This window comes from Maribacter sp. UH1, assembly GCF_056839145.1.
Genome location: NZ_CM166387.1, coordinates 1,072,843 through 1,117,500, shown reverse-complemented (window position 1 = coordinate 1,117,500; position 44,658 = coordinate 1,072,843). Strand labels below are relative to the sequence as shown.

Genomic DNA, 44,658 nt, shown 5'->3' with positions numbered 1-44,658 from the left:
ACCGGCAGAACCTGTGAAATTCAATCTTAACGTGTTGATTGGTAATCCTTCTGCACCGTAGGTTTTAGAAATTTCATTACTGATAATTGCACCAACTGCACGATCAGTATTACAAATTGGGTAATCTAAAGTTAATTTCTCTTTTCTAAATAAAGATGGATTAGCTTTTGCTATAATATCAAATTCTATTGATTTGTCTATATCGTGTTTTTGTTTTTCCGTATTGTAAAATTTAGTTCCTTTAGGTACATCTACTTGATGTAAAATAGGCGTTAAATCTATACCAGCAGCTTTATAATGATCAATAGCTTTCTTACGATCTAATTTTTGAACCTGACCAACCATTTCATTAATGGTCTTAAAGCCAAGTTGCGCCATAATTTCACGTAATTCTTGTGCTACAAAATACATGTAGTTAACAACATGTTCAGGTTTACCCTTAAATTTCTTTCTCAATTCAGGATTTTGAGTTGCAATACCAACAGGGCAAGTATTTAAGTGGCATACACGCATCATTATGCAACCAGAAGCTACTAGAGGAGCAGTTGCGAAACCAAATTCTTCTGCACCTAATAGACAGGCAACGGCAACATCTCTACCGGTTTTCAATTGTCCATCACATTCAAGAACTATACGGTTTCTCAAATCATTTAAAACAAGTGTTTGTTGTGCCTCTGCAATACCAAGTTCCCAAGGTAAACCACAATGTTTTAGAGATGTCAGAGGAGAAGCACCAGTACCACCATCAAAACCAGAAACTAGAACAACATCAGCCTTTGCTTTTGCGACACCTGCTGCAACGGTACCTACACCTACTTCAGAAACTAATTTTACATTAACTCTTGCCTTTCTGTTAGCGGATTTTAAATCATAAATAAGCTGAGATAAATCTTCAATAGAATAGATATCGTGATGCGGCGGTGGAGAAATTAAACCTACATAGGGAGTAGAATTTCTTGTTTTGGCAATTTCAGGATTTACTTTAGGACCTGGTAATTGACCGCCTTCACCTGGTTTGGCACCCTGTGCCATTTTAATCTGAATTTCTTTTGCGTTGGTTAGGTAATTAGAGGTTACTCCAAATCTACCAGAAGCAACTTGTTTTATTGCACTGTTTCTCCAGTCACCGGTAGAATTTTTGTAAAATCTATTTTGATCTTCTCCACCTTCACCAGAATTGCTCTTTCCGCCAATACGGTTCATGGCAATCGCTAAATTCTCGTGAGCTTCTTTACTAATAGATCCGTAAGACATTGCACCGGTTTTAAACCTTTTTACAATTTCAGTCCATGGTTCCACATCTTTTAGAGGAATAGGATCATAGTTAGAGAATTCAAAGAGACCTCTTATAGTCATAAGGTTTTTTGATTGCTCATTAACCATACTAGAATACTCTTTGTAGGTATCTGGCTCGTTATTTCGAACTGATTTTTGAAGTTTTGCAATAGATAGTGGGTTAAACATATGTTTTTCACCATCTCTTCTCCATCTATATTCACCGCCAATTTCTAAATCTAAACTAGCATCAATATGTTGTTTGCTAAAAGTCTTATGGTGACGTAAGGCAATTTCTTTTTCAATTTGATAAAGACCAATACCCTGAATACGAGTAGGGGTGTTAGGAAAGTATTTTTCAACTACTTTGGTGTTGATTCCTATACATTCAAAAAGCTGGGAACCACGATATGAATTAAGTGTTGAAATACCAATTTTGTTCATCACTTTTAAGATTCCTTTTCCAACAGCTTTATTGTAATTTTTAATAGCGTCGTCAAAAGATATTTCAGTAATATCATGCTCTTCTATTTGCTCTGCAATAATTTCATTAACCAAATATGGGTTAATAGCACTAGCGCCAAAACCAAATAATAAAGCAAAATGATGTACTTCACGTGGCTCTGCAGATTCTATAATAACACTTAATTTTGAACGTTTGCCAAGTTTCTGTAATCCACTATTTACAAAAGAACAAGCTAGTAATGCAGGTATAGGAGCCATATCTTTCGTAACATTTCTATCTGAAAGAATAATAATGTTTGCTCCATCATCAACTGCTTTGGAAGCTTGATTTAATACAGATTGTAAAGCGTCTTCAAGACCATTGTGTCCTTGTTTAATGGAATACAACATTGATATTGAAACTACCTTATAGTCAGGGCTTACATCGTAATTTTTAATTTTATCTAAATCCTCTTTAGAAATTACAGGATTTTGAATTTTAAGTTTTCTACAATGTAATTCTGAAAACTCAAATATATTATGATCGCTACCTAAAGTTAAGCTGATATCTGTAATCAGTTCTTCACGTATACCATCTAAAGGAGGATTGGTTACCTGAGCGAATAATTGCTTGAAATAATTGTAAATTAACTGAGGTCGTTGAGATAAAACAGCAATAGGTGTATCAGATCCCATTGAACCAATAGGTTCTTTTCCGGCTTTTGCCATTGGGAGTACAATGGTATTTATGTCTTCTAATGTATACCCAAAAACAGATTTTCTATTCTCTAAAGTTTCCTCGCCTAAAAATAAAGGACAATCGTTATACGGAATGTCTTTTAAGTGAACAAGGTTGTCATTTAACCACTTCTTATAAGGAAATTTTTGCGCGATGTTCTCTTTAATTTCTTCATCGTTAACAATTCTACCTTCTTCCATGTTTACCAAGAACATTTTTCCTGGCTGTAACCTTCCGTGGAATTCTACATTATCTGGAGCAATATCTACAACACCTGTTTCAGAGGACATTACTACGTAGTCATCTTTGGTAACTGTGTACCTAGATGGTCTTAGTCCGTTTCTATCTAATACGGCACCAATAAAGTTTCCGTCAGTAAAAGGAATAGAAGCTGGTCCATCCCATGGTTCCATCATACATGAGTGATACTCATAAAATGATCTTTTAGCTTCAGACATTTCGGTATTTTTCTCCCATGCTTCAGGAACTAATATCATCATTACTTCTGGTAATGATCTGCCTGTCATCAATAGAAGTTCAACAACCATATCCATGGTAGCGGAATCAGACTTTCCTGGTAGTATTATAGGAAGAACATTCTTTATTTCATCTCCAAACATCTCGCTCTTCAGCAATTCTTCTCTAGAGAACATGCGGGTAACGTTACCTCTTAGGGTGTTTATTTCACCATTATGACACATATATCTAAATGGTTGTGCCAAATCCCAAGTAGGGAAAGTATTTGTAGAGAAACGTTGGTGTACCAATGCCAATCTAGTAACTACTCTAGAATCCATAAGGTCAGAATAGTATAGGCTAATGTCTAAAGGCATTAGTAGCCCTTTAAATATAATTATCTTGGTAGATAAGCTAGGTACATAAAAGAACTTGCTTTCAGATAATTTAGATTTTATGATAGTATGCTCAGTTACTTTTCTTGCAATGAAAAGTTTTAAGTTAAAATCAAAATAGTCTTGATCGTCACTTTCTTTTGCTACAAATATTTGTTTGACAAAAGGTTCGGTTTCAGCAGCAATTCTACCAGGTATGGATCTGTTTACCGGTACATCTCTCCATCCTAATAATTTTAAACCTTGCTTTTTAATATTTTCTTCAAAAACCGAAATACAAAAATCTCTTTGGTTTTCTTTTCTAGGGAAGAAAATATTACCAACTGCATAATCACCAGCCTTAGGCAGGTCGAAATTACAAACAGCCTGAAAAAAATCATGTGGTATATCTATTAATATACCTGCCCCATCTCCTGTTTTACCATCGGCACTTACTGCCCCTCTATGTTCTAAACGTTCAAGTATTTCTAACGCTTTATGAATAATGTCGTTAGATTTTTTTCCTTTAAGACTGCATATAAAACCAGCCCCACAGTTATCATGTTCAAATTCCGGTAGATATAATCCTTGCTTCTTCAGTGTCATCCTTTGTGGTATTTCTTCAAAAATATCAATTTAATTGAATTATATTCAATGATTGGAACAAATTCAAGTAAAAAATTCAACGAAATAAATAAAAGCTTAAAAAATCTACAATTATGGATTTTTAAAACCTTCAATTTATCAGATTGATAAATTTAAGTTAATATTATTGAAAAGTATGGATGAAGTAGGGGGTGAATTGTAGTTTTTGCAACTTTCTAACAATAAAGTCTAACTTTATTGAGAGGTTAACAAATTAAGATTGTGCTATAATTAAATTCACCCCTGTAAAAAATAGGGGTGAATTGAAGACCATCTAATTTTTACTTTAAAATACTTCTTGAAATTACGATTTTTTGTATTTCAGAAGTACCTTCATATATCTGAGTAATTTTTGCATCTCTCATTAATCGTTCTACATGGTAATCTTTTACAAATCCGTTTCCACCATGTATTTGAACGGCTTCAACTGTGGTTTCCATAGCGACTTTTGATGCGTATAGTTTTGCCATTGCACCAGAAAGGTCATAATCATTACCATTGTCCTTATCAATTGCAGATTGGTATACGAGTAATCTAGCAGCTTGAATTTCGGTGTGCATATCTGCAAGTTTAAATGCGATAGCTTGGTGGTTGCTAATTTCAGTACCGAAAGCTTTACGTTCTTTTGAGTATTTTAAAGCTAGTTCATATGCACCTGCAGCAATACCTAATGCTTGAGCGGCAATACCAATACGACCACCTGCTAAAGTTTTCATAGCGAATTTAAAACCAAAACCATCTTCGCCAATTCTATTTTCTTTAGGGACCTTTACATCATTAAATATTAATGAATGTGTATCGCTGCCTCTAATACCTAATTTGTTTTCTTTAGGTCCTATTTCAAATCCCGGAGTACCTTTTTCAATAATTAAAGCATTTATGCCTCTGTGCTTTTTATCCTTGTCAGTTTGGGCAATAACAATATATGTACTTGCGGTACCACCATTGGTAATCCAATTTTTGGTTCCATTAACAATATAATGGTCGCCCATATCTATGGCGGTTGTTTTTTGAGAAGTGGCATCACTTCCAGCTTCTGGTTCAGAAAGGCAGAACGCTCCTATTTGTTCTCCTGTAGAAAGCTTTGTAAGATATTTTTCTTTTTGAGCTTCAGTACCGAATTTTTCTAATCCCCAGCATACCAAAGAATTATTTACGGACATTACTACTGAAGTTGATGCGTCAATTTTAGAAATTTCTTCCATAGCTATAACATATGAAAGGGTATCAAGTCCGCTACCGCCGTACTTGGGGTCTACCATCATGCCCAAAAAACCCAGTTCTCCTAGTTTTTTAATTTCTTCTTTTGGGAATCTTTGTTCGTCATCACGTTCAATTACTTCTGCTAATAGCTCGGTTTGAGCAAAATCACGAGCAGCTTCTTGTATAAGTTTTTGTTCTTCATTTAATGAAAAATCCATCTAAATATATATAAAGGTTAACTTCTCAAAGATAGAGATATACTAGTTAAATATGATACTTAAACCACTCCTTTTGAAGCAATTTGTAACAATTGTTGTCTCGTATTAAGACGAGGGTTGATATTTAACATTTTCTTATGCGTTAAAATGTGGTCACTAAAAACTTGTTAAATTTATATTAGGGTCGATTTAAGTATTTGGAAGTCAAATATCTTCGGTATTATTGTCAATTCATTAGGAATTCACAGACAATTTTAAATATATTTGGCACATCTATTTATTATAATTAGAACCTATATTTACAACTGCTAACTAGTTACTCAAAAAACCAACGAATATGGAAACCATCATTGTTATTGTTTTTTTGGCAGGATACCTTGCCATTACCTTAGAACACAATCTTAAAATAGATAAATTAATCCCGGCACTAGCTATGATGGCTATACTTTGGGCACTTATTGCTCTTGGAATAGATGGCTATGAAAACTGGTTTGATTCTGCTCAGCAAAGTCTTGTAGAAGGGTTTAGTAATTTTGAGCATTTAGATAGGATGCATATGATGGAGGAGTCTCTATTGCATCATTTAGGTAAAACAGCAGAGATTCTTTTCTTTCTTTTAGGAGCGATGACCATTGTGGAAATTATTGATTATTTTGATGGTTTTGCAACTATAAAGGGTTTTATTAAGACAAAGCAAAAAGGAAAATTACTTTGGTTATTTTCAATATTGGCATTCGTATTGTCTGCTATCATAGATAACTTAACGGCGACAATTGTTTTAATTACCATACTTCAAAAAGTAATTAAGGATAGGGAAACAAAATTATGGTTTGCAGGTATGATAGTAATTACGGCAAACGCAGGTGGGGCTTGGTCTCCTATAGGTGACGTTACTACAACAATGTTATGGATTGCAAACAGGGTAAGTGCTGGTCAGTTAGTGCTCCACGTACTTTTGCCTTCTTTGGTTTGTATGATCGTACCTGTTGTAATAGCAAGTAGATTTAAGGTTTTTAAAGGTTTAATTGATGGTGAATTAGATGGTGAAAATTCTAAGTCTAAGTATAGTGGAGTAATGTTGTATTTAGGTCTAGGCGCTATTTTATTTGTTCCTATTTTTAAAACAGTAACTCATTTGCCTCCATATGTAGGTATGATGTTATCGTTAGCTGTAGTAGCAACTTTTGCTGAAATATATAGTAATAAGAAGTTTAGTATTTCCTCTGTAGATCAAGAGGGTCAAGATAGTGAAGGTCATCATAGTCCTGTGCATCATTCATTGTCTAAAATTGAATTGCCAAGTATTCTGTTCTTCTTGGGTATTTTATTGGCGGTAGCGGCAATGGAATCTTTAGGAATACTTTTTAATGCTGCGGGTGCTCTTAACGAGGCAATACCTAACACGGATATTGTTGTAATGTTATTTGGTCTAGGGTCAGCGGTAATTGATAATGTACCATTAGTTGCTGCAAGTATGGGTATGTTCAGTGAACCTTTAGATAATCCCTTATGGCACTTTATAGCTTACTCTGCCGGTACAGGTGGTAGTATGTTGATAATTGGGTCTGCTGCAGGTGTTGTTGCAATGGGTATGGAGAAAATTGATTTTTTCTGGTATCTTAAAAAAATAGCATGGTTGGCATTCGTAGGTTTTGTTAGTGGTGCAATCGTATTTATATTATTAAGAGATTTTGTTCTTCACGGATAATTTAATTCGCAAATCATCGTTATAAAGGCAAATTCAATACTTAAAGAATATTATGTTATTATTCCAGGATTTGGCTCAAGATGCGAGCGACGAATTATTGTCTGAGGAGAAAACTCTTTCCGTAATAGATTTAATATTTAATGGCGGCACGGGTAGTGTTATCATTATCTCTGTTTTGTTTATAATGTTGGGCGTGGCTCTATATATCTATTTTGAACGTTTGTTGGCTGTAAATGCCGCTTCTAAAATAGATAAGAATTTCATGAATCAGATTCGTGATTATGTGACCACGGGTAAATTAGATGCGGCAAAAATACTTTGTGCGCAAACAGATTCACCTGTAGCAAGATTGACAGAGAAAGGTGTTTCTCGTATTGGCAAGCCTTTAGATGATATAAATACAGCAATTGAAAATGCTGGTACGCTTGAAGTATATAAGCTAGAAAAGAATGTAAGTATTTTGGCTACTGTAGCTGGTGCGGCTCCAATGATCGGTTTTTTAGGAACTGTTATTGGTATGATTCTTGCTTTTCATGAGATGGCCAGTAGTGGTGGTCAGGCAGAAATGGGTTCATTGGCATCTGGTATTTATACGGCGATGACAACAACGGTTGCGGGTCTTATAGTTGGTATTATAGCTTATGTAGGCTATAATCATTTAGTGAACAGAACTGATAAGGTGGTTCATAAAATGGAGGCTAACGCTGTAGAATTCTTAGATCTATTAAACGAACCTCTTTAATTTTATACTATGAAATTAAAAGGAAGAAATAAAGTCAGTCCAGACTTTAGCATGTCTTCAATGACTGATATTGTATTCTTGTTATTGGTCTTTTTCATGCTAACCGCAAATTCACCGAACGCTTTAGATTTATTGCTGCCTAAAGCGAAAGGGAAATCCACAAATACTCAGAATGTATCTGTAAGTATAGATAAGAACCTTCAATACTTTGTTAATGATGAACGAATTAATGGCGAGTACATTGAGATAGAGTTAAAAAAGGCTTTAGCTGGTCAAGATAGTCCTACTATCATACTTAGAGCAGAAGAAAGTGTTGCGATTAAAGAAGCTGTAAATGTTATGGACATCGCAAATAGAAATAATTATAAGGTTATTTTGGCAGTACGCCCAAACTAAATGGCATTTTTAGATACGAAACATAAAAAGAAATCATTGACACTTACCACATTGTTGTTAAGTGCTTTGCTTTTGGTTTTATTTTATATCGGTCTAAATTATATGGATCCGCCAGAGGAGAACGGAATCTCCGTTAATTTTGGTACGATGGATTTTGGTAGTGGAAAAGTACAGCCCAAAGAGAAGATACAATCAGAGCCCTTAGATACTCCCCCTGTTGAGCCTACTATACAAGAAGTTGCTGAAACTGTTGAGGAACCTGTAGAAGAAGTGGAGGAAGCTGTAGCCGAGAAAGAGGCGCCTGCAGAAAAGTTATTGACTCAAGATAATGAAGAGTCTATAAAAATAAATCAGGCAAAAGAAGCTAAAAGAAAGGCTGATGAAGCTGCTGCAGCTGCAAAAAGAAAAGCAGAAGCTGCAGAGAATAAGAAAAGGGCTGAAGCAGCAAAAATTGCTAAGCAAAAGAAAGATGCCGAAGATAAGGCTCGCCAAGAGCAAGAAGCTAAAAAGAAAGCTTTAGATGCGATGATGGGAGGACTAAATAAGTCTGACGGTACAGTATCTGGTAGTGAGGGCGATGATAATAGGGCAGGGGATAAAGGTCAGCCAGATGGTGATCCATATGCAACTAGTTATTACGGTAGTCCTGGTAGTGGCAGTGGAACGGGTGGCTATGGCTTAAATGGTCGGTCATTAGTTAATAAAGGACAAGTGCAACAAGAGTGTAATGAGTCTGGTAGAGTAGTGGTAAAGATTATTGTAGACCGCAATGGTAAAGTAATCAGTGCCGAGCCAGGTGTAAGAGGTACAACTAATAATAATCCATGTTTGTTAGAGCCTGCAAAGAAAACTGCATTCATGCACAAATGGAATTTAGATGGTAACGCACCAAGTAAACAAGTTGGTTTCGTAGTCGTAAACTTCAAATTAGGAGAGTGACCTATAAAGAGACATTAGATTGGATGTTTGCACAACTTCCAATGTATCAGAATAAGGGTAAAAGTGCCTTCAATTCAAAACTAGATGGCATTACTTCATTTGCCAAGCATTTAAACAATCCTCACACGCAATTTAAGAGTATACATGTAGCCGGTACCAATGGAAAAGGTTCTAGTAGTCATCTATTGGCTTCGGTTCTTCAAGAGGCTGGTTATAAAGTCGGCTTATATACATCACCACATTTAAAAGACTTTAGGGAGCGTATACGTATTAATGGAGAAAAGATTGGCAAGAGCTGGGTAGTTGACTTTATAGCTGAAAATAACCTATTTTTTACTAATAACAAGCTTTCTTTTTTTGAGATGACCGTAGGTATGGCATTCTCCTATTTTGCAGATCAAGAGGTTGATATAGCTATTATTGAAGTGGGTCTAGGCGGGCGTTTAGATTCTACCAATATAATTACTCCAGAGATTAGTTTGATAACCAATATAGGTATGGACCATACAGATATGCTGGGTGACACTCTTGCTAAGATTGCAGGAGAAAAAGCTGGTATAATCAAAAAAGATGTACCTGTAGTTATAAGTGAGTATAATGAAGAAACAGCTCCTGTTTTTGTGTCTGTAGCAAAAGAGAACAACTCTAGAATAATATTTGCTGAAGAATCTGAATATGCGGATTATAAAATTGGATTGTTAGGGGCTTATCAAAAGAAGAATATTAAAGGTGTGCTTGCCACTTTAAATACATTAACTGGTTTTAAAGTAACAGAAAATAATATAATAAACGGTCTAGGCCATGTAGTTGAAAATACACAATTAATGGGGCGCTGGCAGCAAATTGGCTCAAATCCGGTCATTATTTGTGATACCGCACATAATAAAGAAGGTATTTCGCTTGTCATGGAACAAGTAAAAAAACAGACATATGAAGAATTACATATTGTAATTGGCTTTGTAAAGGACAAGGATATGAATAGAATATCTCCCCTTTTTCCTAAAGCGGCAACATATTATTATTGTAGGCCAAAAAATTTTAGAGGACTTGATGAAAAAAAATTAGCACGTGTATTTTCTGATTCAGGTTTTAAGGGTGAAGCTTATGAGTCTGTAAATAAGGCTTTTAAAGCAGCAAAAAAACGAGCAAAAAAAAATGATTTCATTTATGTTGGTGGCAGTAATTTTGTGGTAGCAGAAGTTCTTTAAATTTTTAATGATTTTTCTTTTGTGAAATGTAAAAGTATTATATATTTGCACCCCCATTGGGGCTCTTAGCTCAGTTGGTTCAGAGCACCTGCCTTACAAGCAGGGGGTCACTGGTTCGAATCCAGTAGGGCCCACAGGTAGAAAAGCTTTCATGAAAATGAAAGCTTTTTTTTATTTTATCTATTTTGTATTGTTATTTTTCTTCCTTTTCCTAAGCAATTACACCATTAGTATTAATTAGAAATTCAAACACTGATTTCAATCTATTTTTAAGTTAAATAGAATTTTATGAACTCTAATACTGGTTGTTTTTATTTTAGGTGAAAATTTGTTATTCTTTCCGCTGTAGTTAATGCATTACTTACCCTTGTTTTCATTAAAGCTTTTTAAGTTTTCAATTCATTTCATATAGTAAGTCTTTTGAAATTTTCGTTGAAAGGCTAATAAATATGTTAAATTTTTAAGAGACTTGAATTTATATTGTTTTTATCAAATTTTAAAGAAAGATTAAAAAAATGATAACGGAAAACCTTTCCGATCGTCCTGTATAGCGGAGTTTCTGTTAAATTATGCATTTCTGAAAATGAGCTTAATATTTTGTCAATTTTATAATTTTAGATTCTATAATCCTGTTTAATCTCAAAAAACAGCCCTTTAAATCAATAATGTAATTTTTTTTAACAATATAATAACATATATTTGGTAAACCAGTTTGACGAACCAATTTGGTAAACCAGTTAAAATATTGAAATTAAAGAACCTTTATAAACTAAAAAAAATGACGTGAAACTTTAGAATAAAATTGCATAAAAAAAGGACGGGTGCTCGCCCATCCTTTTAATAAAAAATTACTTCATTTCGAAGGGAAGTAATACACAAACATGTAAATATTGCTATAAACACATTTCCTTGTAAAAATAGGAATTTTCATTGATTTAAGATGAAAGTGTGTGTATAGGAATATTGGAGATTATGATGCGAGGTATGTAATCGCATTTTAAGTAGATCAAAAAGATGGCAGAAGCCAATTCAATAGAACTAACTTAATATAACACAGATGAATTTTAAATTAAAAATTTTTATGGTTGTAATGTTGCTTGTCAACATACAATTATTTGCACAAGACACCTATGATTTATCAGGTACGGTAGTAGATGCAAACAATGTACCAATTCCTGGTGCAAATATCGTTGTAGCAAATACAACAAGAGGAACTCAAAGTGATTTTGATGGAAATTTTAGCATTCAAGTAACTAGCGGGGATATTCTACGTTTTTCTTATATAGGGTATACTACTGAAACTGTAGCCATTGTTTCGCAGAAAACAGTTAGTGTAACTTTAAATGAAGATGCTAGTCAATTAGACGAAGTTGTAGTTGTTGGTTATGGTACGCAGAAAAAATCTACCGTTACCGGTTCAATTTCTAAAGTAACTAACGAAACACTAGACCAAATAGCGGTGTCAAGGGTTGATGATGCATTAATAGGTCAAGTTTCAGGTGTTAATATTCAAGCTACTAATGCTGAAGCAGGTGGAGCTCCTACTATTACTATTAGAGGTATTGGTTCGGTAACTGCTGATTCTGGTCCTGCATTGGTAATTGATGGGGTTGTAGTAAGTTCAGAGTTTCTTGGTAACCTTGATATGAATGATGTAGAATCTTTTGAAGTATTAAAAGATGCTGCCTCTGCTGCAATTTATGGTAGTGAAGGTTCTAACGGTGTAATTTTAATTACTACCAAAAGCGGTAAGGCCGGTAAAACTAAATTCAGCTATCAGACTTACACAGGTATTAAAAGTGCCCATGGTAGTGATGATTACAGAAAAAGTGTATCTGAATGGGCTAAAATAGAACAAGCTGCAACAGGTACTCTTTCAAATGAAACTCAGTATGCGCAATTGTTAGTGCAGGCTACAGGTGTTGATAGAGATTGGCAAGATGTTTTCTTTGACGGAGGTGCTATAACTAGTCATTCTTTATCTGCTAGAGGTGGTTCAGAAGATACTAAGTTTAGTACATCTTTAAGGTATCTTCATGATGAAGGTGTTGTTATTACAGATGACTATAAATTGTTCTCTGCTAATATGAAAGTGGATTCAAAAATTGGTGAAAGAGCAAGATTTGGTATTAGAGCTACTCCTTCTTATACAAAACAAAGAAGATTGCCAACTTCTATTCATAATCCTACACGTCAATCTCCATGGTTACCTATTTATCATACAGAAGAATCACTTCAGTTTATAAATAGAGATGTTTATCCAGATGTTGGAGTTGGTGATTACTTTTACGAAAACCATTTAGTAGAATTAGATATTAATGGTGATGGTAGTGATAGTAGACCTCGTACTTCTGGGGATTCTAACCCATATGCTCAATATGTGGAAAGAGAGCATTTTGAATATAATACTAAATTATTTGGATCTACATACTTAAGTTATGAGCTATTAGATGGTCTTACGGCTAAAACGCAATTAGGTGTTACTCTTGAGCAAAGAAAGAGAACTAGATATGATGGTACAAAACATCACGCAAGTGGTAATTCAAGAGCTTCATATTATTTAGCTAATAGATTTAGAACAAGGGTTATTTCTGATAATACTTTGAACTATACAAAGACATTTGGTGATGATCACGATTTAAACTTGTTATTAGGAGCTACTATACAGAAAAGAAAATCTGAAGAGAGTATTACTACTGGTAGTGGTTTTTCTAATGATTTACTTAAAAACTTTCAAGGAGCTACTTTAGTTGATCTTCCTACAGAAACGAATACAGAGCTTAAAAAGTTAGGATACTTTGCAAGAGTTAACTACGCATATAAAGGAAAGTATTTAGTGAATGCTTCTTTTAGACGAGATGGTAGTTCTGTATTTGGTATAGATTCTAAATGGGGTAACTTCCCTGCGGTATCTTTAGGTTGGAACGTTGCTAAAGAAAATTTCTTATTGAATAGCGATGTTGTAAATACCATGAAGTTTAGAGCTAGTTATGGTCTTACAGGGGCTGAAAACTTTAATGTAGGTGATGCTATTGTAAATGCTTGGCCTTACTTAGCGTTATTGCAGAATTCAAATTCTATAGATGATGGCAGTATTGCAGCCGGTGTATCTCCACTAAATATTGCTAACACATTATTACAATGGGAAGCTTCAAAGGAATTGACTGTTGGTTTGGATTATGGCTTCTTTAATAATAGAATCTCTGGTTCTATTGATTACTACGAAAGAACAAGTGATGAGTTGTTATTGAACAACCCGGTTTCTTATATATCAGGGTTTAATAGTGGTATTGTTAATTTAGGTGAAGTTCAAAACAAAGGTGTTGAACTTGAGTTAAGAACTAGAAATGTTTCTAACGAAAATTTCTCTTGGAATTCAACTTTAATAGCATCTACAAATAAAAATGAATTATTAAGCTTTGGAGATTCTAACAACGCCTTAATAGAAGATTCTTACGGTAGAAACTCTCAATGGATCAACAGAATTGGAGAGCCTATTTCATCTTTCTGGGGTTACGTAGTTGATGAAGAGGCTTTTGATGAGACTTCTTTTAGAACAACATATGTTGACAGTCCTTGGAATAGAATTAATGGTCAGTCTGATGATACGATTGTTAAGGATTTAAATGGAGATGGATTAATTACAGAGGAAGATAAAACTATTTTGGGTAGTCCTTATCCAGATTTGGTTTACAGTTTCACTAACGAATTTAAATTCGGAAATGTTGATTTTTCTTTTATGGTTCAAGGTAGCTTAGGAGCTCAGGTTAATAATATTGGAGATCAATATTTCTACAACTGGTTTGGTAATAGAACAAGAAGTGGTGGTGAGTTAGAAGCGGTAGCTAATGGTCTAGTATCTGATGTTTCGTTCATTCAAGAAAAAGTATTAACAAGTGATGTTATTGCAAGCGCGGATTATTTCTCTTTACGTAACGTTAATCTTGGTTATAATTTTTCAAAAGATGTAGCAGAACGTATAGGAGTAAGTGGCTTAAGAGTTTATGCAACTGCACAGAATTTACTATATATCACGGCAGATGATTATCATGGTTTCAATCCAGAGCACATAGATGGTAGTGATCCAAGAGCTTATGGTTCTCAAAGAGCAGGTACACCAATATTTAGAACGGTTACAGTTGGTCTTAACGTTGATTTTTAATCTAAAAACAAACAAACGATGAAACATATAAAATATTTAATAGTTGCAGTAACGGTATCCGTATTTGTTTCCTGTGATACTGAAGAGTTTTTAAACCCATTGCCAGATACGGCAGTTGCTGTAGACGGATTTTTTCAATCTGATGCAGATGTACTGTCTGGGGTTTATGGTATATACGATGCCTTGCAAGGGGTAAATAGTAATACACAATCAAATATTGGTGATTATAATAGAGGTGTACAATTTGAGCATCTTTTAACAGAGCATAGAACGGATAATACAAGAAATGCAACACTTGAAGGTTCTAAAGCTGATTTTCACAGATACGTTGTAAATGCTAATAATGTAGAATCTGAGGATTATTATGCTTCTATGTATGAAGTAATTTTTAGAGCCAACAATATCTTGGATTTTATTGATGTAGCAGATGAAAGCAATCAGGCTAAATATGCTGCAGAGGCAAAATTTTTGAGAGCGTATGCTTACTTTAAGTTAGTAAGGATGTTTGGTGATGTGCCATTGGTTACAAATGTAGTAGGTCCTACGGATAATGAAGCGTTGTTTACTAGAATTCCAGAAGCTCAAGTTTATGAGCAGATCATAGCAGACTTACAAGAAGCTGCGAGTGTTTTAGATAATTCGTCTAAATCAAGAGCATCTAAAGCTGCGGCACAAGGTATTTTGGCTAAAGTATATTTATCATTGGCATCTCCTAATTATGCGGCTGCACAGCAATTATGTGAGTCAATAGTTAATAGTGGTGCATTTAGTTTAGAGAGTGATTTTCACGATGTTTTTTATAGTGAATTGAATAATGAAATCATTTTTGCTATTCAATATGAAACTGGTAACAGTGCAGAAAGTCAGAGTTTTTCATCTGAATTTACTTCTTCAACTCGTGCAGGATCAGAGGATGGTCAAAATATTGTGAATGAAAATTTAGTATTGGATTTTGCTGCATATGGTGGTGATAGAACAGCTGAATCATACATTACATTTGGTACATCAAATGAAGTAATTAAATTTCTACCGGAAGGTTCTGATATTACGACTACACCACCTTCTTATGGTCCTAGTGCCCGTGATGCAGGTAATGATTATATCGCTTTACGTTATGCTGATGTTCTTTTAATGCATGTAGAGGCTATAATGGCAGGTTCTGAATCAACGACAAATGCCGCAGCATTAGCTTCTTTTCAAGCGGTTAGAGATAGAGCTGGTCTACCGGCAACTGTTTCAACTATTACTAAAGAAGATCTTTTAGTGGAAAGAAGAGTGGAATTAGCATTTGAGAATCAACGTTGGTTCGATTTACTAAGGTTTGGCGTTGCTGAAGCTGTACTAAGTGCTCATTCTGCTGAAATGGGATATGTATTTGATGCTAGAAAATTATTATTGCCAATTCCGGCAAGAGAAATAAATATAAGCGGCGGACTTTTGACACAAAACCCGGGATATTAAATTTTAAAACTTTTAAACTATGAAAATTAAACAAAATATTTTCCGAAAAACAACTCTGTTACTCTTTAGTATAGTAATTACAAGTTCTTTTGTTGGTTGTGTTGGTTCAGATACTTTTAGAGATGATTTGCCAGATTCTAATTCAAAGGCAGATACGATATTTCCAGAAGCTAATTTTGATTATACGGCGGATCAAACAGATTTTACTATAATAAATTTTACTGATCTTTCAACTGAAGCATCTTCCTATTTATGGGATTTTGGTGGCGGTGAAACTTCTACAGATCGTGATCCTACATTTCAGTTTTCTGGTGAAGGTACATTTCCTGTTACTTTAGTTTCAAGTGATGGTAATGGTGTTACATCAACTGTTACATTAGATGTTGTGGTTGTAGATGAGTTGGTAGCGGCTTTTCAGTGTCCAGATTTCTTGTGTGATCCAAGAACACCTTGGGCCGGTGTAGATAGGGGAACTACTAGTTCTTACTCTGCAAGTTCTTCGCCAACACCACCAGAAGATAATGGTGCGGCTAAACTAAGTAGCAGTTCTAACTTTCTTGATCAAAGCATCCGTGTGGTTTCTGGTGCAACTTATGAGATAACGTTCTGGTATGTAAGTAAAACTACCGGTACTTCTGCAGGTACATTATTAATAGAAGATGCAGATACAGGAGATGATTTTCTTTTACAAGAAATTCCGTTAACTGATCAAGCTTCATCATACGTTCAAACATCATTCTCTTTTACAACAGGTGATGATACAGAGAACATGAGATTTAATATTGAATATGCAGGAACAGAATGTAGATTCTCTAAAATTAGTATTGATAGACTGAATTAGTGAAAATTCTTGAAAATGTAATTTAAAAATGCCACTGCAGTTAACAGTAGTTTCATTTTTAGATTACTCTTCAAGACATCATGTATATTCTTGAACAGAAATTTAAATTGTTTAAGAAGCATCTAACAAAAAATAAAAAAATATAATATTATGAGTTTAATTAAAAAAGGAATAAGTGCCCTTTTGATAACTGGTCTTATCATGTCATGTGATGAAGATGGTTATGAGCCAATTGAGCCAGTTGATTCTTCTGGTGGTTCTATTGGAAGCGTATTTTCAAGTTTTGATGTATCAGCTAGTGGAGATGGTACCATTGTTACAGTAACACCGTTAACTGTTGGTGTAGATTCGTACGTAATTGATTTTGGTGATGGTAGTACACCGTTAACAGCATTGCAAGGAGAATCTGCTACATATGATTATTCTAATGTTGAAGCATCTGCAGACTATACCATAACCGTTACCACTAAAGCTTCAGGGCAAACCGATCTGGTTAAAAATGAAGATATTACGGTAGAGCATACTGTGCAATCTATTGACAGTGCTCCTGCGTCACCAGAAGTTAAAAGATATAATCTTTTAAACATTTTTACAGACGCTAGTTCTGTTGGTACAGCGGGTACAGGTGGTAAGGCTGTAATTTTGGATTCAGGAAACAATCTATTGGAATTTTCTAGACTACATAGTGATGTAGGTGAATTTGCTTTAAGTGATGAGGTGGTTGCAGCAGACGCATTCTATAGCGGTGTTGGATCAAATGATATTCATTTTGATGTATACTCTGAGTTTGCTACAGGTATAGATAAGTTAAAAATAACTTTGGTAGATAGTACAAATGGTACTAGTCATGTAATTGATGATTTAGATTTAACAGATGGTGAGTGGACAGGTTTTGATTTAGACTTGGCTACAGATTTTTCATCTCCTGTATCGCAATTTGAAACAATCCTTTTTGAATTAGGAAGTACGGGTACTGCAAATGATCATGCAACAATTACGGTAGACAATATTTATATGTCAAGAATGACAGGTTCTTCTATTTTGAACGGTGATTTTGAAGATGGTCAAGATTTTTGGAAATGGACAACATTTACGGATGGGGAAACTAATCCTTTTGGTTCTAGTTCAGATGGCTCTAACCAAGATTATGATGGAGTTGATACGGGTAGTAAAACAAGAGGGGCAAAATGGTCATCAAGTCAATCTGGTGGTGATTTAAGAACTTCTAGTTCTAGATATGCATATCAAGAGCTTAATTTGGTTCCTGGTGCAGATTATATTTTAGAATATCAATATGCAATAAAGGACGATAGTGGTACCGATCCAATTGGTGGTAGAAAAATAGTAGGACTAATTCTAGATGGTCAGTATGATGATGGTGCAGATGCTGTTGACAACATAGGGGATAATTTAGGATTTAACGAAGGCTATGTAGCAGAAGGTAAGTTCTCAGATACCACAGATGGTGCAGGTACCTTAGTGCAGATTCCTTTTACTGCAAATGACAGTGGAGAAGTTGCTATAATGTTCTATGCGGTAACACCAAAAGATGCATACATAGATAATGTGAAGGTTCGTTCAGTGAACCCATAATTTATTATTCATGCAAAACACCCGAAAAGGAATATTGGTATTTTTAGTATTACTATTTCTATCTGTAAACGCTACTTCTCAAAATCAGAAAAGTAGCGTTTCAGAATCGGATGTAAAACTTAAAAAATCCAAGAAAAGAAAGAAGAAAGTTAAGCTACCGGAAATTGATTTAAGTAACTGGAAGGTTACAATACCAGAAGGTAGTGGTAAAGGAGGGGCAATAAGTGTAGCACCGCCAGAGATTTTGAATTATGCTACAAATGAGGTGCTGAAACCTTACATGTACAATGATTCTACAAAAGGAGCTCTCACTTTTTATGCGTATCCAACAACTGCAACAACTGCCAACACTAAATATTCTAGGTCAGAATTAAGAGAACAAATGGCTCCAGGAAATGACAATGTAAATTGGACATTTAAGCAAGGGGGCACTTTAAAGGCAAAACTATCAGTTGATGAGGTTTCAAGAGATAAGAATGGTAAATATCATAAAGTAATCATTCTACAAATTCATGGTAGGTTGACCAATGATCAAAAAGATTTAATCAAGCAAAAAGACAATAATGCGCCGCCGGTATTAAAGGTATATTGGCAGAATGGTAAAATTAGAGTCAAAACAAAAAAATTAAAATATGCAGATGTAAATGCTCTTGGCATATTGCATGAAGAAGCTTGGACAGATGATGAAGGATTCAATTTTGAAGAAGAAGTAGGTTTCGGTAAGTTTCAAATTGAAGTGAAAGTTACAGATGGTAAAATGGTGGTTTCGTTGAATAAAACAGAATACGCCGTTTATGACGATTATAACATGAAAAGATGGGGTGTTTTTGAAAATTACTTTAAAGCAGGTAATTATTTTCAAAGCAGAGATGAAGGTTCATTTGCCAAGGTCAGTTTTTACGAACTTGAAGTAAAGCATTAATAAGAAGTATATGATTACAAATAATATTTTACGTTTCTGTAAACCAACTTTAGCAAATTATTTTTTTGCTTTTGCAATGGCATTTGCCATTGTAGGTTGTAGTAACGATGCAGAAATGGATGCAGAGGAAATTGTTCAGGAAGAAGAAGTGGTCGAAGAAGAGGAAGAGGTAACTCCAGAACCAGAAGAGGAAGTGGTTGTTGAAGAAGAACAAGTAGAAGGGGTAGACTTTTTTTTACCGAATATTGATTTAAGTAATTGGAAAGTTACATTGCCAATTGGTAGTCCAGATGAGGTAGAGCCACCAGAGATTATAGAGTATGCTACTGATGAAAGATTAATACCTTATATGTATAATGATTCTACGGATGGTTCCTTGGTGTTTTACACAACGCCTGGTTCGTCTACAACTAATTCTTCCTATTCACGAACGGAATTAAGAGAACAAATGGTACCTGGTAGTAATAGTACAAATTGGACTTTTACGGAAGGTGGTCGTATGAAGGGTACATTGTCAGTGCCTGAAATCACTACAGATGTAGGTGGTGATTTTCATAGAACCTTGGTAATGCAAATTCATGGTAGGCTAACCAATGAGCAAAGAGATTTAATTGGAGAGGATGATAACAATGCTCCCCCAATGTTAAAAATATATTGGCAGAAAGGTAAGGTAAGGGTACTTACTAAAAAGCTAAAAGATCTTAATGCTACAGATGAAGAAATTTTGCATACTGATGCTTGGGAGGATAATGAAGGACATACATTTTCAGAGGAAATCGGTACAGATACATTTAGTCTAGAGATTATAGCTTCAGAAGGTAGGTTGGAAGTTATTTTAAATGAAACTGATTCTGTGGTTTATGAAGATATTCATATGCAAAAGTGGAGTGTGTTTGAAAACTATTTTAAGGCGGGGAACTATTTGCAAACCCTAGATGCGGGTGCGTTCGCTAGAGTTAAGTATTATGAATTAGAAGTCACGCATTAGTGATATGCGATAAATATACCTAGTATAAATAAGAAAGTTGTTTGAGTTAGATTTGTTGAAATGAGTTTACCGGCTTTTTTTAAAGCTGGTAAATCTCATATTAATTTTCTGATGTATAGAATTTAGATGTTATTAAGATTATAATTTTTTATGTTAGGTCATTAAGAATTTTAATTTCTAATAGATAATTTTTTAGACGATTTTCCTTAAAACAAGATATATATGAAATTAGAAATCCTCACAAGGACTGAAAATCAAGAAATACACAATGAAATTATAGTACAGCTTAGAGATTTAATGAATAATAAAAATCTTGAGCCTGGTGATAAACTACCGTCAGAAAGAATGCTCTCAGATAAATTTGGCGTTAGTAGAAGTAGTGTAAGAGAGGCTATTCAAAAATTAGAATTTTATGGTATTTTAATATCCAAGCCACAAAGTGGAACTTTTGTGGCAGATATTGGTCAGGTAGCCATGAACGGTATGGTAAATGACATTTTAAGGCTTGATGAACCAGATTTCAAATCTTTGGTAGAAACTAGGATTTTATTAGAACTTAAAACTGTAAGGTTAGCTGCGAGAAGAAGAACTGATGACGATTTGCAATTGATGAAAAGTGCTTTAGATGCCTATCGTGAAAAGGTAGAAAATGGTGAAGATGCTGTTCAAGAAGATTTGTTGTTTCATTTGGCAATAGCCAGAGCTAGCGGTAATAGTACAATGAATACCTTTATGCTAATTATTACACCAGAAATATTGACCAATTTTGAAAAATATCACGTTTGTGATAAGAATATGGCATTGAGAGGAATTCAAGAACATCAGGATGTTTTTGATGCAATTAAAAAGCAGGATCCTCAATTGGCAAAGGCAAAAATGAAAGTACACTTTAAGAACTTATACCAGTTTTGTTACAATATTTAGTAGTTTAAAATAAATAATAACAATCATATTTATTTTATTCCTAATTTAAGTAACTATCAATTCAATTTTTTTTTCATTATTAATCCACCTAAAGAATGAATAAAATAAATAACACGGCCAAAAAATCAATTTGGAAAAAAATATTGGCTTTAGTATTGGCATTTGGCCCTGGTATCTTTGCTATTGGTTATACTATTGGTACGGGGAGTGTTACCTCAATGATTGTGGCAGGTAGTACTTATGGTATGCAACTTTTATGGGTGCTACTATTAAGTTGTATTTTTTCTGGTTTATTAATGTATGCTTACGGAAACTTTGCTTTGGTTACGGGTGAAACTGCCTTGTATGCTTTTAAGAAGCATTTGAAATGGGGTAAGTTGATTGCTGTTCTAATAATTTTAGGTATTTCTTTTGGTCAATGGAATTCATTAATGGGGATTCTAGGTATTTCCGCAAATATCATTTATGAGATATTCCTTATATATTTTCCCAGTCTGGTAGACGCTAAATATGAATCTGTTTTAATTATAGCAATATCTGTTATAATTATATTTTATGGATTGTTGTTAGTTGGTAAATACACTTTTTTTGAAAAGATTTTGGTCATTTTCGTAACCATAATGGGGCTTTCGTTTATCATTTCTCTCTTTATGGTATATCCTCTGCCAATTGAAGTAGTAAAAGGGTTAGTACCAACAATACCAAAGGTAGAAGGCGGACAAATGATGGTTGCGGCCTTTGTAGGTACCACTATGGCAGCAGCTACATTTCTTTCCAGGCCACTTTTTGTAAAAGGAAAAGGATGGACAATTAAAAATCGTGGACAACAGAAAAAAGATGCTATAATAGCAGCAACACTTGTATTTTTCATAAGCGCTTCTGTAATGGCTGTAGCCTGCGGCGCCTTATTTCATCAAGGACAACCAGTGACCAAGGTGTTGGATATGGTGAATACTTTAGAACCTGTAGCAGGAAAATTTGCCCTTACACTCTTCTTTTTCGGTACGTTAAGTGCAGGCTTGTCATCTATATTTCCGTGTTTATTGATCGCACCTATATTATTGGCAGATTATCAATCTGGTGAATTGGATACCAATTCAAAACAGTTTAGAATAATAACGGCAATAGCTTCATTGTTTGCATTGATTGTTCCAATATATGGAGCTAATCCTATTCAAATGCAAATACTGTCACAAGTTTTTAATGTGTTTGTTTTACCATTGGTGATTTTAGGGATCATCCTTCTCATTAACAACAAAAAATTAATGAACGAGTATAAGGCGGGTATATGGCTTAATTTAGGTCTGTTTGCAGCTCTTTTCTTTTCCTGTGTAATTTCTTATAATGGAATAGTAGCATTATTGGATTATTTTTAAACTTCAGTTAATCTAGGTTTCACTTTTCAATTTATCGATTCATTTTAAAATAAGATTAATAGTATCTTTGTCCCCTTATAAAGAATTATAAAGGGGATATTAGCTCAGTTGGTTTAGAGCGCTGCCTTGACAGGGCAGAGGTCACCGGTTCGAATCCAGTATATCCCACAGTTTTTATCAAAATATGATTAAATAATATCTAGAACACGCTCTAATGCCATACCTCTAGAGCCTTTAATTAGAATACTTGATTTTGGTTTTAATTTGCTCTCTTTTAGGTAAATTTTCAAATCATCAAAGTTTTTTAACTTTATAGATTTAGTACTAGTTCTATTAAAATTTTCACCTACTAATATTACTTTTTCAAAACTTAGGTCTAAAGCTAAATCGGCAATATGTTGATGTTCTTCCATAGCAGAACCTCCCAATTCGAACATGTCTCCTAGAATCAAAACTTTTTTATCTTTTTTTAAGGTGTCAAAGTTCTCTAATGCCACCTTCATACTTGAAGGGTTTGCATTATAAGCATCAAGAATTATGTAATGTCCGTTTTTATCTATTATCTGAGATCTGTTATTGTCTGGCGTGTAGCATTCAATTGCTTTTTTAATTTTGCTCAACTCTACATTAAAATATTTTCCAATGATGATTGCAGCACAACAGTTTGGGAAATTATAGGTGCCAATTAGGTTAGATTTCATAATTGTCCCTTCAACCTCTATAGTAACGAACGGTTGGGCCTCTACTAACGCAATATTATAATATTTGGAATTTTTAGTACTAAAACCATATTTTTTGATGTAGGTATCGAGTTTTTCTAATTGTATGGAATCATCTGCATTTAAAAATATCGACTTTTTATTTGCAATTAAATAATCATATAATTCGCTCTTACCTTTTATAACACCTTCAACTCCTCCAAAACCTTCCAAATGCGCTTTGCCAAAATTTGTGATGTATCCATAATCTGGTTCCGCAATTGTACACAAAAATTCTATTTCCTTTAAATGATTAGCACCCATTTCTACAATGGCAATCTCAGTGTCTTGCTGTATTCTTAGTAAAGTTAGCGGTACACCTATATGATTGTTTAAATTTCCTATAGTGGCAATGGTTTTATGGGTTGTACTTAGTACGGCATTAATCAATTCTTTGGTAGTTGTTTTTCCATTACTACCAGTAAGACTAATGATTTTTGCTTTAGATTTCTTTCTATGGAAGTTGGCCAATTGTTGTAATGTGGTCAAAACATCGTCTACAATAATTGTTCTTTGGTCAATGAAGTATTCTTCCTCATCCATAATGACCAAGCTTGCTCCGCTGTCAAGTGCTTTTTGAGCATACGTGTTACCATTAAAATTCTCTCCCTTCAATGCAAAGAAAATGTCATTCTCTTTAATTTTTCTAGTATCTGTACTTACTGAAGGGTTTGCTAGGAAAGCTAAATGTAATTCTTGAATTTTCATAAAATCGAAGATAAAAAAAAGCCCCTTAAATAAGGAGCTTTTTTAATTCGTAAGGAAGAAAATTATTTAGCTTTCTTTCCTCTAACTGTTTTGTTTTTTGTTTTCGATTTAGAACCCACTCTAGACATTGCACATCTAAAACCAATATAATCGGTAGCCATATATTGTGGCAAGTATCTTCTTTGTGCTGGATCCAACCAGTAAGCTCTATCTCTCCAAGAACCACCTTTGTAAACTCTTACTTCATCATTTATCAAAGTAGTTCTGTTGTTAGAAGCATCATAACCTTTAACTAAATTTCCTAAAGAATCTCTTTCAACAGAATGTTTAGGGGAGTTGTACATTTTCTTGCTTTCATCTTCCTCTTCACCATCGTTGAATCTGTCATAGAACCTAGAGGAACCTGCGTCACCATCTCTGTATCCTCTATTATCACTAGAAGAGAAGTTGGTTCTTAAATATGTTTCTTCTTCATCAACTGGTACCATTTTAATTTCGCCTGGTAAGTTTACAGCAACTACTTTTCCGTTTGGTAATGTATCATAAACGATAGAATCTCTAAGTATATTCACTTTACCGTCTTCACCAATTGCACTTTTCATGTATATGTTACCTCTGTAGTAGTTGAAATCACTTACTTCATCGTCAACTATTGGTCTATAAACATCAGCTACCCATTCTGCAACGTTACCAGCCATGTCATAAAGACCTAAATCGTTTGGCTTGTAAGACATAACCTGAGCAGTAATATCTGCACCATCATCAGACCAACCTGCGATTCCGCCATAATCACCTTTACCTTGTTTAAAGTTTGCTAATTGATCACCTCTACCAACACGTTGTCCGTTACGAGTGTAATCACCTTCCCAAGGATATTTTTTTCTACCTCTGTAATTGTTGTATTCTCTTTGTCCAACTTGGGCCTGAGCAGCATATTCCCATTCAGTTTCGGTAGGTAATCTATATTCTGGCATTATAATACCACTACTTCTTTTTGCGAAAGTAGATGTACTATCTTTTTTCTGTTTTCCTTGTAAAGAATCAATTTGTCCGTTATATACAGATTCTGGTCTGTTTAAGTAAGCTTCAGTACTGAAAGTACCTTGAACCTCTCCTGTAGCTGCTTGATATTTAGCGTCTTCAGATAAGTAACCTTCTCTTTCTAGCATAACTTCGTTTACACGGTCAGTTCTCCATTCTGCAAATTGAGTAGCCTGGATCCAGTTCACACCAACTACAGGATACTCTGCATATGCTGGGTGTCTCAGGTAGTTATTTGTCATGGTTTCATTGAAGCCTAATCTGTTTCTCCAAACCAAAGTATCTGGTAAAGCACCTACATAAATGTTAGTGTACTTTGGGTTTTCTGGAGGATAAACACTTTTTAGATAATCTAGGTATTCCAAATACATTACGTTGGTAACCTCGGTTTCATCCATATAAAAAGATTGGACATGCTGTGCAGTCGGAGTATTGTTCCAATCATGCATTACATCATCTTGTACTTTACCTTTAGTAAATGTACCACCTTCAACAAATACCAATCCAGGAGCGGTTTCTTGCTCTTTAAAGTCGGTATTGTATTGAAAACCGCCTTCCTTGGCATTTATCTTCCAACCTGTAGCTCTAGACGTATTTTTTCCAGATGAGGATTTAGAACAGCTACTTACTGTAAAACCTCCTACTAATACCGTGCATGAGAGTACAACTTTTATTAAATGTTTTTTCATAATTAGGACTTGAGTTCAATTTTCATAAACTATAGTAGTTTGGTAACTATAGGAATATGATACTGTAATTTCTTTTAATTTGTTTGTCACTTTCGCTCAATAGAACGGTGTTTTTATGAGATTATTTTACAATTGAAAATAATTTTAAAAATCTCATGGCGAACTGTCAATAAATTTTGGCTCGCTTTAATAGGTAAACGCTTAAAACAACTAATTAGTATGGTTTTGATTAATTCTTTTAGAAACAATAAACAACCGGGATTTATTGAGATTTAAAAAGGCGAAGATGTCTTTATTGATACTCGTATGGTAAAATGTTGCAAAAAACTTAATATTCATGCAAGATAACGGGAAAATGTGCGTTTACATGTAAAATATTGGAGCTTGAAATAGGGTATTCACTATATTTCACCTTTAAAAATTTAAAGAACTATTCTAAAATGAGAAAAATTTCTATAATTTTCTTTGTATTTATTATCGGTAAGGTATTTGCCCAAGACGATCAACGTGTAATTACTACAGCCGTACCATTTCTTACAATTGCAGCAGATGCAAGATCTGCGGGTATGGGTGATATGGGTGTAGCAACGTCTACAGATGCTTTTTCTCAACAATGGAATCCTGCTAAATTTGCTTTTGCGGAGCAAAAAATGGGTATTGGTGTAAGTTATACTCCTTATTTAGAGAGTATTATAACTGACATTTCGTTGTTGAACGCTAGTTTTTACAACAAGTTAGATGATCAGAGTGCATTTGCTGTTAGTTTAAGGTACTTTACATTGGGTGAAATCGAATTAAGACAATTCGCTAATGATCCAGGTACTATTGCTAAACCAAATGAATTAGCATTGGACGGTTCTTATTCCTTAAAGTTAAGCCCTACTTTTTCTATGGCAGTTGGTGGTAGATATATTAGGTCTAACCTAAAATTACCGCAGAACGGAACAGAAGATTCTCAGGCTGCAGGTTCATTTGCTGTGGATGTAGCAGGTTACTATAGATCACGTGAAATAGCATATAATAATTTCGATGGTAGATGGAGAGCTGGTTTCAATCTTTCAAATATTGGAGGTAAAATTCAGTATGATGAAGGTGGACAAGAGAATTTTTTGCCTAGTAAATTAAGTTTTGGTGGTGGTTTTGATTTTATTTTAGATCAGGACAATGTAATAGGTATAACAACTGAATTTACTAAGTTATTAGTGCCAACACCTCAAGATTTTGATAACGATGGTGATGTAGATTCAGCTGATAATGATATTTACCAAAATGAAAGTGGGTTCAGTGGAATATTCAATTCTTTTTCTGATGCACCAGATGGTTTTAGTGAAGAGTTAAAAGAATTTACTTGGGCATTAGGGGCGGAGTACACGTATCAAGATGCTTTTATGCTTAGAACAGGTTATTTTAATGAAAGCGAAGAAAAAGGATCTAGAAAGTTTTTTACACTTGGTGCAGGTTTTAAATTTAAAGCGGCACAGGTAGACTTATCTTATTTGTTCTCAACATCTCAAGTTAGAAATCCTTTAGAAAATACATTGCGTTTTTCACTTACTTTTAATCTAGGTGAAGAGTTTTATAATGATTAATACTTAATACAGATATATTTTATAAAAAAAACCTGCTTTAAGCAGGTTTTTTTATGCGCTAATTATTTTTATTCAATTATTATAAGTGTCAAGTATATATTTGTAGATTGAAAAATAAAATAAAGATATGATCAGTCAAAAGAAGATAAGCTTTGATATAACAGTATATGATTCGGTAAGTGAATTAAGTAATGATGATCAAAATCTAATGTCATTTGCAGTGAAAGCTAGAAATAGAGCCTATGCTCCCTATTCCAGTTTTAATGTCGGTGCATCACTTCTATTGGAAAATGGAGAGATTATAGAAGGAAATAACCAAGAAAATGCATCTTATCCTTCAGGACTGTGTGCGGAAAGAGTGGCCGTTTTCTATGCCGGAGCAAAATACCCGGGAGTGAGAATTAAGGCGATTGCCATTACGGCAGCATCGCTAAATCATGAAGTTAATGAGCCGGCTGCGCCCTGTGGGAATTGTAGACAAGCTATTTCGGAGTATGAATTTAGACAAGGTGAGTCGATAAAAATTCTACTAATGGGGGAGACAGGTAGTATAATAAAATGTAATTCTTTGGCAGATTTATTGCCTTTAGGGTTCAATAGTAGTTTCCTTAGTTAAGAATTATTAAAAAAAGTATTGTAAATAAACACGTTATGTGCTTTATTTGTTAAGCACGTAATTTCTGGATGGATTTGCTTCTAATATTTTTATCGATTCATTTATATGTGTATTTTTGCTCTTCTTGGATACCTAGGTCATACATACCTCTGTTATCAAATAAAGAATTTAAACCTTTAGTTAAAATTGATGAAAAAAATCACCAAGGAAACGTATTTAAAGTGGTATGCAGACATGCTGTTTTGGAGAAAGTTTGAGGATAAATTGGCTGCTGTATATATTCAGCAAAAGGTAAGAGGGTTTTTACATTTGTATAATGGGCAAGAAGCTGTTTTGGCTGGTGCTCTTCATGCAATGGATTTAACCAAAGACCGAATGATAACTGCTTATAGAAATCACGTTCAACCTATTGGTATGGGTGTTGATCCTAAAATGGTTATGGCTGAGCTTTATGGTAAAGTAACAGGTACTTCTAAAGGTATGGGTGGGTCCATGCATATCTTTTCTAAGGAGCATCGCTTTCATGGAGGTCACGGTATTGTTGGGGGACAAATTCCTCTAGGTGCAGGTATGGCCTTTGGTGATAAGTACGCAGGTAGAGATAACGTTACCTTATGTTATATGGGTGATGGTGCTGTAAGGCAAGGGTCTTTACATGAGACTTTCAACTTAGCTATGTTATGGCAGTTGCCAGTTGTTTTCATTTGCGAAAATAATGGTTATGCTATGGGGACTTCGGTAGCAAGAACATCTTTTTCTACAGAAATCTGGAAGCTAGGTTTGGGTTATGAAATGCCTTGTGGACCAGTAGATGGTATGAATCCTGTTACGGTTGCTCAAGAAATGAGTAAAGCTATTGAAAGAGCACGTAGTGGTGGCGGACCAACTTTCCTTGAAATGAAAACTTACAGATACAGAGGTCATTCAATGTCAGATGCTCAACATTATAGAACCAAGGACGAAGTTGAAGAATATAAAAAGATTGATCCAATTACTCAGGTGTTGGATATAATCAAAGAAAATAAATACGCAACTGACGATGAAATCAAGGACATTGACAAGAATGTTAAGGTCATGGTTAAAGAGTGCGAGAAGTTTGCAGAAGAATCAGATTATCCAGCAGTAAACCAATTATACGATATGGTTTACGAACAAGAGGATTTTCCATTTGTTCAACATAAATTATAATTAGATGGCTATAGTAGTAAACATGCCCCGTTTAAGCGATACCATGGAAGAAGGTACCGTAGCTAAATGGTTAAAAAGCGTTGGAGATAAAATAGAAGAAGGAGATATATTGGCGGAAATCGAAACTGATAAGGCGACGATGGAATTCGAATCTTTCAATGAAGGTACTTTGTTGCATATTGGTATTCAAGAAGGAGATACTGCTCCTGTAGATAGCCTTTTAGCGATTATCGGTGATGAGGGAGAAGATATTTCTGCTTTGATCAGTGGAGGTGGTGCAACTGCTTCAGAAGAGGAATCTGCTGAAGAGCCTGTTGTTGAGGATTCTTCTGAAGATGCCGAAGCTCAAGGTTCTGGTGAAATTCCTGAAGGAGTAGAAATCGTAAAGATGCCTCGTTTAAGTGACACCATGGAAGAAGGTACTGTGGCTAGTTGGTTAAAGAAAGTTGGTGATGATGTTGAAGAGGGGGATATTCTTGCAGAGATAGAAACGGATAAGGCTACAATGGAATTTGAGTCTTTCTATAACGGTAAATTGTTATATATAGGTATACAAGAAGGTGAGTCTTCTCCTGTAGATGCAGTTTTGGCAGTTATAGGTCCAGAAGGAACGGATGTTGATGCCGTTTTAAGTAATAAATCTGGCGGAAGTAAAAAGAGTTCTGCTACCGAAGCTAAAAAGGAAGATAAAAAATCTGCAGATACTACTGGTAAGAAAGAGGTTTCTAAATCGGTTGCAGATGGTGAACGTATTTTTGCATCTCCTTTGGCCAAAAAAATTGCAGCGGATAAAGGTATAGATTTGGCTAGTGTTTCCGGTTCTGGAGATAATGGCAGAATTACTAAAAAAGATATAGAAAATTATACGCCAAGTGCAGCTGCAACTCCTGTTGCTTCATCAAGTGCAAAGGCTGATAATGCAATAGCTTCTCAGCCGGTTTCTATGGCTTTGCCATCTGGTGAGGAAGGTACGGAAGAAGTTAAGAATTCTAATATGCGTAAGGCTATTGCCAAAGCATTGGGTAATTCTAAATTTAACGCACCACATTTCTATCTTACTATAGAGGTGGATATGGATAATGCAAAAGCTTCACGTGCACAAATAAATAGTTTGCCTGACACCAAAGTATCATTTAATGATATGGTATTGAAAGCTTGTGCAATGGCACTGAAGAAGCATCCACAGGTAAATACTACTTGGAGTGCTGATGCTACAAAATTTCACAAGCATATTCATATGGGAGTTGCTGTGGCAGTAGATGAAGGTCTAGTTGTACCAGTTGTAAAACATGCTGACTTATTGGGCTTAACACAAATAGGAAGTGCTGTAAAAGATTTAGCGGGTAAGGCAAGAAACAAGAAGATTGCTCCATCAGAAATGGAGGGTAGTACATTTACCGTTTCTAATTTAGGTATGTTTGGTATTCTTGAGTTTACAAGTATCATCAATCAGCCAAATTCGGCTATACTTTCCGTTGGTGCAATTGTAGAAAAACCAGTTGTTAAAAATGGGGAGATAGTAGTAGGTAACACTATGAAGTTGACTCTTGCTTGTGATCATAGAACAGTAGATGGTGCTGTGGGAGCACAATTCCTTCAGACATTGAGATATTTTGTAGAAAATCCTGTTACTATGTTAGCGTAGAACATTGATTTAAAAATAGAATTAGAAAAGCATCCTTTCATCGGGATGCTTTTTTTTATCTTTATATTTTAAACTAGAAAAGATGATGAAACATATATATGTAGCTTTTTTTAGCTTTTTACTTTTAAGTTGTGGAAGCACAAAAGTAAATCAATCCACGGTGTTGAATCCTACGAATCCAAAAGGTGTTAAGGGTTCGGTTCTGCCTGCATCCAAAGATTCTCAATTGGAAAGTGTAAAGTCAAATGTTTCTGTCAAAGCTTTGTCCGTTGATATAGAAGCAATCATGACTTTCTTGACGTCAGATGAATTACAGGGTAGGGATACTGGGAGTGAGGGAATTGAAAAGGCTGCAGATTATATTCAAAATGTATTCAAGAACAATAATGTTCTACCTTATTTTGCAACATATAGAGATACATTGGAAAACTATAGTGACGGTGTAGCTTATAATGTAGTTGGTTTTTTACCTGGGACAGATTCAAAACTTAAAAATGAATTCGTGGTAATTGGCGCACATTATGATCATATAGGCTTGATTAGCGGAGGCGGAGATGATACTATAGCAAATGGTGCCAATGACAACGCATCTGGTACTACTGCTGTTTTGGAATTTGCTAAATATTTTGGTGAACATAAAAACAACAAACGGAGCGTAATTTTTGCCCTATTCACTGCAGAAGAAAAAGGATTGGTAGGTTCTAAGCATTTAGCTAAAAAATTAAAAGAACAAAGTATTAGTTTGTATACTATGCTAAATTTTGAAATGGTTGGTGTGCCAATGGTAGAGAAGGATCATAGTTTGTATTTAACAGGTTATGAATTATCTAATTTAGCAGAAATCAGTAATGGCTATGCCAATAAAAATTTGGTAGGGTTTCTTCCAAAGGCAAAAGAATTTAATTTATTCAGACGTTCGGACAATGCGCCATTTCATGATGAGTTTAATGTGCCTTCCCAAACCTATAGTTCCTTTGATTTTACCAATTTTGGTGAGTATCATAAGGTAGGTGATGAAGCATCGTTAATGGATTATGATTTTATGGCTACAATTGTAAGTGAAACTGTACCAATGCTAGAGGGTATTATAAATGCACCGATAAAAGAAGTAAAGTATAACTAATGGAATACATTATAGTAACAGGTACCAGTAGAGGAATAGGATTTGAGTTAAGCAAATTATTGGCTGACGCTGGGTATATGGTTTTAGCGCTTTCTAGAAATGCAGAACCGATTAAGAATCTTAATCATAAAAATATTGAAGCATTTTCTTTTGATGTCTCCGCTAAAGAAAGTAGAGATCATCTTTCTAAGTTTTTAAAAGATAAAAGTGCTAGTGTTTTAGCGCTTATAAATAATGCGGGTAAGCTTATAAATAAACCATTTCTAGAAATAACAGAAGAGGAATTTAAGGCGGTATATGATGTAAATGTATTTGGTGTGGCCGCTGTTACAAGGCTTGCTATTCCGTTCATGAATAAAAGCGGTCATGTTCTTACCATTAGTTCTATGGGCGGTATACAGGGTAGTGCTAAATTCCCGGGACTTTCAGCTTACAGTTCAAGTAAAGGGGCAGTATTGACTTTGACGGAATTATTGGCTGAAGAATTTAAAGAAACTGGTCCGTCATTTAACGCATTGGCTTTGGGGGCAGTACAAACAGAAATGTTGGAAGAGGCATTCCCAGGTTATGAAGCTCCGGTAAGTGCAAAGGAAATGGCAGAATATGTAATGGACTTTGCGTTAAAGGGACAGAAAATGTATAACGGTAAAATTTTGCAGGTTAGTAGTAGTACGCCATAATAATGCAGCAAACATTAGCTAAATATCTTCCTGAGTTAGCGGTTAGTCCTTGTTTTGAACTAATTAAGGATACTCAGGTGCATTTAAAAATCGTTAATGAGCGTGTAACTAGGCATGGAGATTATAGAAGAAGAAAAGACGGTAATCATCAAATAACGGTAAATGCTTCTTTAAATAAATACAGGTTCTTAATTACTTTAATTCACGAAATTGCCCATTTAATTGCTTTTGAGAAATATGGGCGTGGTATTAAGCCGCATGGTCTAGAATGGAAAAAAACATTTCAACATTTAATGATTCCGTTTATTAGACCAGAGATATTTCCTTCGCAATTATTACCGTTATTAGCTAGACATTTTAAGAATCCAAAGGCAAGTAGTAGTACTGACGCTCAGTTATCTATTGCTTTAAAACAATTCGATGAACAACAATCGGAAAAAACTTACGTTTACGAATTACCAATAGGGTGCGTTTTTCGCATCTATAATGGCAAATTATTTAAAAAAGGAAATAAACGAACCAAGCGTTATGAGTGTATAGAAATATCTACAGGAAGGATGTTTTTATTTCAACCAAATGCTGAAGTAGAATTAATAAAAAGCTGACATGAATAAAAATTATTATGCCGTTTTAATGGCAGGAGGAGTAGGATCGAGATTCTGGCCAATAAGTACAAGCGAAAATCCGAAACAATTTCATGATATGTTGGGTACAGGTGATACCCTTATTCAGAAAACGTTTCAAAGGTTAAATAAGTTTGTACCTACCGAGAATATTTTGATTCTTACCAACGAGCGTTATAATGATTTAGTGTTAGAGCAATTACCTTTGGTAAAACAAGAGCAAGTAGTTCTTGAGCCTGCCATGAGAAATACAGCACCATGTATTTTGTATGCTGCCATGAAAATTCAGAAAATGAATGAAGATGCGGTTATGATTGTGGCACCAAGTGATCATTGGATCGAAGATGAAGATGCATTTGCAAAAGATGTAACGGCGTGTTTTAAAAAGTGTGAAAAAGAAGATGTTTTGTGTACGTTAGGTATTAAGCCTTCTTTTCCAAATACCGGTTTTGGGTATATAGAGTCTAATAAAACGGATACTGCTTCAATTAAAAAAGTAAATCAGTTTAGAGAAAAACCTGATTATGAAACTGCAAAAGATTTTCTTGCACAAGGTAACTTTTTGTGGAATGCAGGGATATTTATGTGGAGTGCAAAAACTATAGTCAATGCATTTCAAAATTTTCAGCCAAAGCAGCACGCATTATTTAGAGATGGTCTAGTATGTTATAATACAGATGATGAAAAGAAGTTTATCTCTGAGAACTACCCAAAGGCTGAAAACATTTCTATTGATTATGCCATTTTAGAAAACTCGAAAGCTATTTACGTTAAAGAGGCTACTTTTGACTGGAATGATTTAGGTACTTGGGGGTCATTATATGATAAGTTAGATAAGGACGAGAATAAAAATGCCATAGTAAATGCGAAAGTATTAACGCAAGATGCTAGTGGTAACATGATAAGGTCTAAAGCCGGTAAGGTTGTTGTTGTAGATGGTCTTAATGATTATATCATAGTTGACAAAGATGAAGTACTTTTGATCTATCCAAAGACTAAAGAACAAGATATCAAACAAGTTTTAAATAAGGTGAAAGATGCCTTTGGTGATGAATTCGCTTAATAAATATGGAGAACAATCTTAATCAAGATAATATTACCCCTACTAGTAATGAAGGTGGAGGTAGTGAAGAAGTAAAAAAAGATTTTCAAGGTCTTTTAGGTAGTGTAAAAAAGTTCCTTTCTGAGCTTTTGGATATTAGAACCAATACAGATCAGCAAGCAACTAAAGAAGCTATTATAGCCGATATTCCTTTTAAGGGGCATACTTCTTGGATTTTGATATGTTCCATTTTTATTGCATCTATAGGTCTAAATGCCAATTCTACAGCGGTTGTTATTGGCGCCATGTTAATATCGCCATTAATGGGACCTATTTTAGGAATAGGGATGTCTGTGGCAATCAATGATATAGATACCTTAAAAAGATCATTAAAGAACTTTGCGGTAATGGTGGTACTTAGTGTCATTACCGCATATTTATTTTATCGTTTTTTTCCGCTTAGAGATGAGTCTTCAGAGCTTTTAGCTAGAACAGAGCCAGATATTAGAGATGTTTTAATAGCTTTTTTTGGTGGCTTGGCATTGGTAATAGCCCGTGCCAAAAAGGGTACTATAGCGAGTGTTATATTTGGTGTTGCAATTGCAACGGCATTAATGCCACCTTTATGTACTGTAGGTTTCGGTTTGGCAATTGGTAATTTTGAATACGCTACAGGGGCAATGTACCTGTTTATTATCAATACTATTTTTATAGCCTTGGCGACCTTTTTGGTGATAAAGCTTTTGAAATTTCCCATGGTTCGTTACGTGAATTCGCAACGAAGAAAATTAATTGCAAGGTTAGCTTCTTTATTGGCTGTATTGGTAATGATTCCTGCTGGTATTACATTTTACAATGTATTCAAAAAATCATTGTTTAATAGAGATGCAGAGTCCTTTATTACAGAGAAAATAGAACCATATCAATTTACAGGAGAAGGTAAGTTTCTAAGAGATTTTAGTGAGGTGGTATATGATGATGAAGGTAATTCTAAAATTGAATTGTTCTTTATGGGCAATGAGGGAATACCAGAAAATGTAATTGCTACGTGGCGTACACAAATGGCAGATTATAAACAATTAAATGGTACTGAGCTTGCCGTTGTTCAGGGTTCTAGAAGCGATGAGGCAAATGAGCTTAAATACGTGAATGAGCTATATGAATCTCAGAAAAGTATTTTAACCAGTAAAGATGAGAAAATACAGGTTTTAGAGACTGAGTTGATGCGTTTAAATCAAATTTCATCAAATCAAATCCCTTTTAAAGAGATTAGTCTTGAAGCAAAGACCAATTACGAAAACTTGGATCGAATTGGATATGCATATTTGATTTCGACAGATTTTACAAAGACGGATAGTATTCCCTTATTTGAAGTCACATGGAAAAAAGAAGCTAAAAGAGCCGAAACAGTTAAGGATATGGCTAAGCTGCAAGAATGGCTGAGACTTAGATTGGATAATAAGAATATTCAAATTAAGGAAATGCCTAAAGACTAGTTTTGTTCTTGTATATACATTTGGCGCACTTTCTTAAAAAGGTCAGATGAATACACAAAATTAGTTACGGCTTCATTATCGGTTTTAAAGATTTCGTTTTTAGTACCTTCCCATTCTAAAAGTCCATCCTTAAGAAATATTATTTTTTCTCCAATTTGCATTACAGAGTTCATGTCATGAGTGTTTATGACTGTTGTAATGTTATATTCTTCGGTAATTTCTTTGATCAGGTCGTCTATTAGGATTGCCGTTTTAGGGTCCAGACCAGAATTAGGTTCGTCACAAAATAAATATTTTGGGTTCATTACAATTGCACGGGCAATTGCTACACGTTTCTGCATACCTCCAGAAATTTCGGAAGGGAATTTATGATGTGCATCGATTAGGTTTACTCTTTTTAGAACGGCATCTACACGGTCTTTCATTTCAGATTTAGACTGCTTAGTAAACATTTCTAAAGGAAACATTACATTGCCTTCAACACTCATACTATCAAATAGGGCGCTACCCTGAAATACCATACCCATTTCTTGTCTTAAATCGCGCTTTTCATCATCAGAATGCTCTGAGTAGAGTTTGCCATCATATGCGATGCCACCTTCTTCTGGTTCAAAAAGACCCAGTAGGCATTTAAGAAAAACGGTTTTACCAGATCCACTTTGTCCAATAACCAAATTTGTTTTTCCTTTTTCAAAGGTGGTAGTTATGCCCTTAAGAATATGAGCGTCGCCAAAAGATTTGTGTATGTCTCGTACCTCTATCATTATCCTAGTAAAAGTTGAGTTAAAATATAATTAAGAATGATAATTACAACACTCGTCCAAACAAATGAAGTTGTACTTGCTTTACCTACTTCTAACGCTCCACCTTTCATATAAAAACCATGAAATGAAGGGATGGTAGCAATAACAAAGGCAAAAATTAAAGTTTTTACGAAAGCGTATGCAATATGAAAAGGAACAAAATCTGATTGCAAACCAGTGATAAAATCTTCACTAGTTAAGAATCCTCCAAAAACTCCTGCCATCCATCCGCCAAATATTCCTACATACATAGAAATGGCAATGGCGAAAGGATAAAATAACATAGCAATAATTTTAGGGAATACTAAATAGTTCAATGAGTTTACACCCATAACCTCTAAAGCATCAATTTGCTCTGTAACACGCATTGTACCAATACTAGAAGTAATATAGGAACCTACTTTACCTGCCATTATAATAGAAACGAAAGTTGGTGCAAACTCTAAAATAACCGATTGGCGAGTTGCAAAACCAATTAGGTCTCTTGGTATTAACGGGTTGGTAAGATTAAGTGCTGTTTGTATGGCTACAACGGCACCAATAAAAAAGGAGATAAAAATGATAATACCTAATGAGCTAAAAATCAACTCGTCTATTTCCTTGAATATAAGTGACTTCATTATTCTCCATTTGGTCGGTTTTTTAAAAACCTCACGGATCATAATAGCATAGCTTCCTACAGATGCTAAATAGTTCATTTATTAAAAATAAAATTCTTACCGTAAAAATAACAATAAAGGACTTGATTTAACCTCCGTTTAATCTTTAAAGGTGTAAATTATTTACATTTGTGCTACAATCCTATCTCAATGAAAATGAAAAATTATTTTGTTGCTTCTTTGTTAGTGAGCACGATGTTATTTGTAAGCGTATTAAGCGCACAAAAGAAAAATAAAGAAACCGGCAATGACAATCTTTTAAGGGTAAAGCCTAAATTGGTTGTAGGTATTGTAGTAGATCAAATGCGTTATGATTATTTAACTCGTTTTTATGATCACTTTGGAAATGACGGATTTAAAAGACTTGTTGAGCAAGGTTTTAATTGTAAGAATAATCATTTCAACTACGCGCCTACCAGTACAGGTCCTGGTCACACATCTGTGTATACCGGTACAACGCCTGCGGTACATGGTATTATTGGTAATAATTGGTATGATAAGGAATTAGATGCCAGTGTATATTGCGCAAGTGATGATACATATACTTCTGTTGGTACAACTGCAGATGCGGGTAAAATGTCTCCACATCGTATGGGGGTTACGACCATTACGGATGAAGTACGTTTAAATAGCCAAATGAAAGGAAAAACTATTGCTATTGCATTAAAGGATAGAGGTGCTGTGTTGCCTGGTGGGCATACAGCTAACGCAGCATACTGGTTTCATGGCGCAGATGAAGGTAATTGGATAACAAGTTCATTTTATATGACGCAATTGCCTAAATGGGTAAATGATTTTAATTCATCAGGTACAGCGCAATCATACAAGAAAGTATGGAATACTTTAAAAGATATAAAAGAATATAAAGAGAGTGGAACCGATAATAATTTATTTGAAGGAAAATTTGAGGGAGAATCAACCACTTCATTTCCGCATAACCCTGCAGAACTTTTAGATAAGAATAAAAGTTTTGATATTATTAAGGCAACACCATTTGGTAATTCTTTGACTGCTGATTTTGCTATTGAAGCATTGAAGCAAGAGAATTTGGGTAAGGATGACATTACAGATTTTCTTGCAGTAAGTTTTTCAAGTACAGATTACGTAGGGCATATGTTCGGTGTTAACTCAAAAGAGATTCAAGATACGTACTTAAGATTAGATGCGGACTTGGCAAGACTGTTCAAGGCGTTGGATAAGAACGTGGGCGAAGGGGAGTATACCCTGTTTTTAACTGCGGATCATGGTGCTGTTGAGGTGCCAACCTATCTAAAAAGTGAAAAAATCCCTTCTGGATATGTGGACACAGCTGCTAATAAAAAGAGATTAAATGAGTTTTTACAGTATAAATATGGTACTGAAGATATTATAAAAAACTATTCCAATGATCAAATATTCTTGGACCATAAAATAGTAAAGAACTTAGATCTTAGTTTGGCAGACGTACAAGTTGAAATAGCTCAAGAAGTTTTGGGTTATGATGCAATAGATAGGGTATATACTGCAAATCAAATGTGGAGCAATGATTATACATCTGGTATTCCTTATATCTTACAGAACGGTTATAACCAAAAGAGATCTGGTGACGTGTTGGTAGTGTTAAAACCAGGGTATATTTCATACAGTACAACGGGTTCTACACATGGGTCACCTCAAATATATGATACGCATGCACCATTATTGTTTTATGGTAAAGGCATAAAGTCTGGTTCAACGGTTAACAGAACAGAAATACCAGATATCGCGCCAACTATTTCTGCTTTGTTGGGAATATCTTTTCCAAACGGTGCAACGGGTAAACCTATAACCGAGGTGATAAAATAATATGGATGACAGGCGCATAGGTATTTTTGACTCAGGTATTGGGGGAACATCTATTTGGGGAGAAATTCAAGAACTTTTACCTTTAGAGGAGTGTATTTATTTGGCAGATAGCAAGAATGCACCCTATGGAGAAAAACCAGAAAAAAAAATTCTAGCGCTCAGTATAAAGAATACGGAATTCTTGTTAAACAAGGGTTGTAAATTAATAGTCGTTGCCTGTAATACGGCAACGACCAATGCAATAGATTATTTAAGGGAAAATTACAACGTTCCCTTTATAGGTATAGAACCTGCAATAAAACCCGCGGCAATAAATTCAAAATCCAAGATTGTAGGTGTATTGGCTACAAAAGGAACCTTGTCAAGTAGTTTGTTTCATAGTACTTCTAAAAATCATGCAGCAGGTATTACCATATTGGAGCAGCGAGGTACAGGCTTGGTTGAAATGATTGAAAATGGTCATCTTGAAAGTGAAGAACTGTACCTTCTCTTAGAAAGTTATATTATGCCAATGCTAGAAAAAGGAATGGATTATCTGGTGTTAGGCTGTACGCATTACCCATACTTGATTCCCTTATTACAAAAAATGTTGCCAGAAAATGTTACTATAATAGATTCAGGTCAGGCAGTGGCAAGACAGACTAAATCAGTGCTGGAGCAAAATAATTTATTAACCAATTCCAATGAGTTGGGAACGCATCAATTTTTCACTAATGGAGATGAGAAAGTACTAGCTTCCATTTTAAGTCCGGCAAAAGTCAAACATTCTGTATTCTTTAAAGATTTTTAAGGGCTGTTTCTTTTTTTACGTATGTTAAATAGGTGAAAGAAAGCTTATGCTTTTCATCTGTTGGGTGAAATTCTTGTTTCGTCAGCATCCAATAATTCTCATCTATTTCTGGAAAGAAAGTATCGGCATCTTCAAAAGAACCATGAACTCTGGTAAGCTCAATTTTGTCAGATTCCTTTTCGCCTTGCTTATATATTTCTCCACCACCAATTATAAATGCAATTTCGTTTTCAACTAAATTTATGGCTTCGTCAAGAGAATGAACTACTATACATTCATCGAATTCAACACTGTAGTCTTTGTCTCTGGTAATAATAATGTGTGTTCTGTTTGGTAGCGGCTTTGGAAAACTCTCATATGTTTTTCTACCCATTATAATTTTGTGCCCAGAGGTTAGTTTTTTAAACCTTTTAAAATCATCTGGTAAGTGCCATAGTAGATCATTGTCTTTGCCTAATGCATTATTTTCTGCAGCGGCAGCTATCATTATAAGTGTTCTCAAAGCAATTTTTTTTTAGGTTCTTCCTTAATTGATAAAGGTGGTGTTATTTCCTGTTCAATTTCTTTCTCCATTTCAGCAATGCGTTTCTTTTGCTTTTCAACCAATTTCTCTCGTTGAGCGCGCTCCCAATCGGTGCCCATGAATTTATTAGTAATAAAAACATTGAAAATATGAAGAACAAATAAAAAGCCCCAAAAAGTAATTGCCCAAACGAACCAATTATATTCTTGTCCGTATTTTAATATTTTATTGATAAGGACCAAGAAGACGCTACCTACTAAAAAGACTACGAAATGCGTATAAAGACGTTTCTTTTGTTTCACTCTTTTTTGAGCGTTCTCTAACAGCTCATGCTGTTCTAAATCTAATTTGGAGGTATTTTTATTTCTAGAAAACATACTCTTCCTATCTTTGGTATAAAGATACAGCAATTGTAGTATACCCTATAACCAATGGAAAAAATTAGAAAGGAATTCCCAGTTTTAAGAAAAGGTATTTATGCGAACACCGCAGTGTATGGTTTGCTATATGATTCTTTATTAGAATGGCGTCAAGAGCATGATTTAGACTTTCTAATAGATGGTAGCGATATGCGCGAAAAGTCTTTAAAAGTAATATCAGATACACGTTCTGCCATTGGTAAGTTTTTTAATTGCAAACGACAGAATGTTGCATTAGTCAGTAATTTTTCATCAGGACTCAATATTTTGCTAGAAGGATTGGATGAGGATAAAAAGGTATTACTTGTAGAGAATGATTATCCCTCTCTTAATTGGAGTTTTGAAAATAGAGATTTTGAGGTGTCTTATATAGCACAGACAACTGATTTAGAAGAGCGAATTAAAGAAGCCGTATCCAACCAAAAAATTGATGTCCTTGCCTTAAGTTTGGTGCAGTGGTTAGATGGATTTGCAATTGATTTGGATTTCTTGAAGGAATTAAAAAAAGATAATCCCAAATTAATTATCATGGTAGATGGTACCCAGTTTTGTGGCAGTGCTAGTTTTGATTTTGGTAATTCTGGAATTGACGTTCTGGGAGCTAGTGCGTATAAATGGTTATTGGCTGGTTATGGTAATGGTTTTATGTTATTTTCAGATCAAGTTAAGAATGAATTTGCCATAAATAATATAGGTTTTAATGCGGCAGATGGTGATTTCGATAAAAAAAATGAAATTAGGTTTGCCAAGAAATTTGAACCTGGTCATTTATCTTCATTGATTTTTGGAAGCTTGAAGTATTCTATTGATTTCTTTGAAAGAATAGGGATGGATAAGATTACGACACATAACCGTAGGTTGGCAAAGAAGGCAAAGTCTGAATTTGAAAAATTAGGTCTGTTATCCGATGAAATTAAAAATAGAAAAGAACATAGTACCATTTTCAATATTAAAGCGGATGACGCTACTTTTCAAAAATTGAAAGATAACGATGTATTTTGTGCACAACGTGGTAATGGTGTAAGGTTAAGTTTTCATTTCTACAATACGGAAGCAGAGATAGATGCCATTGTTAAAATTTTAAAAACAAGCTAACGGTATTCGTAATAAAGAATTTTCTTATCCTTAAATTTTGTTGTGCATCTATAAAAAGGATAATTATTAAGGATTTGATAAAAATGCCTTAAGTATTGTAAATGAGTGTTTTATTGTGCTAGTTTTGCTTAAAATATTAAATTTAATATCATGGCAATTGCAAAAAAATATTTAAAGACTAAGCCAGTTTGTAAGGTTACTTTTACAGTGCCTACAGACGATGCAAAGAAAGTAGCTGTAGTAGGCGATTTCAACAATTGGAATGCTAAGAAGAGCGCTTTAAAAAAACAAAAGAACGGTACTTTCAAAGGAACATTTGATCTGCCAAAAGAGAATTCTTTTGAGTTTAAATATATTGTAGATGGTGAATATGTAAATGATGGTGAAGCAGATCGTTACCAATGGAATGATTTTGCAGGTTCTGAAAATGCTGTTTTAGAATTGTAGAACAATCATACTGATATAAAAAAAAGCCTGCTATTAAAAATAGCAGGCTTTTTTATGAGATTTATGTATCTAAAAATCAAGATTTTTTAAATACACAATTTTTATATCCATGCGCTTTAGATTCGTACTCTGTGGTCATTTGCAGTCCAGATTCATTGGCTAACCATGAAATGATTTCGTCATCATATTTTTGTGAAATTTCTGTGTGTATGGTTTCCCATTGGTTGAAATTAACCGTTAAATCAAGTTTGTCAATTTTTACTGTTTGTTCAATCTTAGAGACTAAGTAACTTTTAGCAGATCCAGTTTCTGGGTTGTACACTTCCCAATGTAAAAAATGGTCTAAGTTAAAATCTGCATTAAGCTCTGTATTTATTCTAGCAAGAACATTTTTATTGAATGCTGCAGTAACACCTTCTTGGTCGTTATATGCATCTAATATGGTCTGCGGATTTTTCTTTTGGTCAAACCCCATAAAAAGTAAATCGTTCGGTTGCATTAGTTTTTGAATATTATTCATGAAACCAACTGCTTGATCGTGTTCTAAATTACCAATATTAGATCCTAAGAATAAAATGATTTTTCTGTTCTTACGGTTATTAATTTCTTTTAGCGCTTCAAAGTAGGTGCCTTGAAAAGGCTGAACATTAATTTTTGGTAATTCTTTTTCAATAGAATTATGAAGTTGGTTCAACGCATTGTCACTAATATCTATAGGCACATATGTGAAATCTATATTCTTGTCGCTGAATTCTTTCAGTAAAATTTTAGTCTTTTTACCATCTCCTGCTCCAAGTTCTATTAAATCAAAGGAACCAAAACCGGTGAACAATTCGGTAATTTCTTCTTTATTACTTTCAAGGATTTCATACTCACAATCAGTAAGATAGTAAGTTGGCATCGCCATAATATCTTGAAAAAGCTTATCGCCTTTCTTATCGTAAAAATATTTTGAGGAGAGGTGTTTAGGGGAATCAGTTAATCCAGAATAAACCTCTTTTTCAAATTCAGTTGAAACAACCGGTACTGTTTTAGTGTCTTGCATAATTAGTATGTCGTAATTATTTGGCTAACCTTATTCCGGTAAACTGCCATTTTAAGTCTGTTGGGAAAAAATTGCGATACGTATGTCTAGCATGTTTGCTGGGTGTGGCTATGGAGCTTCCTCTAAGAACTTTCTGGTTAACCATAAATTTACCGTTGTACTCGCCTAATGCACCATCTACTTTTTTGTAGTTAGGGTAGGGTAGGTACGCACTTTCGGTCCATTCCCATCGTTGTCCCCAATTGAAAAGGTTCTGTGCAGCTTCCCACTCAAATTCGGTAGGTAGACGGCATCCTTTAAATTGTGCAAAGGCAAATGCTTCAAAATAAGAAATATGGGTAACAGGGGCTTGTAAATCAACTTCAGTTAATCCTTTGAGGCTATAATAATGCCAAATTCCGTCAATTTCGTGCCAGTATAATGGAGCGTTTACTTTATTTTGCTGAACCCAATCCCATCCAGCGGCATGCCAAAGGTCAAAACGTTTGTAACCATCCGATTTTATAAATTCAATATACTCTGCATTGGTAACTAGTTTGTTTGATATTTGATAATCATGTAGGTATACTTTGTGTCTCCCTAATTCATTGTCAAAACAAAAGTCTGTAGAATTATGACCTATTTCATAAATGCCTTCGCTCATCGAAATCCAGTTTTGAGGGTATTTTTCAATAGTGAATTCCTCAAAAGAGTCCGTGTATTTAGGTAATAAAGGATTGTTGCCAAGAATATATTTAATATCCGTCAGTAGTAATTCCTGATGTTGTTTCTCGTGATGAATCCCTATTTCAAGAACTTCTAATAATGTTTGGTCATTATTTGATTCTAGCAATTTGTTCATTGCTTGGGTCACGTAGCTACGGTATTCATAAACCTTTTTTACAGAAGGTCTAGAGAGGTTACCGCGGTCTGCACGTACAACTCGTTTACCAACTGTTTCATAGTAGCTATTGAATACAAAAGAAAAATCTTCATCAAAAACCTGATAAGTTGTATCGTAGTTTTTTAGAATGAATTCTTCAAAAAACCAGGTAGTATGCCCTAAGTGCCATTTTGGCGGTGAGACGTCTATAATGGGTTGTACCACATAATCTTCAATTTCAAGAGGTTTACAAATAACCTCGGTATGCTCCCTAGTTTCTAAAAAGAAATCTATGAGCGTAACAGTACTAACCATAAGAACAATTTTATTGAAAGATAATTAAAATTGAACTACTGGGTTTAATCCGATTAATATAGAA

36 protein-coding genes and 2 tRNA genes (1 of these 38 only partly in view) are annotated in these 44,658 nt (G+C 34.6%); 28 read left to right on the top strand and 10 right to left on the bottom strand.

The window, feature by feature from the left end; all coding sequences use genetic code 11:
- A protein-coding gene (gltB, locus tag UH1x_RS04880; protein WP_482625495.1) for a glutamate synthase large subunit crosses the window boundary here: on the bottom strand, positions 1-3,894 show its 5' portion. It extends 615 nt beyond the left edge of the window; the window shows 3,894 of its 4,509 coding nt (coding positions 1-3,894); the start codon lies at positions 3,892-3,894; the stop codon falls past the left edge of the window.
- A gap of 320 nt (positions 3,895-4,214) precedes the next feature.
- Positions 4,215-5,354 (bottom strand): acyl-CoA dehydrogenase, encoded by a 1,140-nt coding sequence (locus UH1x_RS04875; RefSeq protein ID WP_482625494.1) that lies wholly within the window; start codon positions 5,352-5,354, stop codon positions 4,215-4,217.
- Positions 5,355-5,691: 337 nt separating this feature from the next.
- On the opposite strand from UH1x_RS04875, the gene nhaD reads away from it, so the two are divergent.
- The 15 genes from nhaD to UH1x_RS04800 all read left to right on the top strand — a co-directional run bounded on the left by nhaD (position 5,692) and on the right by UH1x_RS04800 (position 22,782).
- Positions 5,692-7,062: a sodium:proton antiporter NhaD gene (gene nhaD, locus UH1x_RS04870; RefSeq protein ID WP_482625493.1), complete on the top strand. Its 1,371-nt coding sequence runs from the start codon at positions 5,692-5,694 to the stop codon at positions 7,060-7,062.
- 52 nt (positions 7,063-7,114) lie between these two features.
- Complete coding sequence (locus tag UH1x_RS04865) at positions 7,115-7,804, top strand: MotA/TolQ/ExbB proton channel family protein (protein ID WP_405413079.1); 690 nt, start codon at positions 7,115-7,117, stop codon at positions 7,802-7,804.
- Positions 7,805-7,813: 9 nt separating this feature from the next.
- Positions 7,814-8,200, top strand: coding sequence for an ExbD/TolR family protein (locus tag UH1x_RS04860; RefSeq protein ID WP_027068115.1), 387 nt, complete (start codon positions 7,814-7,816; stop codon positions 8,198-8,200).
- On the top strand, positions 8,201-9,139 hold the full coding sequence (locus UH1x_RS04855; protein ID WP_482625490.1) for an energy transducer TonB: 939 nt from the start codon (positions 8,201-8,203) through the stop codon (positions 9,137-9,139).
- On the top strand, positions 9,136-10,347 hold the full coding sequence (locus UH1x_RS04850; protein ID WP_482625488.1) for a bifunctional folylpolyglutamate synthase/dihydrofolate synthase: 1,212 nt from the start codon (positions 9,136-9,138) through the stop codon (positions 10,345-10,347). Before UH1x_RS04855 ends, UH1x_RS04850 begins: the two co-directional genes overlap by 4 nt.
- Positions 10,348-10,406: 59 nt before the next feature.
- Positions 10,407-10,481 (top strand) — tRNA-Val (locus UH1x_RS04845).
- Positions 10,482-11,404: 923 nt separating this feature from the next.
- Positions 11,405-14,509 carry a SusC/RagA family TonB-linked outer membrane protein gene (locus tag UH1x_RS04840; protein ID WP_482625486.1) on the top strand — a complete coding sequence of 1,035 codons (3,105 nt, stop codon included), beginning with the start codon at positions 11,405-11,407 and terminating at the stop codon, positions 14,507-14,509.
- Positions 14,510-14,527: 18 nt separating this feature from the next.
- Entirely contained in the window at positions 14,528-15,970 is a 1,443-nt protein-coding gene (locus UH1x_RS04835; RefSeq protein WP_482625484.1) for a RagB/SusD family nutrient uptake outer membrane protein, read from the top strand.
- A 19-nt stretch (positions 15,971-15,989) separates the two neighbouring features.
- Positions 15,990-16,811, top strand: coding sequence for a PKD domain-containing protein (locus UH1x_RS04830; RefSeq protein WP_303600353.1), 822 nt, complete (start codon positions 15,990-15,992; stop codon positions 16,809-16,811).
- 150 nt (positions 16,812-16,961) lie between these two features.
- Positions 16,962-18,404 carry a hypothetical protein gene (locus UH1x_RS04825; protein WP_482625483.1) on the top strand — a complete coding sequence of 481 codons (1,443 nt, stop codon included), beginning with the start codon at positions 16,962-16,964 and terminating at the stop codon, positions 18,402-18,404.
- A gap of 10 nt (positions 18,405-18,414) precedes the next feature.
- On the top strand, positions 18,415-19,326 hold the full coding sequence (locus tag UH1x_RS04820) for a polysaccharide lyase family 7 protein (RefSeq protein ID WP_482625481.1): 912 nt from the start codon (positions 18,415-18,417) through the stop codon (positions 19,324-19,326).
- Between the two features lie 10 nt (positions 19,327-19,336).
- Positions 19,337-20,314, top strand: a complete 978-nt coding sequence (locus UH1x_RS04815; RefSeq protein WP_482625479.1) for a polysaccharide lyase family 7 protein — start codon at positions 19,337-19,339, stop codon at positions 20,312-20,314.
- A gap of 222 nt (positions 20,315-20,536) precedes the next feature.
- On the top strand, positions 20,537-21,238 hold the full coding sequence (locus tag UH1x_RS04810) for a FadR/GntR family transcriptional regulator (protein WP_036156384.1): 702 nt from the start codon (positions 20,537-20,539) through the stop codon (positions 21,236-21,238).
- A 95-nt stretch (positions 21,239-21,333) separates the two neighbouring features.
- Positions 21,334-22,614, top strand: coding sequence for an Nramp family divalent metal transporter (locus UH1x_RS04805; RefSeq protein WP_482625477.1), 1,281 nt, complete (start codon positions 21,334-21,336; stop codon positions 22,612-22,614).
- A 93-nt stretch (positions 22,615-22,707) separates the two neighbouring features.
- A tRNA-Val gene (locus UH1x_RS04800) sits at positions 22,708-22,782 on the top strand.
- Between the two features lie 20 nt (positions 22,783-22,802).
- On the opposite strand, the gene UH1x_RS04795 is transcribed toward UH1x_RS04800, so the two are convergent.
- Together UH1x_RS04795 and gldJ are read right to left on the bottom strand one after the other, a co-directional pair.
- Positions 22,803-24,080 carry a UDP-N-acetylmuramoyl-tripeptide--D-alanyl-D-alanine ligase gene (locus tag UH1x_RS04795; protein ID WP_482625475.1) on the bottom strand — a complete coding sequence of 426 codons (1,278 nt, stop codon included), beginning with the start codon at positions 24,078-24,080 and terminating at the stop codon, positions 22,803-22,805.
- Between the two features lie 62 nt (positions 24,081-24,142).
- Positions 24,143-25,810: a gliding motility lipoprotein GldJ gene (gene gldJ / locus UH1x_RS04790; protein WP_482625473.1), complete on the bottom strand. Its 1,668-nt coding sequence runs from the start codon at positions 25,808-25,810 to the stop codon at positions 24,143-24,145.
- Between the two features lie 440 nt (positions 25,811-26,250).
- On the opposite strand from gldJ, the gene porV reads away from it, so the two are divergent.
- The 9 genes from porV (at position 26,251) to UH1x_RS04745 (ending at position 35,812) form a co-directional block, all read left to right on the top strand.
- Positions 26,251-27,399 (top strand): type IX secretion system outer membrane channel protein PorV, encoded by a 1,149-nt coding sequence (gene porV / locus UH1x_RS04785; protein WP_482625472.1) that lies wholly within the window; start codon positions 26,251-26,253, stop codon positions 27,397-27,399.
- Between the two features lie 130 nt (positions 27,400-27,529).
- Positions 27,530-28,015 carry a cytidine deaminase gene (gene cdd / locus UH1x_RS04780; protein WP_482626488.1) on the top strand — a complete coding sequence of 162 codons (486 nt, stop codon included), beginning with the start codon at positions 27,530-27,532 and terminating at the stop codon, positions 28,013-28,015.
- 189 nt (positions 28,016-28,204) lie between these two features.
- Positions 28,205-29,203 (top strand): pyruvate dehydrogenase (acetyl-transferring) E1 component subunit alpha, encoded by a 999-nt coding sequence (gene pdhA / locus UH1x_RS04775; protein WP_482625470.1) that lies wholly within the window; start codon positions 28,205-28,207, stop codon positions 29,201-29,203.
- A gap of 4 nt (positions 29,204-29,207) precedes the next feature.
- The gene (locus tag UH1x_RS04770) at positions 29,208-30,848 is read left to right on the top strand and encodes a dihydrolipoamide acetyltransferase family protein (protein WP_482625469.1); all 1,641 of its coding nucleotides are present in this window, start codon (positions 29,208-29,210) and stop codon (positions 30,846-30,848) included.
- An 85-nt stretch (positions 30,849-30,933) separates the two neighbouring features.
- Entirely contained in the window at positions 30,934-31,971 is a 1,038-nt protein-coding gene (locus tag UH1x_RS04765; protein ID WP_482626487.1) for a M28 family metallopeptidase, read from the top strand.
- A complete protein-coding gene (locus UH1x_RS04760) occupies positions 31,971-32,651 on the top strand; it encodes an SDR family NAD(P)-dependent oxidoreductase (protein WP_482625467.1) in 681 nt (226 codons plus the stop codon). Before UH1x_RS04765 ends, UH1x_RS04760 begins: the two co-directional genes overlap by 1 nt.
- Positions 32,652-32,653: 2 nt before the next feature.
- Positions 32,654-33,256: a SprT-like domain-containing protein gene (locus UH1x_RS04755; protein ID WP_036156370.1), complete on the top strand. Its 603-nt coding sequence runs from the start codon at positions 32,654-32,656 to the stop codon at positions 33,254-33,256.
- Position 33,257: 1 nt separating this feature from the next.
- Positions 33,258-34,337, top strand: a complete 1,080-nt coding sequence (locus UH1x_RS04750; RefSeq protein WP_482625465.1) for a mannose-1-phosphate guanylyltransferase — start codon at positions 33,258-33,260, stop codon at positions 34,335-34,337.
- Positions 34,338-34,342: 5 nt separating this feature from the next.
- Entirely contained in the window at positions 34,343-35,812 is a 1,470-nt protein-coding gene (locus UH1x_RS04745) for a DUF389 domain-containing protein (protein WP_036156366.1), read from the top strand.
- Here the strand turns inward: UH1x_RS04745 and UH1x_RS04740 are convergent.
- Both UH1x_RS04740 and UH1x_RS04735 read right to left on the bottom strand, forming a co-directional pair.
- Complete coding sequence (locus UH1x_RS04740; protein WP_036156364.1) at positions 35,809-36,576, bottom strand: ABC transporter ATP-binding protein; 768 nt, start codon at positions 36,574-36,576, stop codon at positions 35,809-35,811. The two genes, UH1x_RS04745 and UH1x_RS04740, sit on opposite strands and share 4 nt — an antisense overlap.
- Positions 36,576-37,313, bottom strand: a complete 738-nt coding sequence (locus UH1x_RS04735; protein ID WP_482625464.1) for an MlaE family ABC transporter permease — start codon at positions 37,311-37,313, stop codon at positions 36,576-36,578. Before UH1x_RS04735 ends, UH1x_RS04740 begins: the two co-directional genes overlap by 1 nt.
- Before the next feature lie 111 nt (positions 37,314-37,424).
- Here UH1x_RS04735 and pafA point away from each other — a divergent pair, with 111 nt between their 5' ends.
- On the top strand, positions 37,425-39,098 hold the full coding sequence (gene pafA, locus UH1x_RS04730) for an alkaline phosphatase PafA (protein ID WP_482625463.1): 1,674 nt from the start codon (positions 37,425-37,427) through the stop codon (positions 39,096-39,098).
- A 1-nt stretch (position 39,099) separates the two neighbouring features.
- Positions 39,100-39,888: a glutamate racemase gene (gene murI, locus UH1x_RS04725; protein ID WP_482625461.1), complete on the top strand. Its 789-nt coding sequence runs from the start codon at positions 39,100-39,102 to the stop codon at positions 39,886-39,888.
- Here the strand turns inward: murI and UH1x_RS04720 are convergent.
- On the bottom strand, positions 39,875-40,375 hold the full coding sequence (locus UH1x_RS04720; protein ID WP_482626486.1) for a dihydrofolate reductase: 501 nt from the start codon (positions 40,373-40,375) through the stop codon (positions 39,875-39,877). The two genes, murI and UH1x_RS04720, sit on opposite strands and share 14 nt — an antisense overlap.
- An 11-nt stretch (positions 40,376-40,386) precedes the next feature.
- Positions 40,387-40,788 carry a 2TM domain-containing protein gene (locus UH1x_RS04715; protein ID WP_482625459.1) on the bottom strand — a complete coding sequence of 134 codons (402 nt, stop codon included), beginning with the start codon at positions 40,786-40,788 and terminating at the stop codon, positions 40,387-40,389.
- Between the two features lie 54 nt (positions 40,789-40,842).
- Here UH1x_RS04715 and UH1x_RS04710 point away from each other — a divergent pair, with 54 nt between their 5' ends.
- Positions 40,843-41,925 (top strand): aminotransferase class V-fold PLP-dependent enzyme, encoded by a 1,083-nt coding sequence (locus UH1x_RS04710; protein ID WP_482625457.1) that lies wholly within the window; start codon positions 40,843-40,845, stop codon positions 41,923-41,925.
- A gap of 150 nt (positions 41,926-42,075) precedes the next feature.
- Positions 42,076-42,372, top strand: a complete 297-nt coding sequence (locus UH1x_RS04705; protein WP_036156349.1) for an isoamylase early set domain-containing protein — start codon at positions 42,076-42,078, stop codon at positions 42,370-42,372.
- Between the two features lie 76 nt (positions 42,373-42,448).
- On the opposite strand, the gene egtD is transcribed toward UH1x_RS04705, so the two are convergent.
- Together egtD and egtB are read right to left on the bottom strand one after the other, a co-directional pair.
- Positions 42,449-43,417 (bottom strand): L-histidine N(alpha)-methyltransferase, encoded by a 969-nt coding sequence (egtD, locus tag UH1x_RS04700; protein ID WP_482625455.1) that lies wholly within the window; start codon positions 43,415-43,417, stop codon positions 42,449-42,451.
- Positions 43,418-43,433: 16 nt separating this feature from the next.
- Entirely contained in the window at positions 43,434-44,594 is a 1,161-nt protein-coding gene (gene egtB, locus UH1x_RS04695) for an ergothioneine biosynthesis protein EgtB (RefSeq protein WP_482625454.1), read from the bottom strand.
- Positions 44,595-44,658: the final 64 nt, after the last annotated feature.

Bases quoted from the DNA above. Each gene is read 5' to 3' on its own strand.
- UH1x_RS04875 (WP_482625494.1), bottom strand. From the start codon at position 5,354: ATGGATTTTTCATTAAATGAAGAACAAAAACTTATACAAGAAGCTGCT.
- nhaD (WP_482625493.1), top strand. From the start codon at position 5,692: ATGGAAACCATCATTGTTATTGTTTTTTTGGCAGGATACCTTGCCATT.
- UH1x_RS04865 (WP_405413079.1), top strand. From the start codon at position 7,115: ATGTTATTATTCCAGGATTTGGCTCAAGATGCGAGCGACGAATTATTG.
- UH1x_RS04860 (WP_027068115.1), top strand. From the start codon at position 7,814: ATGAAATTAAAAGGAAGAAATAAAGTCAGTCCAGACTTTAGCATGTCT.
- UH1x_RS04855 (WP_482625490.1), top strand. From the start codon at position 8,201: ATGGCATTTTTAGATACGAAACATAAAAAGAAATCATTGACACTTACC.
- UH1x_RS04840 (WP_482625486.1), top strand. From the start codon at position 11,405: ATGAATTTTAAATTAAAAATTTTTATGGTTGTAATGTTGCTTGTCAAC.
- UH1x_RS04835 (WP_482625484.1), top strand. From the start codon at position 14,528: ATGAAACATATAAAATATTTAATAGTTGCAGTAACGGTATCCGTATTT.
- UH1x_RS04830 (WP_303600353.1), top strand. From the start codon at position 15,990: ATGAAAATTAAACAAAATATTTTCCGAAAAACAACTCTGTTACTCTTT.
- UH1x_RS04825 (WP_482625483.1), top strand. From the start codon at position 16,962: ATGAGTTTAATTAAAAAAGGAATAAGTGCCCTTTTGATAACTGGTCTT.
- UH1x_RS04820 (WP_482625481.1), top strand. From the start codon at position 18,415: ATGCAAAACACCCGAAAAGGAATATTGGTATTTTTAGTATTACTATTT.
- UH1x_RS04815 (WP_482625479.1), top strand. From the start codon at position 19,337: ATGATTACAAATAATATTTTACGTTTCTGTAAACCAACTTTAGCAAAT.
- UH1x_RS04810 (WP_036156384.1), top strand. From the start codon at position 20,537: ATGAAATTAGAAATCCTCACAAGGACTGAAAATCAAGAAATACACAAT.
- UH1x_RS04805 (WP_482625477.1), top strand. From the start codon at position 21,334: ATGAATAAAATAAATAACACGGCCAAAAAATCAATTTGGAAAAAAATA.
- UH1x_RS04795 (WP_482625475.1), bottom strand. From the start codon at position 24,080: ATGAAAATTCAAGAATTACATTTAGCTTTCCTAGCAAACCCTTCAGTA.
- gldJ (WP_482625473.1), bottom strand. From the start codon at position 25,810: ATGAAAAAACATTTAATAAAAGTTGTACTCTCATGCACGGTATTAGTA.
- porV (WP_482625472.1), top strand. From the start codon at position 26,251: ATGAGAAAAATTTCTATAATTTTCTTTGTATTTATTATCGGTAAGGTA.
- pdhA (WP_482625470.1), top strand. From the start codon at position 28,205: ATGAAAAAAATCACCAAGGAAACGTATTTAAAGTGGTATGCAGACATG.
- UH1x_RS04770 (WP_482625469.1), top strand. From the start codon at position 29,208: ATGGCTATAGTAGTAAACATGCCCCGTTTAAGCGATACCATGGAAGAA.
- UH1x_RS04765 (WP_482626487.1), top strand. From the start codon at position 30,934: ATGAAACATATATATGTAGCTTTTTTTAGCTTTTTACTTTTAAGTTGT.
- UH1x_RS04760 (WP_482625467.1), top strand. From the start codon at position 31,971: ATGGAATACATTATAGTAACAGGTACCAGTAGAGGAATAGGATTTGAG.
- UH1x_RS04755 (WP_036156370.1), top strand. From the start codon at position 32,654: ATGCAGCAAACATTAGCTAAATATCTTCCTGAGTTAGCGGTTAGTCCT.
- UH1x_RS04750 (WP_482625465.1), top strand. From the start codon at position 33,258: ATGAATAAAAATTATTATGCCGTTTTAATGGCAGGAGGAGTAGGATCG.
- UH1x_RS04745 (WP_036156366.1), top strand. From the start codon at position 34,343: ATGGAGAACAATCTTAATCAAGATAATATTACCCCTACTAGTAATGAA.
- UH1x_RS04740 (WP_036156364.1), bottom strand. From the start codon at position 36,576: ATGATAGAGGTACGAGACATACACAAATCTTTTGGCGACGCTCATATT.
- UH1x_RS04735 (WP_482625464.1), bottom strand. From the start codon at position 37,313: ATGAACTATTTAGCATCTGTAGGAAGCTATGCTATTATGATCCGTGAG.
- pafA (WP_482625463.1), top strand. From the start codon at position 37,425: ATGAAAATGAAAAATTATTTTGTTGCTTCTTTGTTAGTGAGCACGATG.
- murI (WP_482625461.1), top strand. From the start codon at position 39,100: ATGGATGACAGGCGCATAGGTATTTTTGACTCAGGTATTGGGGGAACA.
- UH1x_RS04720 (WP_482626486.1), bottom strand. From the start codon at position 40,375: ATGATAGCTGCCGCTGCAGAAAATAATGCATTAGGCAAAGACAATGAT.
- UH1x_RS04715 (WP_482625459.1), bottom strand. From the start codon at position 40,788: ATGTTTTCTAGAAATAAAAATACCTCCAAATTAGATTTAGAACAGCAT.
- UH1x_RS04710 (WP_482625457.1), top strand. From the start codon at position 40,843: ATGGAAAAAATTAGAAAGGAATTCCCAGTTTTAAGAAAAGGTATTTAT.
- UH1x_RS04705 (WP_036156349.1), top strand. From the start codon at position 42,076: ATGGCAATTGCAAAAAAATATTTAAAGACTAAGCCAGTTTGTAAGGTT.
- egtD (WP_482625455.1), bottom strand. From the start codon at position 43,417: ATGCAAGACACTAAAACAGTACCGGTTGTTTCAACTGAATTTGAAAAA.
- egtB (WP_482625454.1), bottom strand. From the start codon at position 44,594: ATGGTTAGTACTGTTACGCTCATAGATTTCTTTTTAGAAACTAGGGAG.